Source organism: Oceanimonas sp. AH20CE76 (assembly GCF_039654065.1).
Taxonomy (GTDB): domain Bacteria; phylum Pseudomonadota; class Gammaproteobacteria; order Enterobacterales; family Aeromonadaceae; genus Oceanimonas; species Oceanimonas smirnovii.
In genome coordinates this window covers 265,001-319,879 of sequence record NZ_CP155481.1, presented here as the reverse complement: position 1 = coordinate 319,879, position 54,879 = coordinate 265,001, and the positions used below count along the sequence as shown (strand labels likewise).

Annotated in this window: 62 protein-coding genes, 1 tRNA gene and 2 rRNA genes (1 of these 65 running past the window's edge); 18 read left to right on the top strand and 47 right to left on the bottom strand. The window is 56.8% G+C overall.

Features of this window, described 5'->3' with window-relative positions:
• Nucleotides 1-3: 3 nt before the first annotated feature.
• The 29 genes from rpsM to argC form a co-directional block, all read right to left on the bottom strand.
• The gene (gene rpsM, locus N2M06_RS01660; RefSeq protein WP_019935869.1) at nt 4-360 is read right to left on the bottom strand and encodes a 30S ribosomal protein S13; all 357 of its coding nucleotides are present in this window, start codon (nt 358-360) and stop codon (nt 4-6) included.
• Between the two features lie 148 nt (nt 361-508).
• Nucleotides 509-625 (bottom strand): 50S ribosomal protein L36, encoded by a 117-nt coding sequence (gene rpmJ / locus N2M06_RS01655; RefSeq protein ID WP_014290663.1) that lies wholly within the window; start codon nt 623-625, stop codon nt 509-511.
• A 26-nt stretch (nt 626-651) separates the two neighbouring features.
• Nucleotides 652-1,983, bottom strand: coding sequence for a preprotein translocase subunit SecY (secY, locus tag N2M06_RS01650; protein WP_346351399.1), 1,332 nt, complete (start codon nt 1,981-1,983; stop codon nt 652-654).
• An 8-nt stretch (nt 1,984-1,991) separates the two neighbouring features.
• On the bottom strand, nt 1,992-2,426 hold the full coding sequence (gene rplO / locus N2M06_RS01645) for a 50S ribosomal protein L15 (protein ID WP_014290665.1): 435 nt from the start codon (nt 2,424-2,426) through the stop codon (nt 1,992-1,994).
• A 4-nt stretch (nt 2,427-2,430) separates the two neighbouring features.
• On the bottom strand, nt 2,431-2,613 hold the full coding sequence (rpmD, locus tag N2M06_RS01640) for a 50S ribosomal protein L30 (RefSeq protein WP_083928725.1): 183 nt from the start codon (nt 2,611-2,613) through the stop codon (nt 2,431-2,433).
• A gap of 6 nt (nt 2,614-2,619) precedes the next feature.
• Nucleotides 2,620-3,120, bottom strand: a complete 501-nt coding sequence (gene rpsE / locus N2M06_RS01635) for a 30S ribosomal protein S5 (RefSeq protein WP_019935867.1) — start codon at nt 3,118-3,120, stop codon at nt 2,620-2,622.
• A 13-nt stretch (nt 3,121-3,133) separates the two neighbouring features.
• Nucleotides 3,134-3,487 (bottom strand): 50S ribosomal protein L18, encoded by a 354-nt coding sequence (rplR, locus tag N2M06_RS01630; protein WP_019935866.1) that lies wholly within the window; start codon nt 3,485-3,487, stop codon nt 3,134-3,136.
• 9 nt (nt 3,488-3,496) lie between these two features.
• Nucleotides 3,497-4,030, bottom strand: a complete 534-nt coding sequence (rplF, locus tag N2M06_RS01625) for a 50S ribosomal protein L6 (protein ID WP_019935865.1) — start codon at nt 4,028-4,030, stop codon at nt 3,497-3,499.
• Between the two features lie 11 nt (nt 4,031-4,041).
• Nucleotides 4,042-4,434: a 30S ribosomal protein S8 gene (gene rpsH / locus N2M06_RS01620; RefSeq protein WP_019935864.1), complete on the bottom strand. Its 393-nt coding sequence runs from the start codon at nt 4,432-4,434 to the stop codon at nt 4,042-4,044.
• A 22-nt stretch (nt 4,435-4,456) separates the two neighbouring features.
• Nucleotides 4,457-4,762 (bottom strand): 30S ribosomal protein S14, encoded by a 306-nt coding sequence (gene rpsN / locus N2M06_RS01615; RefSeq protein ID WP_026344927.1) that lies wholly within the window; start codon nt 4,760-4,762, stop codon nt 4,457-4,459.
• 11 nt (nt 4,763-4,773) lie between these two features.
• A complete protein-coding gene (gene rplE / locus N2M06_RS01610; RefSeq protein WP_019935862.1) occupies nt 4,774-5,313 on the bottom strand; it encodes a 50S ribosomal protein L5 in 540 nt (179 codons plus the stop codon).
• Between the two features lie 13 nt (nt 5,314-5,326).
• On the bottom strand, nt 5,327-5,644 hold the full coding sequence (rplX, locus tag N2M06_RS01605) for a 50S ribosomal protein L24 (RefSeq protein ID WP_019935861.1): 318 nt from the start codon (nt 5,642-5,644) through the stop codon (nt 5,327-5,329).
• Between the two features lie 11 nt (nt 5,645-5,655).
• Nucleotides 5,656-6,024, bottom strand: coding sequence for a 50S ribosomal protein L14 (gene rplN / locus N2M06_RS01600; RefSeq protein WP_019935860.1), 369 nt, complete (start codon nt 6,022-6,024; stop codon nt 5,656-5,658).
• A gap of 160 nt (nt 6,025-6,184) precedes the next feature.
• Entirely contained in the window at nt 6,185-6,445 is a 261-nt protein-coding gene (gene rpsQ / locus N2M06_RS01595) for a 30S ribosomal protein S17 (RefSeq protein ID WP_019935859.1), read from the bottom strand.
• Between the two features lies 1 nt (nt 6,446).
• Entirely contained in the window at nt 6,447-6,638 is a 192-nt protein-coding gene (rpmC, locus tag N2M06_RS01590; protein WP_014290676.1) for a 50S ribosomal protein L29, read from the bottom strand.
• A complete protein-coding gene (gene rplP, locus N2M06_RS01585) occupies nt 6,638-7,051 on the bottom strand; it encodes a 50S ribosomal protein L16 (RefSeq protein ID WP_019935858.1) in 414 nt (137 codons plus the stop codon). Before rplP ends, rpmC begins: the two co-directional genes overlap by 1 nt.
• A 12-nt stretch (nt 7,052-7,063) precedes the next feature.
• Nucleotides 7,064-7,756: a 30S ribosomal protein S3 gene (gene rpsC, locus N2M06_RS01580; RefSeq protein ID WP_019935857.1), complete on the bottom strand. Its 693-nt coding sequence runs from the start codon at nt 7,754-7,756 to the stop codon at nt 7,064-7,066.
• Between the two features lie 18 nt (nt 7,757-7,774).
• Nucleotides 7,775-8,107: a 50S ribosomal protein L22 gene (rplV, locus tag N2M06_RS01575; protein ID WP_019935856.1), complete on the bottom strand. Its 333-nt coding sequence runs from the start codon at nt 8,105-8,107 to the stop codon at nt 7,775-7,777.
• Between the two features lie 10 nt (nt 8,108-8,117).
• A complete protein-coding gene (rpsS, locus tag N2M06_RS01570; protein ID WP_014290680.1) occupies nt 8,118-8,396 on the bottom strand; it encodes a 30S ribosomal protein S19 in 279 nt (92 codons plus the stop codon).
• Between the two features lie 21 nt (nt 8,397-8,417).
• Nucleotides 8,418-9,242 carry a 50S ribosomal protein L2 gene (rplB, locus tag N2M06_RS01565; RefSeq protein WP_317074625.1) on the bottom strand — a complete coding sequence of 275 codons (825 nt, stop codon included), beginning with the start codon at nt 9,240-9,242 and terminating at the stop codon, nt 8,418-8,420.
• Between the two features lie 17 nt (nt 9,243-9,259).
• Complete coding sequence (gene rplW / locus N2M06_RS01560) at nt 9,260-9,556, bottom strand: 50S ribosomal protein L23 (RefSeq protein WP_342661943.1); 297 nt, start codon at nt 9,554-9,556, stop codon at nt 9,260-9,262.
• The gene (rplD, locus tag N2M06_RS01555) at nt 9,556-10,161 is read right to left on the bottom strand and encodes a 50S ribosomal protein L4 (protein WP_014290683.1); all 606 of its coding nucleotides are present in this window, start codon (nt 10,159-10,161) and stop codon (nt 9,556-9,558) included. Before rplD ends, rplW begins: the two co-directional genes overlap by 1 nt.
• Before the next feature lie 17 nt (nt 10,162-10,178).
• Complete coding sequence (rplC, locus tag N2M06_RS01550) at nt 10,179-10,817, bottom strand: 50S ribosomal protein L3 (protein ID WP_019935853.1); 639 nt, start codon at nt 10,815-10,817, stop codon at nt 10,179-10,181.
• Between the two features lie 21 nt (nt 10,818-10,838).
• A complete protein-coding gene (gene rpsJ / locus N2M06_RS01545; RefSeq protein ID WP_014290685.1) occupies nt 10,839-11,150 on the bottom strand; it encodes a 30S ribosomal protein S10 in 312 nt (103 codons plus the stop codon).
• A 285-nt stretch (nt 11,151-11,435) separates the two neighbouring features.
• Nucleotides 11,436-12,818 (bottom strand): argininosuccinate lyase, encoded by a 1,383-nt coding sequence (argH, locus tag N2M06_RS01540; protein WP_019935852.1) that lies wholly within the window; start codon nt 12,816-12,818, stop codon nt 11,436-11,438.
• Nucleotides 12,819-13,023: 205 nt separating this feature from the next.
• Nucleotides 13,024-14,235, bottom strand: coding sequence for an argininosuccinate synthase (locus N2M06_RS01535; protein ID WP_019935851.1), 1,212 nt, complete (start codon nt 14,233-14,235; stop codon nt 13,024-13,026).
• A gap of 6 nt (nt 14,236-14,241) precedes the next feature.
• Nucleotides 14,242-15,150, bottom strand: a complete 909-nt coding sequence (locus N2M06_RS01530; RefSeq protein WP_019935850.1) for an ornithine carbamoyltransferase — start codon at nt 15,148-15,150, stop codon at nt 14,242-14,244.
• Nucleotides 15,151-15,159: 9 nt separating this feature from the next.
• On the bottom strand, nt 15,160-15,945 hold the full coding sequence (gene argB, locus N2M06_RS01525; protein WP_019935849.1) for an acetylglutamate kinase: 786 nt from the start codon (nt 15,943-15,945) through the stop codon (nt 15,160-15,162).
• 6 nt (nt 15,946-15,951) lie between these two features.
• A complete protein-coding gene (gene argC / locus N2M06_RS01520) occupies nt 15,952-16,965 on the bottom strand; it encodes an N-acetyl-gamma-glutamyl-phosphate reductase (protein WP_346351398.1) in 1,014 nt (337 codons plus the stop codon).
• Between the two features lie 189 nt (nt 16,966-17,154).
• Between argC and argE the strand changes: the two genes are divergently transcribed.
• From argE to N2M06_RS01485, 7 genes are all read left to right on the top strand, one after another.
• Complete coding sequence (gene argE, locus N2M06_RS01515) at nt 17,155-18,306, top strand: acetylornithine deacetylase (RefSeq protein ID WP_019935847.1); 1,152 nt, start codon at nt 17,155-17,157, stop codon at nt 18,304-18,306.
• Nucleotides 18,307-18,418: 112 nt separating this feature from the next.
• Nucleotides 18,419-21,040: a phosphoenolpyruvate carboxylase gene (ppc, locus tag N2M06_RS01510; protein ID WP_346351397.1), complete on the top strand. Its 2,622-nt coding sequence runs from the start codon at nt 18,419-18,421 to the stop codon at nt 21,038-21,040.
• A 254-nt stretch (nt 21,041-21,294) separates the two neighbouring features.
• Nucleotides 21,295-21,756 (top strand): Cys-tRNA(Pro) deacylase, encoded by a 462-nt coding sequence (gene ybaK / locus N2M06_RS01505; RefSeq protein ID WP_346351396.1) that lies wholly within the window; start codon nt 21,295-21,297, stop codon nt 21,754-21,756.
• An 89-nt stretch (nt 21,757-21,845) separates the two neighbouring features.
• A complete protein-coding gene (locus tag N2M06_RS01500) occupies nt 21,846-23,105 on the top strand; it encodes an imelysin family protein (RefSeq protein WP_346351395.1) in 1,260 nt (419 codons plus the stop codon).
• Nucleotides 23,106-23,166: 61 nt separating this feature from the next.
• Entirely contained in the window at nt 23,167-24,552 is a 1,386-nt protein-coding gene (locus N2M06_RS01495; RefSeq protein WP_346351394.1) for a di-heme oxidoredictase family protein, read from the top strand.
• The gene (locus tag N2M06_RS01490) at nt 24,549-25,547 is read left to right on the top strand and encodes an imelysin family protein (RefSeq protein ID WP_317074617.1); all 999 of its coding nucleotides are present in this window, start codon (nt 24,549-24,551) and stop codon (nt 25,545-25,547) included. Before N2M06_RS01495 ends, N2M06_RS01490 begins: the two co-directional genes overlap by 4 nt.
• Entirely contained in the window at nt 25,547-26,620 is a 1,074-nt protein-coding gene (locus N2M06_RS01485) for a DUF1513 domain-containing protein (RefSeq protein WP_346351393.1), read from the top strand. Before N2M06_RS01490 ends, N2M06_RS01485 begins: the two co-directional genes overlap by 1 nt.
• Here N2M06_RS01485 and birA read toward each other — a convergent pair.
• The 9 genes from birA to N2M06_RS01440 all read right to left on the bottom strand — a co-directional run bounded on the left by birA (nt 26,617) and on the right by N2M06_RS01440 (nt 36,110).
• Nucleotides 26,617-27,579 carry a bifunctional biotin--[acetyl-CoA-carboxylase] ligase/biotin operon repressor BirA gene (birA, locus tag N2M06_RS01480; protein ID WP_346351392.1) on the bottom strand — a complete coding sequence of 321 codons (963 nt, stop codon included), beginning with the start codon at nt 27,577-27,579 and terminating at the stop codon, nt 26,617-26,619. The two genes, N2M06_RS01485 and birA, sit on opposite strands and share 4 nt — an antisense overlap.
• On the bottom strand, nt 27,567-28,595 hold the full coding sequence (gene murB, locus N2M06_RS01475) for a UDP-N-acetylmuramate dehydrogenase (protein ID WP_346351391.1): 1,029 nt from the start codon (nt 28,593-28,595) through the stop codon (nt 27,567-27,569). The genes birA and murB overlap by 13 nt, the downstream gene beginning before the upstream one ends.
• Nucleotides 28,596-28,689: 94 nt before the next feature.
• Nucleotides 28,690-30,606: a DNA topoisomerase III gene (locus N2M06_RS01470; RefSeq protein WP_346351390.1), complete on the bottom strand. Its 1,917-nt coding sequence runs from the start codon at nt 30,604-30,606 to the stop codon at nt 28,690-28,692.
• Between the two features lie 34 nt (nt 30,607-30,640).
• Nucleotides 30,641-31,102 carry a hypothetical protein gene (locus N2M06_RS01465; protein ID WP_346351389.1) on the bottom strand — a complete coding sequence of 154 codons (462 nt, stop codon included), beginning with the start codon at nt 31,100-31,102 and terminating at the stop codon, nt 30,641-30,643.
• A 69-nt stretch (nt 31,103-31,171) separates the two neighbouring features.
• Nucleotides 31,172-31,768, bottom strand: a complete 597-nt coding sequence (locus tag N2M06_RS01460) for a protein-methionine-sulfoxide reductase heme-binding subunit MsrQ (RefSeq protein WP_346351388.1) — start codon at nt 31,766-31,768, stop codon at nt 31,172-31,174.
• Entirely contained in the window at nt 31,768-32,784 is a 1,017-nt protein-coding gene (msrP, locus tag N2M06_RS01455) for a protein-methionine-sulfoxide reductase catalytic subunit MsrP (protein WP_346351387.1), read from the bottom strand. The genes N2M06_RS01460 and msrP overlap by 1 nt, the downstream gene beginning before the upstream one ends.
• A gap of 59 nt (nt 32,785-32,843) precedes the next feature.
• Nucleotides 32,844-34,184, bottom strand: coding sequence for a sigma 54-interacting transcriptional regulator (locus tag N2M06_RS01450; RefSeq protein WP_346351386.1), 1,341 nt, complete (start codon nt 34,182-34,184; stop codon nt 32,844-32,846).
• Entirely contained in the window at nt 34,181-34,678 is a 498-nt protein-coding gene (locus tag N2M06_RS01445; RefSeq protein ID WP_019935833.1) for a hypothetical protein, read from the bottom strand. Before N2M06_RS01445 ends, N2M06_RS01450 begins: the two co-directional genes overlap by 4 nt.
• Nucleotides 34,671-36,110 (bottom strand): HAMP domain-containing sensor histidine kinase, encoded by a 1,440-nt coding sequence (locus N2M06_RS01440; RefSeq protein ID WP_346351385.1) that lies wholly within the window; start codon nt 36,108-36,110, stop codon nt 34,671-34,673. Before N2M06_RS01440 ends, N2M06_RS01445 begins: the two co-directional genes overlap by 8 nt.
• A 217-nt stretch (nt 36,111-36,327) precedes the next feature.
• Between N2M06_RS01440 and N2M06_RS01435 the strand changes: the two genes are divergently transcribed.
• On the top strand, nt 36,328-36,732 hold the full coding sequence (locus tag N2M06_RS01435) for a CBS domain-containing protein (RefSeq protein ID WP_019935831.1): 405 nt from the start codon (nt 36,328-36,330) through the stop codon (nt 36,730-36,732).
• 71 nt (nt 36,733-36,803) lie between these two features.
• On the opposite strand, the gene asnA is transcribed toward N2M06_RS01435, so the two are convergent.
• A complete protein-coding gene (gene asnA, locus N2M06_RS01430; protein WP_019935830.1) occupies nt 36,804-37,796 on the bottom strand; it encodes an aspartate--ammonia ligase in 993 nt (330 codons plus the stop codon).
• A 136-nt stretch (nt 37,797-37,932) separates the two neighbouring features.
• Here asnA and asnC point away from each other — a divergent pair, with 136 nt between their 5' ends.
• Nucleotides 37,933-38,409, top strand: coding sequence for a transcriptional regulator AsnC (gene asnC, locus N2M06_RS01425; RefSeq protein ID WP_019935829.1), 477 nt, complete (start codon nt 37,933-37,935; stop codon nt 38,407-38,409).
• On the opposite strand, the gene N2M06_RS01420 is transcribed toward asnC, so the two are convergent.
• Nucleotides 38,410-38,874 (bottom strand): hypothetical protein, encoded by a 465-nt coding sequence (locus N2M06_RS01420; RefSeq protein ID WP_317074599.1) that lies wholly within the window; start codon nt 38,872-38,874, stop codon nt 38,410-38,412.
• Nucleotides 38,875-39,052: 178 nt separating this feature from the next.
• Here N2M06_RS01420 and N2M06_RS01415 point away from each other — a divergent pair, with 178 nt between their 5' ends.
• The 4 genes from N2M06_RS01415 to N2M06_RS01400 all read left to right on the top strand — a co-directional run bounded on the left by N2M06_RS01415 (nt 39,053) and on the right by N2M06_RS01400 (nt 44,716).
• Entirely contained in the window at nt 39,053-39,778 is a 726-nt protein-coding gene (locus tag N2M06_RS01415; protein ID WP_317074598.1) for a response regulator, read from the top strand.
• Nucleotides 39,768-41,138: an ATP-binding protein gene (locus N2M06_RS01410; RefSeq protein ID WP_346351384.1), complete on the top strand. Its 1,371-nt coding sequence runs from the start codon at nt 39,768-39,770 to the stop codon at nt 41,136-41,138. Before N2M06_RS01415 ends, N2M06_RS01410 begins: the two co-directional genes overlap by 11 nt.
• A 73-nt stretch (nt 41,139-41,211) precedes the next feature.
• The gene (locus N2M06_RS01405) at nt 41,212-42,480 is read left to right on the top strand and encodes an O-acetylhomoserine aminocarboxypropyltransferase/cysteine synthase (RefSeq protein ID WP_346351383.1); all 1,269 of its coding nucleotides are present in this window, start codon (nt 41,212-41,214) and stop codon (nt 42,478-42,480) included.
• 73 nt (nt 42,481-42,553) lie between these two features.
• Nucleotides 42,554-44,716: a heavy metal translocating P-type ATPase gene (locus N2M06_RS01400; protein ID WP_346351382.1), complete on the top strand. Its 2,163-nt coding sequence runs from the start codon at nt 42,554-42,556 to the stop codon at nt 44,714-44,716.
• A 48-nt stretch (nt 44,717-44,764) separates the two neighbouring features.
• Here the strand turns inward: N2M06_RS01400 and metF are convergent, their stop codons facing one another.
• Nucleotides 44,765-45,670, bottom strand: coding sequence for a methylenetetrahydrofolate reductase (gene metF, locus N2M06_RS01395; RefSeq protein ID WP_346351381.1), 906 nt, complete (start codon nt 45,668-45,670; stop codon nt 44,765-44,767).
• A gap of 215 nt (nt 45,671-45,885) precedes the next feature.
• Nucleotides 45,886-46,575 carry a DNA-binding transcriptional regulator CsiR gene (gene csiR / locus N2M06_RS01390; protein WP_346351380.1) on the bottom strand — a complete coding sequence of 230 codons (690 nt, stop codon included), beginning with the start codon at nt 46,573-46,575 and terminating at the stop codon, nt 45,886-45,888.
• A 166-nt stretch (nt 46,576-46,741) separates the two neighbouring features.
• On the opposite strand from csiR, the gene glaH reads away from it, so the two are divergent.
• Both glaH and lhgO read left to right on the top strand, forming a co-directional pair.
• Nucleotides 46,742-47,710, top strand: a complete 969-nt coding sequence (glaH, locus tag N2M06_RS01385; RefSeq protein WP_346351379.1) for a glutarate dioxygenase GlaH — start codon at nt 46,742-46,744, stop codon at nt 47,708-47,710.
• A 104-nt stretch (nt 47,711-47,814) separates the two neighbouring features.
• Complete coding sequence (lhgO, locus tag N2M06_RS01380; protein ID WP_346351378.1) at nt 47,815-49,026, top strand: L-2-hydroxyglutarate oxidase; 1,212 nt, start codon at nt 47,815-47,817, stop codon at nt 49,024-49,026.
• A 91-nt stretch (nt 49,027-49,117) separates the two neighbouring features.
• Here the strand turns inward: lhgO and N2M06_RS01375 are convergent, their stop codons facing one another.
• On the bottom strand, nt 49,118-49,732 hold the full coding sequence (locus N2M06_RS01375) for an OmpW family outer membrane protein (RefSeq protein WP_346351377.1): 615 nt from the start codon (nt 49,730-49,732) through the stop codon (nt 49,118-49,120).
• Nucleotides 49,733-49,978: 246 nt separating this feature from the next.
• Between N2M06_RS01375 and rnk the strand changes: the two genes are divergently transcribed.
• The 3 genes from rnk (at nt 49,979) to N2M06_RS01360 (ending at nt 52,371) form a co-directional block, all read left to right on the top strand.
• A complete protein-coding gene (rnk, locus tag N2M06_RS01370; protein ID WP_019935818.1) occupies nt 49,979-50,386 on the top strand; it encodes a nucleoside diphosphate kinase regulator in 408 nt (135 codons plus the stop codon).
• Between the two features lie 129 nt (nt 50,387-50,515).
• On the top strand, nt 50,516-51,472 hold the full coding sequence (locus N2M06_RS01365) for an AEC family transporter (RefSeq protein ID WP_346351376.1): 957 nt from the start codon (nt 50,516-50,518) through the stop codon (nt 51,470-51,472).
• Nucleotides 51,472-52,371 (top strand): LysR family transcriptional regulator, encoded by a 900-nt coding sequence (locus N2M06_RS01360; RefSeq protein WP_346351375.1) that lies wholly within the window; start codon nt 51,472-51,474, stop codon nt 52,369-52,371. Before N2M06_RS01365 ends, N2M06_RS01360 begins: the two co-directional genes overlap by 1 nt.
• A 3-nt stretch (nt 52,372-52,374) precedes the next feature.
• Here the strand turns inward: N2M06_RS01360 and N2M06_RS01355 are convergent, their stop codons facing one another.
• The 4 genes from N2M06_RS01355 to N2M06_RS01340 all read right to left on the bottom strand — a co-directional run.
• On the bottom strand, nt 52,375-53,064 hold the full coding sequence (locus tag N2M06_RS01355; RefSeq protein WP_346351374.1) for a phosphatase PAP2 family protein: 690 nt from the start codon (nt 53,062-53,064) through the stop codon (nt 52,375-52,377).
• Nucleotides 53,065-53,241: 177 nt separating this feature from the next.
• Nucleotides 53,242-53,318, bottom strand: a tRNA-Asp gene (locus N2M06_RS01350).
• A gap of 36 nt (nt 53,319-53,354) precedes the next feature.
• A 5S ribosomal RNA gene (gene rrf / locus N2M06_RS01345) occupies nt 53,355-53,469 on the bottom strand.
• Between the two features lie 130 nt (nt 53,470-53,599).
• Nucleotides 53,600-54,879, bottom strand: a 23S ribosomal RNA gene (locus N2M06_RS01340) (it continues 1,608 nt past the right edge of the window).

The window sequence follows — 54,879 nt, the reverse complement described above, 5'->3', positions numbered from 1 at the left end:
CCGTTATTTCTTGATCGGTTTACGAGGACCTTTGCGCGTACGAGCATTGGTCTTGGTGCGCTGACCGCGAACAGGGAGGCTGCGACGATGACGCAGGCCACGGTAACAACCCAGGTCCATCAGACGCTTGATGTTCATGGAGATCTCGCGGCGCAGGTCACCTTCAACGGTAAACTTGGCCACTTGCTCACGCAGAGATTCTACCTGAGCTTCATCCAATTCTTTAATTTTCACATTCTCAGCGATACCGGCTGCGGCACAAATAGCCTTGGAGCGGGTACGACCGACGCCATAAATAGCGGTCAAAGCAATGACGGCATGTTTATGGTCAGGAATGTTAATGCCAGCGATACGGGCCACTATGCACTCCTACATATTAACGAATAAAAAGCCATTACAAAGCCCGTCGAGGATACGTAATGGCTGAACTTTTCACCTAACGAAGGTGGCTGGCTACTTTAGCCAGCCTGCCTTCAATTTTCAAGCTAAATCGTAACTTTTTTAGCCTTTAACCCTGACGCTGCTTGTGCTTGGGGTCAGAGGTGCAGATCACGCGAATCACACCGTGACGCTTGATGATCTTGCAGTTACGGCAAATAGCCTTAACGGAAGCACGGACTTTCATTGCTTAACTCCGTAAATAACCGAACCTTAGCGGTTGTAGCCTTTCAGGTTCGCTTTTCTCAGGACATCGCCATACTGATGAGACATCATGTGGGTTTGCACCTGAGCCATGAAATCCATGATGACGACCACAATAATTAACAGCGAGGTACCACCAAAGTAGAACTGGACGTTCCAGGCTGTCATAAGAAACTGTGGAACCAGACAGATAAAGGTAATGTACAGCGCACCAACCAGGGTCAGGCGAGTCATTATCTTATCTATATAGCGCGCTGTCTGCTCACCCGGGCGAATACCCGGAATAAAAGCACCACTCTTCTTCAGGTTATCTGCTGTCTCGCGCGGATTGAACACCAGCGCGGTATAGAAGAAACAAAAGAAGATAATGGCAGCGGCATACAACATTACATACAGCGGCTGACCGGGCTGCAGTGTGAGAGAGATCTCCTGCAACACGTTGGCCACCACACCTTCACCCTGACCGAACCATGAGGCCACAGTACCCGGGAAAAGAATAATGCTGGATGCGAAAATCGCTGGAATAACCCCCGCCATGTTCACTTTCAGGGGCAGGTGTGTACTCTGTGCCGCGAATACCTGGCGGCCTTGTTGACGCTTGGCATAGTTCACCACAATGCGGCGCTGACCACGCTCAACAAATACCACGAAGTAGGTCACAGCAAACACGATTACGGCCAGTAGCAACAGCAACAGAATGTGCAATTCCCCCTGACGCGCCTGCTCTGCCGTGGCACCGATGGCCGAAGGCAGGCCGGCAACAATACCCGTGAAAATAATCAACGAGATACCATTACCAATGCCTCTTTCGGTAATCTGCTCACCCAACCACATCAAAAACATGGTACCGGTAACCAGGCTCACCACTGCCGTAAAGTAGAATGCAAGACCCGGATTAATCACCAGGCCAGGCATCATGTTCGGCAGACCGGTGGCAATACCAATGGCCTGAATGGTGCCCAGAACCAGCGTACCATAACGGGTATACTGACTGATTTTGCGGCGACCCGCCTCACCTTCCTTCTTGAGCTCGGCCAAGGGAGGGTGAACCACAGTCAGCAGCTGAATGATAATGGACGCAGAAATATACGGCATTATCCCCAGCGCCAGTATGGACGCTCGTTCCAGAGCGCCACCACTGAACATGTTAAACATTTCAATGATGGTGCCCTGTTGTTGCTGGAACAAGTCGGCAAGTACGGCGGCGTCAATACCAGGAATAGGCACATAGGAGCCGGTGCGGAACACGACAATCGCGATCAGAACGAAAAGCAGACGGCTTTTCAGTTCACTCAGCCCGCCCTGTGCGTTTTTAGCTTCTAATCCTGGTTTCTTGGCCATAGTACTTATTATTCCTCGATTTTACCGCCGGCGGCTTCAATGGCAGCACGGGCACCTTTGGTGACACCGAGACCAACCACAGTCACTTGACGGTCAATGGTACCGGACAGTACAACCTTGGCGAACTGGATGTTCTTGGTCAGAACGCCAGCCTGCTTCAGGGTGTTCAGATCCACCACGTCGCCTTCAACTTTCGCCAGTTCACTCAAGCGAACTTCAGCACTGACCAGAGACTTGCGCGAAGTAAAACCAAACTTCGGCAGACGCTGTTTCAGCGGCATCTGACCGCCTTCAAAACCATTGCGAACCTTACCACCGGAACGGGACTTTTGACCCTTGTGGCCGCGGCCACCGGTCTTGCCCAGACCGGAACCGATACCACGGCCTACGCGCTTGGCGGAAGGCTTGGAGCCGGCGGCAGGAGACAGAGTATTCAAACGCATGCGATTACTCCTCTACCTTAACCATGTAGTAAACCTGGTTGATCATACCGCGTACACAAGCTGTATCTTCCAGCTCGACGGTGTGACCAATGCGACGCAGACCGAGACCACGCAGTGTTGCCTTGTGCTTAGGCAGACGGCCGATGGAGCTACGAGTCTGAGTAACTTTTACAGTCTTGTTAGTCATGGCGCATTACCCCAGAATTTCGTCAACGCGCAGACCACGCTTGGCAGCGACTTGCTCAGGCGACTTCATATGAGCCAGAGCGTCGATGGTAGCGCGAACAACGTTGTTCGGGTTGGTGGAACCGTAGGTCTTGGCCAGCACGTTGTGCACACCAGCTACTTCCAGAACGGCGCGCATGGCACCACCGGCGATAATACCGGTACCCTCGGAAGCGGGCTGCATGAACACGTTGGAACCGGAGTGACGACCCTTGACCGGGTGAAACAGGGTGCCGTTGTTCAGACCAACGGTACGCATGTTGCGACGAGCCTGTTCCATCGCCTTTTGAATGGCGGCGGGTACTTCACGGGCCTTGCCGTAACCAAAACCAACGCGACCGTTACCATCACCTACCACAGTCAGTGCGGTGAAGGAGAAGATACGACCACCTTTTACAACTTTTGATACACGGTTTACTGCAATGAGCTTCTCTTGCAGTTCACCGGCTTGAGCTTCGATTTTTGCCATTTTCGACTCCACCTTAGAACTGAAGACCAGCTTCACGGGCAGCTGCAGCCAGAGCGGCTACACGACCGTGATATTGGAAACCGGAACGGTCAAAAGCGACCTCTTTAACACCTTTCTCGAGCGCACGCTCAGCGATGATTTTACCGATCAGCGCGGCGGCATCGATGTTACCGGTAGATTTCACCTGTTCACGAACAGACTTTTCAACGGTAGACGCTGAAGCCAGAACAGCGGTGCTGTCTGATGAAATAACCTGGGCATAGATGTGGCGCGGAGTACGGTGAACCACCAGGCGAGTAGCACCCAGTTCCAGCATCTTTTTGCGTGCTTTAGTAGCACGGCGGATACGAGCTGCTTTTTTGTCCATAGTGTTACCTTACTTCTTCTTAGCCTCTTTGCTGCGAACCTGCTCGCCGAAATAGCGAACACCCTTGCCTTTGTAAGGCTCTGGCTTGCGGTACGCACGGATGTTGGCAGCAACCTGACCAATCAGCTGTTTGTCGGCAGACTTGAGAACGATCTCGGTCTGGGAAGGACATTCAGCGGATACGCCTTCAGGCAGCGCATGCTCAACCGGATGAGAGAAACCCAGAGACAGTGCAATTGCATTGCCTTTCATCTGGGCACGATAACCCACACCAACCAGCTGCAGCTTGCGTTCGAAGCCTTGGGTAACACCGATAACCATGTTGTTGACCAGGGAGCGGGCAGTACCGGCCTGGGCATTGGCGCCATCCACGTTTTCACGGGGGGCGAACGTCAACTGGTTGTCGTTCTGGCTGATTTCAACGGCAGCATTAACAGTACGGCTCAGCGTACCCTGGCTACCCTTGATGGTGATTTCCTGACCGTTCAACGTCACTTCTACGCCGGCAGGAATGTCGATAGGTGCCTTAGCTATGCGAGACATATCTACTCCCCTTAAGCAACGTAGCAGATGATCTCACCACCCATACCGGCTTTACGCGCGGCACGGTCGGTCATCACACCTTTAGACGTGGAAACGATGGCCACACCCATGCCGGCCATTACTTTCGGCAGCTCGTCGCGCTTCTTATAGATGCGCAGACCGGGGCGGCTTACGCGCTGCAGCAGTTCTACCACAGGATTACCCTCGAAGTACTTCAAAGTAACTTCCAGTTCGGCCTTGGTGTCACCGGCAACGGCGTAGTCAGTGATATAACCTTCTTCTTTCAGTACCTGGGCAATCGCCACTTTTACTTTGGAGGAAGGCATGGAGACAGCAACTTTGTTGGCTGCCTGACCGTTGCGGATGCGGGTCAGCATATCCGCGATCGGATCTTGCATGCTCATTGTGTATTACTCCCGTGTTCGCTTACCAAGAAGCCTTCTTCAGGCCCGGAATTTCACCCTTCATCATGAGCTCACGCACCTTGATGCGGCTCAGGCCGAATTTCCGCAGGAAACCATGCGGACGACCGGTGATGTTGCAGCGGTTACGCTGACGAGACGGGCTTGCGTCACGGGGCAGTTGCTGCAGCTTGAGCACTGCGTCCCAACGGTCTTCATCAGAAGTCTTCACGTCGGAAATGATTGCTTTCAATTCACGACGCTTGGCTGCGTATTTGTCAGCCAGCTTTTCGCGCTTGACTTCGCGAGCTTTCATTGATTGTTTTGCCATAACCCTACACCTTACTTACGGAATGGGAAGTCAAAGGCAGCCAGCAGAGCACGACCTTCTTCGTTTGACTGAGCAGAAGTAGTGATGGTGATATCCAGACCACGTACACGATCTACTTTGTCATAATCGATTTCAGGGAAAATGATTTGCTCACGCACACCCATGGAGTAGTTACCACGACCATCGAACGACTTAGGGTTCAGGCCACGGAAGTCACGGATCCGGGGGATAGAGATACAAATCAGACGCTCCAGGAACTCCCACATACGCTCGCCGCGCAGAGTTACTTTACAACCAATGGGGTAGCCTTCACGGATTTTGAAGCCAGCAACGGATTTACGAGCTTTGGTGACCAGCGGCTTTTGACCGGAAATGGCAGCCAGATCGGCAGCAGCATTGTCCAGGATTTTTTTATCAGCCAGTGCTTCACCCACACCCATGTTCAGGGTGATTTTCTCAATCCGAGGGACTTGCATGATAGACTTATACCCGAACTGGCTCATCAGTTCTTTTACTACAGTTTCGTTGTAGTAATCATGCAGTTTCGCCATCGTATTACTCCAATTACTTCACAAGTTCGCCGGTGGATTTGAAGAAACGGACTTTTTTGCCGTCTTCAATCCGGAAACCTACGCGGTCAGCCTTGCCAGAGGCAGAGTTGAACAGCGCTACGTTAGAAACGTCAATCGGTGCTTCCAGGTCGATGATACCGCCAGCCTGACCCAGTTGGGGTACGGGCTTCTGGTGCTTCTTGACCATGTTAATACCAGAGACGATTACCTTACCTTCCGCGGTCAGGACTTTGGTGACAGTGCCACGCTTGCCCTTGTCCTTGCCGGTAAGAATGATGACTTCGTCATCGCGACGGATTTTAGCTGCCATCGTTTGACTCCTTACAGTACTTCAGGTGCCAGTGAAACAATCTTCATAAACTTCTCATTACGAAGTTCACGAGTCACCGGGCCAAAAATACGAGTACCGATCGGCTGGTGATTGTTGTTAAGAATCACTGCCGCATTACGGTCGAAACGGATGACAGAGCCGTCCGGACGACGAACGCCTTTACGGGTGCGTACGACCACCGCGTTCATTACATCACCTTTTTTAACCTTACCGCGCGGAATTGCTTCCTTAACAGTAATTTTGATGATGTCGCCGATACCGGCATAGCGACGGTGCGAGCCACCCAGGACCTTAATACACATTACGCTGCGCGCGCCGGAGTTGTCGGCCACGTCCAGCATACTTTGCATTTGGATCATGTTAGTGCTCCGCTAAATTTACTACGTTAAAACCCCTTTCAGGGCATGTTGGCTGCCAAAGAAGGCGCGGCATTATAGCACCGCCAAATGCGAAAGGGTAGCGTAAAAAACAAACGGCCCATCAAGGGGCCGTTTGACCTGAGTAGTATATCAGAGAACGTTAGGCTTTAACCGGACGCTCAATGATTTTTACCAGGGTCCAGGACTTGGTCTTGGACAGAGGACGGCATTCGCGAATGGTCACGACGTCGCCGGCCTTGCACTCGTTGTTCTCATCATGAACGTGCAGCTTGGTAGTGCGCTTGATGTACTTACCGTAGATCGGGTGTTTCACGAAGCGGTTGATAGCCACAGTGATGGACTTGTCCATCTTGTCGCTTACTACACGGCCCTGCAGAGTACGAATGGTTTGTTCGCTCATCTTAGGCACCTGCCTTTTCATTCAGAACAGTCTTAACACGCGCGATGTCGCGACGTACCGTTTTGAGGTTGTGAGTCTGAGCCAGCTGGCCAGTGCTCGCTTGCATGCGCAGGTTAAACTGCTCGCGCAGCAGGCCCAGCAGTTCCTGGTTCAGTTCTTCAACACTCTTCTCACGCAGATCTTGTGCTTTCATCACATCACCGTCCGAGTTACAAAAGTGGTTCTTACGGGCAGTTTGGCAGCAGCCAGGGCAAAGGCTTCGCGAGCCAGCGCTTCCGGTACACCATCCATTTCGTACAGAACACGACCCGGCTGGATCTGTGCTACCCAGTACTCCACGTTACCCTTACCTTTACCCATACGTACTTCCAGGGGCTTTTCGGTAATCGGCTTGTCCGGGAAGATACGGATCCAGATCTTGCCTTGACGCTTGACGTGACGAGTCATGGCACGACGTGCTGCTTCGATCTGACGAGCAGTGATACGTCCACGCGTAGTCGCCTTGAGACCAAAGGAACCAAATGCTACCAGGTTGCCTGAGGTCGCCACACCGCGGTTACGGCCTTTGTGGACTTTACGGAATTTCGTACGTTTTGGTTGCAACATGTCCGAGTCTCCTTACTTACCGCGGCCTTTGCGCTTGGGCTTGGACGGAGCGGGTTCCTGAGCCACAGCCTGCAGGCCGCCCAGTACCTCACCCTTGAAGATCCAAACCTTCACGCCGATGATGCCGTAAGTGGTAGATGCTTCAGAAGTTGCGTAGTCGATATCGGCACGCAGGGTGTGCAGAGGCACACGACCTTCACGGTACCATTCGGTACGCGCGATTTCAGCGCCGCCCAGACGACCGCTCACTTCCACCTTGATGCCCTTGGCGCCAATGCGCATGGCGTTCTGTACCGCACGCTTCATGGCGCGACGGAACATCACGCGACGCTCCAGCTGGGAAGCGATAGAATCGGCAACCAGCTGACCGTCGAGCTCAGGCTTACGCACTTCGGAAATGTTGATCTGTGCAGGCACGCCAGCCAGTTTGGCTACATGCTTGCGCAGTTTTTCAACGTCTTCGCCTTTCTTGCCGATAACAACACCCGGGCGAGCAGTGTGAATGGTCACACGGATGCTCTTGGCCGGACGCTCGATAACGACGCGAGAAACGGAGGCGTTTTTCAGTTCCTTGTTCAGGAACTGACGTACCTCAAAATCGCTGTGCAGGTTGTCAGCGAAGTCCTTGGTATTCGCAAACCAGGTCGAATTAAAAGGCTTGGTGATACCTAAGCGAATACCATTCGGATGTACTTTCTGGCCCATTGCTTATCTCCTAGCCTCTTAGCGGTCGGACACAACCACAGTAATGTGGCTGGTACGCTTCATGATACGGTCCGCGCGGCCCTTGGCACGAGGACGAATACGCTTCATGGTGGGACCTTCATCAACGAAGATCTTGGTCACCTTCAGCTCATCGATATCCGCACCTTCATTGTGCTCGGCATTAGCAATGGCAGATTCCAGTACCTTCTTGACCAGAACGGCAGCCTTTTTGGGGCTGAACGCCAGGACATCCAGTGCCTTGTCTACGGACAAACCGCGAACTTGATCGGCTACCAGGCGCGCCTTCTGGGCAGAAGTACGAGCAAAGCGGTGTTTAGCTATAGCTTCCATCTTTTACCCCTTAACGCTTCTTGGCCTTCTTATCAGCGACATGGCCGCGATAAGTACGAGTCGGTGCAAATTCACCCAGCTTGTGTCCGATCATTTCATCGGAAACGTAGACAGGTACGTGCTGACGACCATTATGGACAGCGATGGTCAAACCGATCATGTTCGGAATGATCATTGAACGACGGGACCAGGTTTTAATTGGCTTTTTATCCCCGCTTTCCACCGCTTTCTCTACCTTCTTCAGCAAGTGCAGGTCGATAAACGGACCTTTCTTGAGAGAACGTGGCATGGTGATACCTCTAAAAAACTATTACTTGTTACGGTGACGTACCACGAACTTGTCGGTACGCTTGTTTTTACGGGTTTTGGCGCCCTTGGTAGGTTTACCCCAGGGAGTAACCGGATGACGGCCACCAGAGGTACGACCTTCACCACCACCGTGCGGGTGGTCTACCGGGTTCATCGCCACACCACGTACGGTAGGACGAACACCACGCCAGCGCTGTGCACCGGCTTTACCCAGCTGACGCAGCATGTGCTCAGCATTGCCAACTTCACCCAGGGTGGCGCGGCACTCGGCCAGCACCTTGCGTACTTCGCCGGAGCGCAGACGCAGGGTCACGTAGTTGCCTTCGCGAGCCAGGATCTGGGCATAAGTACCGGCAGAACGGGCGATCTGCGCGCCTTTGCCAGGCTTCATTTCAATCGCGTGAACGGTAGAGCCCACGGGAATGTTGCGCATCGGCAGGCTGTTGCCGGCCTTGATCGGAGCAGCATCACCGGACAGCAGCTGGTCGCCGGCCTGAACACCTTTCGGGGCCAGAATGTAGCGACGCTCACCGTCTGCATACAGCACCAGAGCGATGTTGGCAGAGCGGTTCGGATCATATTCAAGACGCTCAACCTTGGCCGGAATACCGTCCTTGTTGCGCTTGAAGTCGATCATACGATAGTGCTGCTTGTGACCACCGCCGATATGACGAACAGTGGTGCGGCCGTTGTTGTTGCGGCCACCGGACTTGGACTTCTTGTCCAGCAGGGCTGCAAACGGCTTGCCTTTGTACAGTTCCGGGTTGCTGATCTTGACGACATGACGGCGACCCGGAGAAGTAGGCTTACATTTTACAATTGCCATTTTTAATTACTCCTCTCTTACTCGGCACCGTCGAAGTCGATGTCCTGACCTTCTTTCAGGGTCACGTAGGCCTTTTTCCAGTCGGAACGCTGGCCAATGCGGTTACCGGTGCGCTTGGTTTTACCCTTCACCAGCAACGTGCGAACATCTTTAACTTCAACTTCGAACAGCTTCTCGACCGCCGCCTTTACTTCGGCTTTGGTAGCGTCCTTGGCAACCTTGAACACGATGGTGTTGGTCTTCTCGGCAACCATGGTGCTTTTTTCAGAGACATGCGGCGCCTTCAGAACTTTCAGAATACGCTCTTCACGGATCATGCCAGCATCTCCTCGATTTGCTTAACTGCATCAGCAGTTACCAGTACCTTGTCGAACGCGATCAGAGAAACCGGGTCGATACCGGCCACGTCACGCACGTCAACCTTGTACAGGTTACGGGCGGCCAGGAACAGGTTCTCGTCCACTTCACCGGTGACGATCAGAACGTCGTTCAGATCCCACTGCTTCAGCTTGGCAACCAGTTCTTTGGTTTTCGGCGCTTCCACACCGAACTTCTCTACCACGATCAGACGCTCTTGACGTACCAGCTCAGAGAGGATGCTCTTGATGGCACCACGGTACATCTTCTTGTTGACCTTCTGGCTGTGATCTTGCGGCTTAGCAGCAAAAGTCACACCACCGGAACGCCAAATCGGAGAGCGGATGGTACCGGCACGGGCCCGGCCGGTGCCTTTCTGGCGCCACGGCTTCTTGCCGCCGCCGGACACTTCGGAACGGGTCTTCTGAGCACGAGTACCTTGACGAGCACCGGCGGCATAGGCCACAACAACCTGATGCACCAGAGCTTCGTTGAACTCACGCCCGAAGGTAGTTTCGGAAACTTCAAGAGCGCCTTGCGCGTCTTTCATTACCAATTCCATTACTATCTCCTCAGACGTTACGCTTTAACGGCAGGTTTAACGATGACGTTGCCGTTAGTCGCACCCGGAACTGCACCTTTAATGAGCAGCAGGTTACGATCAACATCAACGCGAACCACTTCCAGGTTCTGAGTGGTTACCCGCTCAGCGCCCAGGTGACCGGCCATTTTCTTGCCCTTGAATACCTTGCCCGGAGACTGGTTCTGACCAATAGAACCCGGAGCGCGGTGAGACAGAGAGTTGCCGTGAGTCATGTCCTGAGTACGGAAGTTCCAGCGCTTAACAGCACCAGCAAAACCTTTACCTTTGGAAGTACCGGTAACGTCTACTTTCTTGACATCAGCAAAGATGTCGACTTTCAGCTCGGCACCCACTTCGATGCTGTCGCCTTCGCCTTCACCCAGGCGGAATTCCCACAGACCGCGGCCCGCTTCCACACCGGCTTTGGCGAAATGGCCAGCTTCCGGTTTGGTGATGCGGTTCGCTTTCTTGGTGCCAGCGGTCACCTGAATGGCCGCGTAGCCATCCTGTTCCAGTGTTTTCACCTGGGTAACACGGTTGGCATCTACTTCGATAACGGTGACCGGGATGGACACGCCGTCTTCGGTGAAGACACGGGTCATACCCAGCTTACGACCTACTAGACCGATTGCCATTGATAAAACCTCTTTCCGTTATTAGCCCAGGCTGATCTGGACGTCTACGCCAGCAGCCAGATCCAGACGCATCAGCGCATCGACAGTTTTGTCGGTGGGCTCAACGATGTCGACCAGACGCTTGTGAGTACGAATTTCGTACTGATCACGTGCATCTTTGTTCACGTGTGGAGATACCAGTACGGTGTAGCGCTCTTTGCGCGTCGGCAGCGGGATAGGACCGCGAACCTGGGCGCCGGTGCGCTTGGCAGTTTCTACGATCTCCGCAGTAGACTGGTCGATCAGACGGTGATCGAACGCCTTCAGACGGATACGAATTCTTTGGTTCTGCATTACCAGAGCTCCAATTGGATAAAGAACATAAAACCAGCACCGCCTGCTCCTTCATATGAAAGAGGGGGTGTGATTTAACAACGGTGCCCACCATATCGGGGGCCTGTAAGAGCCAGGAGCTACCTGGCATGAACCTTTCGGCTCGCTTGATAAAGTTAACCAAGCGAGCGGCATTATACGGGATTGGCACTGTGTTGCAAGCCCGCTTTGTTATTTTTTAACCAGCTGCCCGCAGAGTGGATTCCGGCTCCATGGCCGGAATGACTCATAATGGCAGTTACCGGCTTACTTGCGGGCCTGAAGGTGCTGCTCGGCGTTAGTGAGCGCCACTTCTACCTGTTCCGGGGCCACGCCACCCAGGGCGCAGCGGCTGGCCAGGCTCGATTCCAGGGTCAGCCGCGGATAAACGTCTTCAGCAATCACGTCGCTGAACTGTTTAAAATCTTCCAGCGGCAGTTCTTCCATCGGCAGTTTCTTGCCGATGGCGTGCACGACGATGGCACCTACTATGTGGTGCGCTTCCCGGAACGGAATGCCCTTGGACACCAGATAGTCGGCCATTTCGGTGGCATTGGAGTAACCGCCCTGCGCCGCTTCCCGGGTCTTGTCTTCGTTGACCTTAAGGTCGTGCAGTACCATCTCGGCCATTTCCAGACAGTCGTACCAGGTGTCGAGGGCGTCGAACAGACCTTCCTTGTCTTCCTGCATGTCTTTGTTGTAGGCCAGCGGCAGGGCCTTCAGGGTCATCATCATGCCGGCATAGGCACCAAACACCCGGCCGGTCTTGCCGCGGATCAGCTCCAGCGCATCCGGGTTCTTCTTCTGGGGCATCAGCGAGGAACCGGAGGTCACGGCGTCGGACAGCTCGAGGAAGCCGGCCTCACCAGAGTTGTAGAAGATCAGATCTTCGGCAAAGCGGGACAGGTGCATCATGGAGTTGACGGCACAGTTGATCAGCTCCAGCACATGGTCGCGGTCGGACACGGAGTCCAGGCTGTTGCGGGTCGGGCCGGCAAAACCGAGAGATTTGGCCAGTTCATGGCGGTCTACCGGGAAGCCGGTGCCGGCCAGGGCACCGGAGCCCAGCGGGCAGGTATCCATGCGGGCAGCCGCATCCTGCAGCCGGCTGTAATCCCGCTCCAGCATTTCCACATAGGCCAGGCACCAGTGAGAAAAGGTCACCGGCTGGGCGCGCTGCAGGTGAGTGTAACCGGGCAGCACGGTGCCCTGCTGTTCCCGGGCCACGCTTACCAGCTGCTTTTGCAGGGTATCGATTTTCTCCAGCAGCAGCGGCACCTGGGCTTTGCACCACAGCTTGAGATCGGTAGCCACCTGATCGTTACGGCTGCGGCCGGTGTGCAGTTTCTTGCCCAGATCACCGACAGCGGCAATCAGCTCTCCTTCCACCCAGGAGTGAATGTCTTCGGCGTCGGATTGCAGGATCTGCTCCGGATCGGCCACGACCCGCGCCTTGAGCTCGTTCAGCGCCTGTTCCAGCCGCTGCTGCTCCTCGCCGGTCAATACCCCCACCTTGGCCAGTGCCTGAGACCAGGCTACAGAACCCACTATGTCCTGCTCCGCCAGCCGGTAGTCGAACCGCAGCGAGTCATTGAACTGCTTGAAGCGGGTATCCGCGGCCTGAGTAAAACGTCCACCCCAAAGTGCCATAATTCTGTTACTCCTTTCTAAAAACAAAGCCGTAAGCTTTAAGCTGTAAGCTATCAGCTGCCCGAGTTGCCGGTGGTTTTCTTCTATCACCTGCCAGGCCTGAGACATCTGCAAGACAGTGAATATAACGCGTTTTTTCTTACAGCTGACAGCTTATAGCTTACAGCTCGATAAAAAGGGGGCCGAAGCCCCCTTTTTTCGGTGTTTACTTCTGCTGGTCTTTCAGCGCCTTGATGCGGCTGGCCAGAGAGTAAAGACGGATAAAGCCTTCGGCGTGGCTCTGGTCGTACACCTCGTCTTCGCCAAAAGTGGCGAACTCTTCCGAGTACAGGCTGTTGGGCGACTGTTTCTTGATGGCAGTCACCTGGCCCTTGTACATCTTCAGTACCACTTCACCGGTCACGTCTTCGGCAATGGCGGTGGCAGAAGCCAGCAGACCCTTGCACAGCTGAGTGAACCAGCGACCGTCGTACACCAGATGGGAGAACTCGGCACCCACCTTTTCGCGCCAGGCGCGGGTCGGCTTGTCCAGCACCAGCTCTTCAATGGCGCGCAGGGCAGCCATCATGACGGTGCCACCGGGAGTTTCATAGCAACCACGGGACTTCATGCCCACCAGACGGTTTTCTACTATGTCTACCCGGCCCACGCCGTGCTTGGCGGCACGCTCGTTCAGATGCGTCAGCACTTCATAAGGAGACATGGTCTTGCCGTCTACTGCCACTATGTGGCCTTTTTCAACGGTCAGAGAAACCAGCTCGGCCTTGTCGGGCGCCTGCTCGGGCGACACGGTCCAGGTCCAGGCCTGTTCGGACGGCTCGTTCCAGGTGCTTTCCAGCTCACCACCTTCGGTGGAGATGTGCCAGGCGTTGGCGTCACGGGAGTAGATCTTGGTGGCGCTGGCGGTGGTCTTGATATTACGCTTGGCCAGGTAGTCGAGCAGATCTTCACGGCTGCGCATATCCCAGATCCGCCACGGGGCGATTACCGCCAGTTGCGGGGCCAGTGCGGCCACGGCACCTTCAAAGCGTACCTGATCGTTGCCCTTGCCGGTACAACCGTGAGAGATGGCATCGGCACCTTCGGCCAGGGCCACTTCCACCATGGCCTTGGCGATCACCGGACGGGCCATGGACGTACCCAGCAGATAGGTACCTTCATAGATGGCGCCGGTGGTCAGGGTGGGATAGACATAGTCGCGTACGAATTCGTCTTTCAGATCCGCCACAATGCACTTTGACGCACCGGAAGCGATGGCTTTTTCTTCCACGCCTTCCAGATCTTCCGCGCCCTGGCCCACATCGGCCACAAAGGCTACCACTTCACAGCCTTCGTAGTTTTCCTTCAGCCACGGAATGATGGCAGAGGTATCCAGGCCGCCGGAATAGGCCAGTACGATCTTTTTGAATTGGCTCATTAACAATTATCCCTTCATCAATGTCAGCAGCACGGCGTTCTGAGCGTGCATGCGGTTTTCAGCTTGGTCGAGGATCAGGGAGGCAGGACCGTCCATGACCTCGGAAGTAATTTCCCACTCCCTGTGGGCGGGCTGGCAGTGCAGCACCTTGGTGGCTCCGGTTTTGTCGAGCAGGGCCTGATTGATCTGGTAAGGCATGTAAATCTCCTTCACCTGCTCCAGCGGGGTATTATCACCCATGGAAACCCAGGTGTCTGTATAGATCACATCCACACCTTCAATATCATCCAGGCTGTCGGTCACGCGAATGGTGGCACCACTGACGGCCGCCAGGGCCTCAGCTTCCTTCAGAATTTGCGCGTCCACGTTATGACCGCGAGGGCTCACTGCAGTGACGGTAGCACCCAGAATGGCACCACACAGCAGCAGCGAGTGGGTCACGTTGTTGCCGTCACCCACATAAGCCAGATGCACCTTGCTCAAATCATCAAAATGCTCGGAGATGGTCAGAAAATCTGCCAGCGCCTGGCACGGATGATAGAGGTTGCACAGGGAATTGATCACCGGCACGGTGGCGTGCTCGGTCATTTCCACCAGCGTCTGATGGTCATAGACCCGGGCCACAATGGCATCGCACCAGCGCGACAGGTTGGCGGCAAAATCCTGCACGGTTTCCCGGGTGCCCATGGCACCGTTCTGGCTGTCCAGATAAACCGGATGGCCGCCCAGCTTGTTCACGCCAATATCAAAGGTCACCCGAGTACGCAGTGATGGCTTTTCAAACAGGGTGACCACACTTTTGCCCTTGAGGGCATCGGCATAGTTGGCCGGATTGGCCTTAACGTCTTTGGCCAGCGTGAGGATCTGCTCGATTTGCTCTTTGCTGTAGTCTTTCAGGCTCAGTAAATGCTGCATGAGTCGTCCTTAATGAGAAATACGGGTACCGTAGCCGGACTCACCGGCCAGCAGCGACAACAGCTGCTCCGGATGACGCCAGCTGCCCACGGCCACCGGCTTGCCCAGGGTTTTGGTGGCCTTGAGCGCCGCCTTTACCTTTACGGCCATGCCATCTTTAATTACGTTTTGTTCCATCAGCTGCTGAGCGTCGGCCTCGCTCAGGTGAGCGATCAGCTGGCCTTCACCGTCCAGAATGCCGCTCACATCCGACAGCATTACCAGATCCGCATCAAGAATTTCGGCAATGGCGGTGGCAGCCTGATCGGCGTTCACGTTCATCAGCTTGCCGTCAAAGGTGATGCCGATAGAGCTGACAATGGGCAGAAAGCCACCTGCCAGCAATGAGCTCACCAGGGCAGCATCGCCGCCTTCAATCTGGCCTACCGCCCCCAGCTCAGGATCCAGCTGGCTGACCCGGCACAGACCACCGTCACCCAGGCACAGGCCCACGGAAGGAATCTCATGAGCAATGGCCTGAGCCAGCAGCAGCTTGTTGGCAGTGCCGGCCAGGGCACCGGCGATTACCGGAATCTGCTCGAACGGCGTGACCCGCAGGCCGTTTTTCTTGGTGGAGGTCAGACCCATGGCCTTGAGCTGGTTATCTACCAGCACACCGCCACCGTGCACCAGCAGCAACGGACGGCCCGAATCATCAATAAAGGCCTTGAGCGTGGAGAACAGCGCGTTCAGTGCCTGTTCGCTTTCCAGCAGAGTGCCACCCAGCTTCACCACCAGCGGTTGTTGTTCAGACATGCGTTGTTACTCCTTGACCAGCCCCGCCACCGGCGAGAATCCCTGATGGATATTAATGCACTGAATGGCCTGACTGGCGGCCCCCTTCAGCAGGTTGTCGATGGCAGAAACCACAATCAGCTGGTCGCCGTCCCGGCCCCAGTGTAAATCGCAGAACGGCGTGCCGGCCACATCGTTAATCTGGGGCCACTGGCCTGCCAGCCGCACAATTTTCTGACCGTTGTAGGCCTGATGATAAGCAGCGGCAATCTGCTCATCGGTCACGCCCTCTTTCAGCTGCACATAAATGGTGGCCAGAATGCCACGAATAAAGTTACCCAGATGCGGCTGAAACACCACCTGATTGCCCAGGTGATGGCTGATCTCGGGCTGATGGCGGTGCGTAAACACGCCGTAGGGCTTGTAGCTCACTTCACAAAAGCTGTTGGCCATGCTTGCCTTGCGGCCGGCACCACTCACGCCGGACACGGCGCTGATAATGGGGCGGTTACCCTCGGCAATCAGGCCGGCCTGCTGCAGCGGCTTGAGTGCGCTCAGTGACGCAGTAGGATAACAACCGGGCACGGCAATCAGGCTGGCTGCCTTGATAGCGTCCTGGTTCCATTCTGCCAGGCCGTAGGCAGCATCATTCAGCCAATCGGCATGCTGGTGAGCAAAGCCGTAGAATTTGTCATAAAAGCCTTCACCGGGTACGCGAAAAACACCGGACAGATCAAATACCGGCAGGCCCTTGGCCAGAAAACCCGGTGCCAGATCGTGGCTTACTTCATGGGCGGTAGCCAGCAGCACCAGATCGGCCTGAGTGTGAATACGGCTGAGGGCTTCGTCATCCAGCGGCAGCAGCGGCGCATCAATCACGCCACGCCAGCGGGGGTGCAGGCTGGCAAACGGCTTGTGGGCATCCTGGCTGCCCTCGGACACATAGAGTCCGGCCAGTTCCAGATGGGGATGGCCGTGGATCAGTCCGGCCAGCTCGGCACCGGTGTAACCACTGGCACCTATGATTGCAGCTTTCAACATGGTCTCGTCCGTAATCTCGTTCAGCTTGGTATCAATAAGCAGGCATCAGCCTGGCGTGTTTGCGGGGGCTGTGTCACCCTGAGGTAAATGCCGCCGGTTCACTAAAATGACAGAGTGGCAGACTAGCAACAAAGACATATTTATGCAATCGTATTGAATTTAAATTTGACTGATTTCAACGGAGGATCCATGTCATCCCTTAACTTTATGGACATGTACCGCAACATTATTGCACTGCCTTCCATCAGCAGCACCGAAAGCAGCTGGGACCAGAGCAACGAGCAGGTCATTCGTCTGCTGGCCGACTGGTTCAGCCAGCTGGGCTTTGACGTGGAAGTGACCGAACTGCCCGATCTGCCCGGCAAATTCAATCTGCTGGCCACCAAAGGCGAAGGCGATGGCGGCCTGCTGCTGGCCGGGCACACCGATACCGTGCCCTTTGATCCGGGCCGCTGGAACAAGGATCCGTTCAAACTCACCGAAGAAGGCGACCGTATCTATGGTCTGGGCACCATCGACATGAAAGGCTTCTTTGCCTTTATTGTGGAAGCGCTGAAGGATCTGGATCTGAGCAAGCTCAACAAACCCATTCGCATTCTGGCCACTGCCGATGAAGAAACCACCATGGCCGGTGCCCGCGCCATTGCCAGCGCCATGGCCATCAAACCCGACTACGCAGTCATCGGCGAGCCCACCGGGCTGGTGCCGGTGATGATGCACAAAGGTCACATGTCGGAAGCCATTCGGGTTACCGGCAAGAGCGGCCACAGCTCGGATCCCGCCAATGGTGTGAACGCGCTGGAAATTATGCAGCAGGTCATGGGCCGGCTGATTGATCTGCAGCGCCAGCTGAAAGAAAACTATGCCAACCCCCACTTCAAGGTGCCCCAGCCCACGCTGAATCTGGGTCATATTAACGGCGGCGACAGCCCCAACCGCATCTGCGCCTGTTGCGAGCTGCACTTTGATATGCGCCCCATTCCCGGTGTGGGCCCGGATGAGCTGCTGGGTCTGCTGCATCACGCCCTGGCCCCGCTCAAAGAGCAATACCCTGATGCGCTGGAGCTGACTCATCTGCATGAGCCCATTCCGCCCTACGGCACCGATCCCGACGCCGAGCTGGTGCGGGCCGCCGCCGACATTACCGGCAACGCCGCCGAGGCGGTGAACTACTGCACCGAAGCCCCCTTTATCAATCAGCTGGGTTGTCAGACCATAGTGCTGGGTCCGGGACATATTGCTCAGGCGCACCAGCCAGATGAATATCTGGATCTCTCCTTCGTTAAACCCACGGTAGAGGTACTGCAGCGACTGGTGAACCGCTTTTGTTTAAGTAATTAAATTACAAAGTGTGAAGTCAAACAGGTCGAAGGATTGACCAGATTAAGGAAAGCTGGCTGAATTAAACGAGGAAACGTGACTATTTTGTAATAAATCAACAAAAGAGGCGAATATGGATAATCATGCGGCACTCAGGGCCAATGTGGGTCTGCTGGGGCAGTTGCTGGGCGATGCCATTCGGGATCATCACGGACAGGCCTTCCTCGACAAAATAGAAACCATTCGCCAGCTGGCCAAGTCGGCGCGTCAGGGCAACGATAACGATCAGCAGCGGCTGCTGACGACCCTGAAGCAACTGAGTGATGACGAGCTGCTGCCCGTGGCCCGCGCCTTCAGCCAGTTTCTTAACCTGGCCAACGTGGCCGAGCAATTTCACACCATTTCCCGGGGTTACCGGAAAGATGCCGGCCCCAACCCCCTGGACGAGGTATTTGCCCGCCTGAAAGGTGCCAATGTCAGCCAGGCGGATATTCGCGATGCCGTGGCCAATCTGGATATTGATCTGGTGCTGACAGCTCATCCCACGGAAGTGACCCGCCGCACTTTTATTCACAAACATGTACAGCTCAATGACTGTCTGGCCGCCATGGAGCTGGATCTGCCGGAAGATGAAAAAACCGAGCTGCTGGCCCGTATCGACCAGCTGATCACTCAGGCCTGGCACAGTAATGAAATCCGCTCGCAGCGGCCAACACCGGTAGATGAAGCCAAGTGGGGCTTTGCGGTGATTGAAAACAGCCTCTGGCCTGCCCTGCCCCGCTTTTTGCGCCAGCTGGATCAGCGCATGGAGCGCGAGCTGGGTGAACGCCTGCCGCTGAATGCGGCACCGGTACGCTTTACCTCCTGGATGGGCGGCGACCGGGACGGCAACCCTTTTGTTACCGCAAGGGTCACTGAAGAAGTGCTGCTGCTGGGACGCTGGATGGCCAGCTCGCTGTTCCTCAATGACATTCAGGAGCTGGTCTCCGAGCTGTCAATGTCGGATGCCAGCACCGAGCTGCGCGCCGCCAGCGGTGACAGCGACGAACCCTACCGGGCGGTGCTGCGCCAGCTGCGGGAAGACTTGCGCGAAACCCTGCTGCACCTCAATGCAAGAGTTCAGGGCCAGAAGACCGATGCCCGTGACTTGATCACCCAAACCGAACAGCTGCGCCAGCCGCTGGAACTGTGTTACCACTCGCTGCAGCAATGCGGTCTGGGCAAGATTGCCGACGGTCTGCTGCTCGATGTAATTCGCAAGGTTGCCTGTTTTGGCATTCATCTGCTCAAGCTGGATATTCGTCAGGACGGTGAACGCCACGCTCAGGCACTGGCGGAGCTTACCCGCTATCTGGGTCTGGGTGACTATGGTGAATGGAGCGAAGCCGACAAGCAGGCGTTTTTGCTCAATGAACTCAACTCCCGCCGCCCGCTGCTGCCCCGTCAGTGGCAGCCCTCGGCCGACACTCAGGAAACCCTGGATACCTGCCGGGTCATTTCCCGCCATCCACAGGATGCCTTTGGTATTTACATCATTTCCATGGCCGGTGAGCCGTCAGATGTGCTGGCGGTACAGCTTTTGCTGAAAGAGTGCGGCGTGGATTTTGCCATGCCCATAGCGCCGCTGTTTGAAACCCTGGATGATCTGAACCAGGGTGCCGCCGTGATTGAACGGCTGTATCAGCAGCCCTGGTATCGCGGCTATATGCAGGGCCGCCAGTACGTCATGATTGGCTATTCCGACTCCGCCAAAGATGCCGGCATGCTGGCCGCAGGCTGGGCCCAGTACAGCGCCATGGAGAAACTGGTGGCCATCAGCGAACGGGAAAAGGTCACCCTCACTTTGTTCCACGGTCGCGGCGGCAGCCTGGGGCGGGGCGGCGGTCCTGCCCGTCAAGCCATTCTGGCTCAGCCGCCGGGCTCCACCATTGGCGGTTTGCGGGTTACCGAGCAGGGCGAAATGATCCGCTTTAAATTCGGTCTGCCGCAAGTGGCCATCGACAGCCTGACGCTCTATGCCAGCGCCGTGCTGGAAGCCAACCTGCTGCCGCCGCCGGAGCCAAAGCCCGAGTGGCGCAAGCTGATGAACACAATGGCGGAGGTGTCCTGTGCTCATTACCGTTCACTTATTCGCGGTGAGCCTGACTTTGTGCCCTACTTTCGTGCCGCCACTCCCGAGCTGGAGCTGGGCAAACTGCCGCTGGGCTCCCGTCCGGCCAAACGCAAGCCCAACGGCGGTGTAGAAAGCCTGCGTGCCATTCCCTGGATTTTTGCCTGGACCCAGAACCGGCTGATGTTGCCTGCCTGGCTGGGTGCCCACAAGGGACTGGAAAAGGTCATGGCAGACGGCCACGAAGCCACCCTGCATGCCATGAATCAGGGCTGGCCCTTTTTCCGCGCCCGCCTCGACATGCTGGAAATGGTGTTCCTCAAGGCCGATCTCGGCCTGGCTGCCTACTACGACAGCGTGCTGGTGCCCGACGAGCTGAAAGCCCTGGGCAAAACACTGCGGGACGAGCTGCGCGCCAGCACCGAGCTGGTGCTGAAGCTAAAAGAAAAATCCGAGCTGCTGGCCAGCGAACCCTGGATTCAGGAATCGATCAAGCTGCGTAACCCCTACACGGATCCGCTCAACGTGCTGCAGGCCGAGCTGCTCAAGCGCTCCCGGGAGCAGGGTGACATTCACCCCGTGCTGGATCAGGCGCTGATGGTGACCATAGCGGGTATTGCCGCAGGTATGCGTAACACCGGCTAAACCACAGCTGGAAGCGGGAAGCTAAAAGCTGGAAGCGACCCGGCGGTGGTGGCAGGCACGGAATCGTGCCTGCAATTTTTGCAGGCCCCGTTTCAACGGGGCAACGATGTAGCATGTGAACGCATTTGTCCGAATAAATTCGGGCCTACAGTCCCCAGCCCCCAGCCCCCAGCCCTATTTTTTTCCGGCTTATAGCTTACCGCTGTTTTTATCTGCATAATTTTCCTTTCTTTTAAAGCCACCGGACTGACCCCATGACCCCCGCCATTGTGTTTCTGGAAAAACAAAAGGCCGCCTTTACCCTGCACCAGTATGACTGCACGGCGCAGGATGACTTTGGCGCGCACGCCGCTGAACAGCTGGGGGTGCCGCTGGAACGCGTGTTCAAAACCCTGCTGACGGAAGGAGAACAGGGTGCCGTGGTGGCGCTGGTGCCCTCGTCGGGCAAGGTGAACCTGAAGCGACTGGCCAAGGCGGCCGGTGTGAAAAAGCTGGAGATGATGCCACCGCAAAAAGCCGAACGGCTGACCGGTTTTAAAGTGGGCGGCATCAGCCCCTTTGCCCAGAAAAAGCGCCTGGTCACTGTGCTTGATGCCTCGGCACAAGAGCACGATACCGTGCTGGTATCCGGCGGTAAGCGGGGGCTGTCGGTGGGTATTTCCGCCGCAGAAATCGCACGTCTGCTTAACGCTGCCTGCGCGCCAATCGCGGAATAGTCAGCCAATTATTCATTGTTTTTCTGCATGAGCTGCCGTTAAAATCCCCTGTCAATACAAATAATTCGCAACCTCATAAGGATAAACAGATGCAATTACGCAAGCTTGCCCTTGCTGCCGCCATTGGCGGCCTGCTGAGCGCCTGTGCCCAGACCAGCACACCCGCCGTTACCCAGGGTCAGGTTGTAGAGCATTACGCTGATATCGCTCATGCCGTTTACAGCGACGCCTTAATCGCCGCGCAGGATCTGGACAAGGCCATTGCCGAGCTGCTGGCCAACCCCAGTGAACAAAGCCTGAATGCCGCCCGCACCGCTTGGCTGGCTGCCCGGGTGCCCTATCAGCAGTCGGAAGTATTCCGCTTCGGCAACCCCATTGTGGACGACTGGGAAGGCCAGCTGAACGCCTGGCCGCTGGATGAAGGCCTGATCGACTATGTCGCCCCCGGCTATCAGCACGAACTGGGCAACCCGGGTGCCACCGCCAACATTATTGCCAACACCCAGCTGCAGGTGGGCGGTGAGCTGCTGAACGTATCCGAGATCACCCCCGAGCTGCTGGCCAGCCTGAATGAGCTGGCCGGCTCTGAAGCCAACGTGGCCTCCGGCTATCATGCCATTGAATTTCTGCTGTGGGGTCAGGATCTGAACGGTACCAACGCCGGTGCCGGTGAACGCCCCTGGACCGACTATGCTCTGGGTGAAAACTGCACCCACGGCAACTGTGACCGCCGCCGCGACTACCTGCAGGCGGCAAGCACTCTGCTTATTCAGGATCTGCAATACATGGCCGGCCAGTGGCAGCCAGACCAGGATAACTACCGCGCCGAGCTGACCGCCCTGCCGGCGGAAGAAGGCCTGCGCCGCATGCTGTTCGGCATGGGCTCCCTGTCTTTGGGTGAGCTGGCCGGTGAACGCATGAAGGTGGCGCTGGTGGCCAACTCGGTGGAAGACGAGCACGACTGCTTCTCCGACAACACTCACCACTCTCACTACTACAACGAGAAAGGCATCAGCAACCTGATGTTCGGGGAATATCAGCGCATTGACGGCAGCACACTGCAGGGCCCGTCTCTGCTGCAGCTGGTGGCCCAGCAGGATGGCCAGGCCGCCACCCAAATCGGCGATCAGTTCCGCACCAGTGAGCAGGCGGTATATCAGCTGGTACAATCCGCCGAGGTGAACAAGGTGCACTTTGATCAGCTGATCGCCTCCGATAACCCGCAAGGCAACCAGCTGGTGGAAAACGCCATCAGCGCGCTGGTGGAGCAGACCCGTGCCATTGAACTGGCCGCCAACACCCTTGGCATCAACAACCTGAACCCGGATACCGCCGATCACGAATTCTGAGTGCGCTAACAACAATAACAACAGGGCCGGCAATGCACGGCCCTTTTACTCTGGAGTCTTTATGTTATTTCGACTCACCGCATTACTGCTTGGCACCCTCTGCAGCCTGAGCATTCAGGCCAACCCTGCCAAACCCGGCGGCGACACCAGCACCACCAAAACCGGTGCCAACGCCTTTTCCATGCCCGCCTCCAACCTGAGCTTTGACAAACGCCTCGACTTTTCCGTGGGCAACAGTTTCTTTCGCAATCCCTGGGTTGCCGCCCCGGCCACCACAGATGCCCGCGACGGCCTGGGCCCCTTGTTCAACACCAACGCCTGCCAGAGCTGCCACGTTAAAGACGGCCGCGGCCACCCGCCCACCTTTGACGGTGACAATGCGGTGAGCATGCTGGTGCGGCTGTCTGTTCCCGCCAATGACAGCGAGCAGCACATAGCCTATCTGCAAACCCTTGGGGTGGTGCCCCACCCGGTCTATGGCGGCCAGCTGCAGGACATGGCCATTCCCGGCGCCGTGCCCGAAGGCAAGGTAAGCATTCATTACACGCCCGAAATCGTGCATTTTAACGATGGCAGCACCCTGGCGCTGCGCCGCCCGCACCTGACCATAAAAAACCCGGGCTACGGCGAACCCGGCAATGAGCTACTCACCTCGGCCCGTATTGCGCCGCCCATGATTGGCCTCGGCCTGCTGGAAGCCATTCCCGAAGCCAGTCTGCTGGCCCGGGAAGATATTCACGATGCAAACAACGACGGCATTCGCGGCCACGCCAACCGAGTGTGGGACAATGCCGCCAACACAACAGTGGTAGGCCGCTTTGGCTGGAAGGCCGGTCAGCCTAGCCTGCGCCAGCAAAATGCTCATGCCTTTGCCGGTGATATGGGACTGACTTCCCACCTGGTGCCAGCCGATGACTGCACCGCCGCGCAAAACTGCGGGCAATACCCCGACGGCGGCAAGCCCGAAGTCAGTGACGATATTCTCGATTCGGTCACCTTCTACAGCCAGCATCTGGCCGTGCCCGCCCGGCGCAACCTGGACGATCCGCAGGTGCAGGCCGGCGAGCAGCTGTTTCTGGCACTGGGCTGTGCCGGCTGCCATACGCCGTCTTACACCACCGGTGAGCATGAAAGCCCGGCGCTGAGCGGACAGACCATTTATCCCTACACGGATTTGCTGCTGCACGACATGGGGGAAGATCTGGCCGATAACCGCCCCGAGTTTGCCGCCAGTGGCCGGGAGTGGCGCACACCGCCGCTGTGGGGCCTTGGCTATGCCGATGAAGTGGCCGGTGAGCCCGCCCGCTATCTGCACGACGGCCGCGCCCGCACTCCGCTGGAAGCCGTGCTCTGGCACGGCGGCGAGGCCGAGGCGGCCCGCAACCGGGTACTGGCCGCCAGCGCCGAAGAACGTGAACAACTTATCGCCTTTCTGGAGTCATTATGATGCTGCGCCTGTTACCCCTTGCCGCCCTGAGCCTGCTGGCCGCCTGCCAGAGCCAGCCGCCGGCCAATCCGGCCCTGTCGCAACTCACCGGAGCCCACCTTAAGCTGATGCGCCAGCAGGCCGACGAGCTGGCTTATGGCCTGACCCGGCTGCAGCAAAGCAGCCAGGCCTATTGCGCCGGTGAGCAGACGCTGAGTGCCGTACAGCAACAATGGCAGCAGGCCTTTGCCGCCTGGACCGCCCATCAGGGCCAGAGCGGCGGCCCGCTGGATGCCGCCGGCCTGAGTTACGCCTTTCAGCTGTGGCCCGATAAAAAAGACACCACGGGCCGCCAGCTGGCCAGCCAGCTGAACCAGCCCGGCCAGCTCAAGGGGGCCAGCATTACTCTTGGGGCGGTGGAATACCTGCTCTATGAAGATCTCACTCAGGCACAGCGCTGCCGCCTGCTGCCCAGAGTGAACGACCAGCTGGTAGCAAACAGCGAACGGCTGCAGCTGGCCTGGAACAATCCGTCTCATTACCAGCAGCAACTGGAGCAGATGACGGTTCAGGGCGGCGACAAGGTGGTGCTGGTCCAAATACTCGGCCAGCTCGCCCATCGTTTTGATCGCATCGAGAAAAAGCTGGATCTGCCTCTGAACACGGTTGAGCACCCCCGCCCGCTGTTTGCCGAAGCCTGGCGCAGCGAGCAGTCGCTGCACTTTATGCGCACCAGCCTGCAAAGCCTGCAGCGGGAATATCAGCAGGGTGGCATTCGCACTTACCTTGAGCAAAGCCGGCAAACCGCGCTGATCGCCGAGCTGGACGACGCCTTTGCCGATACTCTGGCTCACCTGCCCGAAGGCGACAGCCTGGCCCACTGGCTGCAAGGCGATAACTACGCCGCCCTGCTGCGCTTTAAGCTCTCCTTTGATCGCCTGGGCAGCAAGCTCAAACTGCGCCTGCCCGAGGCACTGGGGATCAGCCTTGGCTTTAATGCCACGGACGGTGACTGATGCAGCGCCGGCAATTTTTAAAGGGGCTGTCTGCCGCCGGCGTACTGTGCAGTCTGGGACTGGCGGGCTGTGCCCTGCCCGCTGGTCCGCGCCGCTATCTGGTGGGCGGCGGCCGCCGGGACGGCAACCGTTATGTGGTGCAGGCGCTGAACCTGGATGGCAGCCTGCGCTATGAGCTGCCACTGCCGGCCCGGGGCCATGGCATGGCGGCACATCCGTTTCTGCCGCTGGCGGTGTGCCATGCCCGCCGCCCCGGGGCTTACCTGGCGCTGTTTAACCATGAACAGGGCACACTGCTGCAGCTGCGCGATGCCGATCCCGAGCGCCACTATTACGGCCACGGCGTGTTCAGCGCTGACGGCCGGCTGCTGTACACCACCGAAGGGGTACGCAGCACCAGTGAAGGCATTATCGGTGTTTATGAGCTTGAGGAAGAACGGCTGACCAAGGTGGATGAGTTCTCGGGCTTTGGTCTGGGCCCTCATGAAATCTGCTTGTTGCCCGACGGCAACCTGGTGGTGGGCGTGGGCGGCGTGCACACGCAGGGCCGGGAACCATTAAACCTGGACACCATGCATCCCAGCCTGTGTTATCTGAAGGCTGCCAATGGCGATATTCTGGAGCAACGCAGTCTGGTGGATAAACACCTGTCCATTCGCCATCTGGCGGTTACTCACGACGGCGAAGTCTTTACCGGCCAGCAGTATCGCGGCAACCCCGACGATTATCCGCCGCTGATAGTGCGCCACCGCCGGGGCCAGGCACTGCAGCCGCTGGGTGGCGAGCCCCTGGACTGGGCCCGCTTCAATCACTACATCGCCAGTATTGCGGTGACCAATGACCATATTGCCGCCACCTCACCCCCGGGCAACTGCTATGGCCTGTGGCACAGACACAGCGGTGAGCTGATTCGCATTGCACCCCTGCCCGATGCCTCGGGTGCCTCGGCCAGTAACGGCAACATCTGGCTGGGCAGTGGCATGGGCGGCATCAGCCACCTCAATGCGCAGGGCGAGGAAACCCGCTTCTACTCTCCCTGGCAATGGGATAACCACTGGTCGCTGATTGGCTAGCCGCGCAGGGAAATTTCTCCGCCCAGATAGCGTTTGATGTCACCGTTTTCCAGCTCCAGCAGCAGAGCGCCCTGTTCATCTATGCCCCGAGCGGTGCCGTGCACCTGCTGCTCGCCCATCAGCACCCGCACCGGCTTGCCGTTAAAATAATCCAGCCGGTTCCAGCGCTCGCGAAAGCCGGCAATGCCTTCCTGCTCAAAGTGCACCAGCGCCTGCTGCCAGGCCGTGGCCAGCGCAACCACCAGGCCGTTGCGATCGGTAATGTCACCCAGCTCCGCCAGCTCGGCCCAGGGCTGGGTAATTTTGTCCTGCTCACTCTGGGGCAGCACCATATTCAGCCCCATGCCAATCACCAGATGACAGGGACCACCGGCGGTGCCGGACATTTCCACCAATATGCCCGCCAGCTTGCGGCCATTAAGATACAGATCGTTGGGCCATTTCAGTGCCACACCGCCAAAGCCGGCGCGTTCAAGCGCTTCCACCACCGCAATGCCTACCACCAGACTCAGCCCCATGGCAGCCGCCATGCCCTGCTCCAGCCGCCAGTACATGCTCATGACCAGCTGACCACCAAAGGGCGAGATCCAGCTGCGGCCTCGGCGGCCACGGCCCGAGGTCTGACATTCTGCCAAACAGAGATCGCCCTTGTTCAGCTGCTCTGTCTGCTCCAGCCAATATTGGTTGGTGGAGCCGATGACCGGCACCACCTCTACCCGTGCCGGTGCCAGCTCCCGGCTGAGCCGGCCCGCGTCCAGCAGTTGCAGCGGCACTGCCAGCCGGTAGCCCTTGCCGCTCACGCTGTAAATATCCAGCCCCAGGCTTTTAAGTGCCTGCACATGCTTGCTGACCGCCGCCCGGCTGATGCTCAGGGCGTCGCCCAGCTGTTCGCCGGAATGAAACTGGCCATCAGCCAGGTGGCGCAACAGCGCCTCACGTAGTGGCGTCAGTTCAGCCATGACAGCGCCTCGTCCAGATGGGTTTCACCATGAGGGCCAATCATGCGCACTTCAGGCTCCAGCTGCACACCAAACTGCTGAGCCACTCTGTCTCGCACCAAAGCGGCAAGCCGCAAAATATCCTCACTGCTGGCCCCGCCACGGTTCACCAGCACCAGCGCCTGCTGCTCATGTACAGCCGCGCCACCCACCGCAGTGCCCTTCAGCCCCGCCTTGTCGATAAGCCAGCCGGCAGCCAGCTTGACCAGCCCGTTTTCGGCCGGATACACCGGCAGCTCGGGCCAGGCCAGCTTCAGCGCCTCGGCCTGGGCCGGAATAACCTTGGGGTTTTTAAAAAAGCTGCCGGCATTGCCAAGCTCGGCGGGGTTGGGCAGCTTGGCCCGGCGGGTGGCACATACTTGCTCAAAAATTTGCTGTGCCGTGGCCTGCTCACCCAGCTGCACCAGCGGACCATAACCCAGCACCGGCTGCCAGACCTTGGGCAGCAACAGCGTGACCGAGACAATCAGCTGCCCTTTGGCAGCATGCTTGAACACGCTGTCGCGGTAGCCAAAAGCGCAGTCTTGTGCAGACCAGAGGTGCGTCTCGCCGCTGTGCCAGTGGTAACTTTCTACTTGCTCACAAAAGCGGGACAGCTCAACGCCATAGGCACCAATATTCTGAATGGGGGCCGCCCCCACAGTGCCGGGGATCAGCGCCAGGTTTTCCAGCCCGGGCATATGGTGCTCCAGGCAATAGCACACCAGCTGGTGCCAGTTTTCCCCGCCCTGCACCGTCAGCCGCCAGGCATCACCGGCATCGCTGACGTGAATGCCCTTGAGCCGGTTTACCACCACCTGCCCCTCAAAAGGCGCGGTAAACAGCAGGTTGGAGCCCTCGCCCACCATCAGCCGCGGACCGGCATGCTCGGCCAGCTCCGCCAGCTGCTCTCTGTGGTGCAGCGTCACTATGTTATTGGCGCTCTGGGCCAGGCCAAAGGTATTAAAGGGCAAAAGGGAATGGGCGTTGCTCGGCATGGTGTAAAATCCTGAAAAAATGCCGCTGCAGTGTACCCCAAGACGCCGCAAGGGTTAACCAAAGTGCAGCGCTGTGCGCCATCCGTGGTCGGCTTTACCTGGTTCTGGCTTTTTTGCGTGGCCGGAATTTGCGCGGAGCTTTGCCCAGCCCTTTCAATCCGTCAAACCGGATTTGCTCCACTTGCTGAATAAGAGTGCCAAGGCCTTGCAGCATGGGCTGCATAAACTGGCCATAGTTCATGCGCTTTTCAGAAATGGCTTCCAGCTGCGCTTCCCAGTGTGCTGTCATGTCGGGCAGCACCATGGCTTGCGGCAACGACTGAATAAGCCGGCGGCCTACGTCGGTGGCGCGGATCTCCTTGCCGTGTTTGGTGAGAAAGCCACGCTTGAACAGCAGCTCGATAATGCCGGCCCGGGTGGCTTCCGTGCCCAGGCCGTCTGTGTCTCTGAGCACTTTTTTAATCTCGGGATCAGACACATATCTGGCAATGCCGGTCATGGCGGCGAGCAGGGTGGCATCGGTAAAGTGCCGGGGCGGTGAGGTTTGTTTTTCATCCAGCCGGCCATCCACACACAAAACCCCTTCTCCCTTGACTACATCGGGCAATTTTATCGCAGAAAATTCGTCATCGTCGTTGCTGGATTTACGCTCGGGCAACAACGCTTTCCAGCCTTTATCCACCACTTCTTTTTGCCTGCTGATAAAAGTGCCGCCGCCAACTTCAGTATCAATCTGCTTTTCCTGATACTGAAAATGCGGGTAAAACTGCATCAGATATTGCCGGGCCACCAGCTCATAAATTTTTTGTTCATCGGCCGACAGGCGGCTGCCGTCCAGGCGTCGGCTGGTGGGAATAATGGCATGGTGCGCGCCTACCTTGCTGTCGTTCCAGGCCTTTGACTTAACAGAAAGATCGGCATTCGTTACGGCAGTGCCCAGCGCCGCGCAGGTGCTGGCAATGGCCGCCGTTACTGTCTGTTTGTCGTGATAGTGGCCCTGGGGCAAATAGCGGCAGTCGGAACGGGGGTAGGTAATGAGCTTGTGCCTTTCATATAGCTGCTGGCAGATATCCAGGGTTTTCTGTGCGTTCAGGTTAAACCGTCTGGAGGCGTCTATCTGCAGCGCAGACAGGTTATAAGGCAAAGGCGGTGCCTGTTTTTTACGCTCTTCGGTCACGGCCATCACTGTGCCTGGCTGGCCCACCACTTTTGTCAGCACGGTTTCGGCCAGCTTTTTTAACAATACCCGGCCGTCTTCGTCCATATAGGGCGCACAGGCCGGGCTGGGCTTCCACTTTGCAGTGTAAGTCTGATCCTTTTCTGTTTTGAGATCGATAAACACTTCATAGAAGGGCCTGGAAACAAAGTTTTCTATTTCCAGATCCCGGTTTACCACCAGCCCCAGCACCGGTGTTTGCACCCGCCCCACCGAGAGCACCCCCTGATAGCCCGATGCCTGCCCCTGCAGAGTGCACAGACGGGTCATGTTAATGCCATAAAGCCAGTCGGCCCGGGCTCTGGCCAGGGCCGAGGTGGCCAGAGGAATAAAGTCGGTATTTTGCCGCAGGTTATTCAGCGCGCGCTTAATGGCATCGGGGTTCATGTCGCTGATCAGACAACGCTGAGCGGCTTCGCGCTTGGCTTTCGGCACTCCGCAATAATTGATGATTTCATCAACCAGAATTTGCCCCACCCGATCCGGATCGCCCATATTTACCAGCACGTCCGCGTCTTTTATCAGCTTTTTTACTACAGTAAACTGCTTTTTGGTGGCGGGCTTTACCACATGCTTCCATTCCTGGGGCACAATGGGCAGGTGCTCACGCCGCCATTTTTTAAAGTCAGGATCGTATGCTTCCGGCTCGGCCTGCTCCAGCAGGTGGCCAATGCACCAGGTCACCACATCACCGTTGGCGGTTTTAATGTAACCGTCGCCTTTCTGGTGCGGCTTGGGCAGCACATCGGCTACTGCCCGGCCCACGCTTGGCTTTTCAGCAATATAAAGAATCACCCGCTTTCTCCCGGATCAGCACGCTGCCAGCAACTCAGTATTCCTCGCTCAGCAAAAAGTCGTCCATGGCTTCTACCAGATAGGGCCAGTCGGCCTCGGGCACCGGCGTTACCGGGTCTTCGTCGTCTTCGCCATATTCGTCCCAGTAGTGGGCACGCAGGGCCAGGGCAAAGTCGGAATAGTCTTCGGCCAGCGCAGCGAGCGGCCCGAACCAGACAATGCGGGTCAGGCCGGTGGTGAGATCGTTGAGGTATTCGGTAAGCACCTGAGGATCAGGAAACTGCATCATCAGCAGTTCAAAGCGCTCCCGGGCGGCAAGGTGCTGATCCGAATCCAGCTCGCCCAGCTCGGCCACATGGTGCAGATAATCGGTAAGAATAAATTCTCTGGCCTGGTTCTCGCCGGCCAGCCACTGGCAGCGGGTTTCTTTGCGGCTGATAACGGACAAGGCAATGCCTTCATCGAGGTAGCATACAGCCCACAGTTGATCGTCCATCGGTTACTCCATGGCGGCAAAATATAAATTGCCGCCAGTGTAACGGAAAAGCACTTACGCAGCACCGGATCAGCGAAACAACCGAGTCAGCCGTTCCCGCCGCAGCGACAGCAACAAGAGCCCTACCAGCAAATAAATAAAGGGCTCTATCCAGCCGGATTTAACCGACCACCAGAAGTGGATGCACACCACTATTACTGCCGGATAAATCCAGTTGTGCAGAATTTGCCAGCGTTTGCCCAGCCGGCGCTGCCAGCCTTGGGTGGAGGTAATGGCCTGCAGCAGCAACACCAGCCAGGCGGCCATGCCCAGGGTAATAAAGCCGCGCTTGATAATTTCTTCTCCAATCAGGCCCCAGGCCAGTTGCAGGTCCAGCAGCATCCAGGCCAGCAGGTGCAAACTGGCATAGGCAAAGGCCCACAGCCCCACCGCCCGGCGCAACCGCACCAGAGCCCCAAGGCGAAAACGCCTGGCCAGGGGCGCAATGCACAGGGTTAACAGCAGCAGCCGCAGGGCCCAGATGCCCAGATAATGCAGCAGCTCGGGCACCGGATCGGCACTGAAATAACCGGCAGAAAAGCCCCAAGGCAGCCACAGCAGCGGCAACACCGCCAGCCCGTGCACCAGCACCCGCAGCCGGCGCAGGCGAGTGGCATCCAGTCGCATCAGTAGAACTTCCTCAAATCCATGCCGGCATACAGTGAGGCCACTTCTTCTTCATAGCCGTTGAACATTAACGTGGGTTTGCGCTCGCTGCCAAACAGGCCGCCTTCGCCAATGGCCCGCTCACTGGCCTGGCTCCAGCGCGGATGATCCACGTCGGGATTTACGTTGGCATAAAAGCCATATTCGTAAGAAGCCAGCTTGTTCCAGGTGCTGGGTGGCTCGTGCTCGGTGAGGCTGATGCGCACAATTGACTTGATACCTTTAAAGCCATATTTCCAGGGTACTACCAGCCGCACCGGTGCACCGTTCTGATTAGGCAGGGTTTTGCCATACATACCCACCACCAGCATGCTGAGCGGGTGCATGGCTTCATCCATACGCAGCCCTTCTACATAGGGGTAATCAATGCCGCCGCCCACATAGCGGGAGGCCTGGCCGCGCATCTGCTCGGGGTCGTACAGGGTTTCAAAGGCCACGTATTTGGCTTTGGAAGTAGGGTTGGCCGCCTTGATAATGCTGGCCAGAGGCACCCCCAGCCAGGGAATGACCATGGACCAGGCTTCTACACAGCGGTGGCGATAAATGCGCTCTTCCAGCTGTTGTTTTTCCATCCAGGCCCACACATCTATGGTCTGGGGCTTTTCTACTTCGCCGTCAATTTCAATGGTCCAGGGCTCGGTTTTGAGCCCTTGAGCGAACCGCACCGGATCCGATTTGTCGGTACCGAATTCAAAAAAATTGTTATAGCTGGTGGCCACCTGTTCGGCGGTGGGCGTCAGCGCCGGCTGGTAAGCATCAGGCTGGCTGAACACCAGTGGCTTGCGGCCAAAATCACTGACGGCGGCCGGCTCGTCTTTGCCCAGCAGGTTGCTGAGCACATTGGCACCGGCGGGCAGACTGAGCGCGGCTGCACCCAGCCCCAGCCCCTGTACAATGCGACGGCGCTGCTTATAGATGGCTTCCGGGGTAACCTGATGCTCTTTCAGCTCAGACTTTTTGCGAACCCTGATTAACATGAATACTCCTGCAGACGAAACTTGTATACAAAGAGCATGATACGCGGAAAAAACTTTCGTCAGCTGCTCTTGCGCTTAAAGGTACCGGCTTCTATGCCATGGCGGCTGAGCAGTTTGTAAAAATCGGTACGGTTGCGCCCGGCCAGGCCCGCTGCCTGAGTGACGTTGCCGTCGGTCATGCGCAGTATCTTGTTAAGATACATACGCTCAAATTCGGCCCGAGCTTCATTAAAGGTAGGAAACTGCTCGTCACTGGCAGACAGAATGCTTTCTACCAGCTGAGCGCTGATCACCGGTGCCGAGGCCATGGCCACCGCCTGCTCCACCAGATTGCGCAGCTCGCGCACGTTGCCCGGCCAGTGGGCCGCCGCCAGTAACGACAGCGCCTCGGGGGCAAAGCCGGTCACCTGAGTGGTCTGGCGCTGGCGAATTTGCTCCAGAAAATGCCGGGCCAGCAGCGGAATGTCTTCCGGACGCTCTTTCAGCGCCGGCAGTGCCAGATTCACCACGTTCAGCCGGTAGAACAGATCCTCCCGAAAGCGCTCCTGCTCCATGGCATCCACCATGTCACGACTGGTGGCCGAGAGCACCCGCACATCAGTGGTAATGCTGCGCTCACTGCCCCTGGGGCGCACTTCCTGCTGCTCCATAGCGCGCAGCAGCCGCGCCTGCAGCCGGACCGGCAGTTCATCCACTTCTTCCAGCAGCAAGGTGCCGCCATGGGCATTAATTAATGCCCCCGAGTAGTCGGCATCGGCCCCGTCAAAAGCACCGCGCACATGGCCGAACAGCTCCGACTCCAGCAAAGGCTCGGTCAGGGAGCCGCAGTTCAGCACCATAAAGGGGTGATCCCGCCGCGGGCTGGCCTTGTGCAGCGTGCGCGCCATCAGCTCTTTACCCGCACCGGCCGGACCTGTGATCAGCACGCTGATGTCGAGCGGAGCAATGCGCCGGGCCTGCTCCAGCACGCCGGTCATGGCCGGGCTGCGGGTCAGCATGTCGTGCTGCCAGTCGTCTTCAAAAGCCGGCAAAGACACCGCCAGCGCCTCGTTAATGGTCTGACGCAGGGCTTCTTTATCAATTGGCTTGGTGAGAAAGCCAAACACACCGGAACGAGTAGCCGACACGGCATCGGTAATGGAGCCATGGGCAGTCATAATTACCACCGGCAGCCCCACATGCTTGTGCTGAATGCGATCAAACAGTGCCAGGCCGTCCATGCCGTCCATACGCAAATCACTGAGCACCAGTTCGGGCCTGTGTTGCTCCAGCCATTCCAGCGCTTCGGCACCGGAGTTGGCCGTCGCAACTTCAAAGCCTTCACTGCGCAGCCTTAATCCCAGCAATTTCAGCAAGCTGGCATCATCATCCACCAGCAGAATGCGGGCCTTGCGGGTCATTGTTCACCTCCCTGATAACGCCGTTCACTGATTTGCTCATCAATGGTGGCCAGCTCATTCAGTTTTTGGGTGAGTACATTTATCTGCTGCTGGCGGTCGGTGATCACCCGGTTAAAGGTAATCATCTCTCGATTGTAGCTCTGATGAATGGCAAAAAACTGCTGCAGGCGAGTGTTAACGCCGGGCAGCGCCCTGGCAAACAGCTGCTGCGCCTGCTGACGCTGAGCCAGGTTGGCCTTGGGGTGACTGAGCCAGAGTGCCAGCACCAGTTCATCCTGGGCGGGTGACTGCTGCAGCTGCTTGATTTCATTCAGGCGCTCGGCTTCAGCACTTTGCACTATGGTATGCGACAACTCCAGCCAATACATCAAATCATCATGGCTGCTGCCTTCCAGCATCTTGGGCATCTGTTCCTCTCCAAAGGAGAAAAGTCCGGTGCTGCTGCAGCCGGTAAGGAACAGTGCCAGCACGCCGGAGACCAGAAATTTAGTCATGGTTTGGTTCCTTGCTCTCATGTAAGGGCAGACCCAGTTCAAATCGAACCCACCCGGTTTTGGTAGAATCCAGTGTCAGCCAGCCACCCATACTGATGGCCGACTCACGGGCAATACTGAGCCCGATGCCAGAGCCCTTCAGCACGCCTTTGCGCTCCTGACTACCCTGCACAAAAGGCTCAAAAATACGCTCTCTGTCCGCCTCGGGAATGGACTGACCGGTGTTGGCCACACTGAGCACATACTCCTGCTCACAGGCTCGGGTATAAATGTGAATATTGCCGTTTTTATCGCCGTAGTTAACTGCATTGGAAATCAGATTTTCCAGCACCAGCCGCAGCCGGTGATTATCGGCCAGAGGCTGCTCATCATCCAGCTCCAGCTGTACTGTCATGCCCTTGTTTTCGATGGCAAGGCGATGCGCATCCAGGCTTTCATCCAGCAGCGGTTTCAGTTCCACCGGCTGATGATAGACCTGCACCTGCTGAATGCGGTTATAGTCCAGCAGCTGCTCAATCAGGCCCTGCAGCCGGTAGCTGTTATCTACCAGCAGCTCACAAATTTCCTCCTGCTCAGCAGTCAGCGGGCCGGTCACTTTTTCCGCCAGCAAGTCGGCCCCTTCCCTGAGACTGGCCAGGGGGGTTTTCAGCTCATGGGATAAATGCCGTAAAAACTGCAATTTCTGGGCTTCCAGCTCTCTCAGCCGGTAATGCAGCCAGCGCAGCCGCTCGCCCAGCTCCACCAGCTCGGCGGGACCACTGATGGGACGCTCATCGGGTGCCATGCCGTCTCCCAGCCCCAGAATACGTTTTTCAAGCTGACGTACCGGGCGAATAATCAGATAGGTAAACAGCAGCGCCAGCACCAAGCTGGCACCACCCAGACCACCGCTCAGCAGCCACATGCGCCGGCGCACTTCCGCCACCTGCTCGCGAATGCGGCTGATACGCACATCAATCTGCTCCCGGGCCAGCCGGTCCAGCTCTACATTGGCCTGACTGAACAGATCAAAAATGCCTACCCGTTCACGAATGTCGGCACCGCTGGCCTGAGCCAGGTCCACCAGCTCTATCAGCTGGTCCCGCAGTGACGCATCCAGCTCACCGGCATCCACCACCTTCAGCAGTGCTTCCATCTCAATACGATAACGCTCCAGCAGCCGCAGATAATGCAGCCGCAGATCCGGCACTTCCAGCACCGCATAGCGCCGAATGGCCCTTTCCATATCCAGCGCCAGATCATTCATGTCCGAGGCGCGGCGCGTGTCGATAACCGCACTCTGTATGCCCTCTTCCGCCAGCCGGTTAACCTGTTCCAGGGTGCGGCTGTTCTGAATGACCAGCAAAATAAGCGGCAGCAATACCAGGATAAAAGCGATAAGAACCAGGCGCAGTAATGAACGGGGTGCAAATCCCCTGGCCGCTTTTGACATTCGCTTCTTGCTCCTTAATGCTGGTGATAAGCAGGCCAGAATAACAAAATCAGCGCTAAAGGCTGAGCAGGTATTGTACTGGATGACGTATTTGCCCTCGGACTATGCTGATATCGGGCTTGCTGTATTAGCTATCAATAACAACGGGACCGCCGATTGGCTTAGCGGAGCAATGCCTGCCACAATCGGTATATCAGTTACTTAAGGGAGAATGACCATGGCAACAGTGGGTGAAATTATGCGGCACAGTGTGCCCATGCTGACCGCAGACATGTCGATGTCGGAAGCACTGGATCGCATGCTGGACTCGGGTCTGAGCGGGCTGCCGGTGGTCGACAACCAGCGACAGCTGATTGGTTTTCTGTCGGAGCAGGACTGCATTCCCAAACTGCTGGGTGCCAGCTATCACTGCGATAACCGGGTCGTGGTATCTGACCTGATGCGCCAGGATCCGCTCAGCGTCACCACAGATACCGACGTATTTGAACTGGCCCGCACCATGGGCGGGCCCAAACCCAAGCTGTATCCGGTAGTAGAAGGCAAAAAGGTGATTGGCATGGTCACCCGCCATCAGGTCATGAGCTTTTTAAACAATCAGCTGAAGACCTGTCTGGCAACCTGACCGTTTGGTGTTAAATAACAAAAGGGGGCACTGTATCAGTGCCCCCTTTTTGGTTGCTGTGCCCGGTTATGTTACAGCAGATCGTCTACGGTTGCGCTCAGCTCGGCCGGCCATACACCGCACTGTACCTGGCCGATATGGCTGAGTTGCAGCAGCAGCATGGCAAGACGGGACTGACCGATGCCACCACCTATGGTCTGGGGCAGGCCGCCGGCCAGCAGTGCCTGATGCCACTCCTGGCTGGCGCGGTCTTCGTTACCGGTCAGCGCCAGCTGACGACGCAGGGCTTCCTGATCTACTCGAATGCCCATGGAAGACAGCTCAAAAGCATCTTCCAGTACCGGGTTCCACACCAGAATGTCGCCGTTGAGGCCGGCCAGACCGGTTTTGCTTTCAGTAGACCAGTCGTCATAGTCAGGGGCGCGCATATCGTGGCTGTCGCCATGGCTCAGCTTGCCACCGATACCCACCAGGAAGACGGCACCCATTTCCCTGGCAATGGCACGCTCACGGCCCTTGGCATCCAGCTCCGGATAACGGGCCAGCAGCTCTTCCGCATGCAATACATGAATTTTTTCAGGCAGAAAGGGGGTAATACCAAACTCGTCGGCAGCGGCCTGCTCGGTGCGTTTGATGGCACCATAAATGCGCTCAACGGTCTGTACCAGATAACCTTCGTGGCGCTGTTCGGCGCTGATCACCTGCTCCCAGTCCCACTGATCCACATACACGGAGTGAATGGGGCTTAAGCGATCCTCATCAGGGCGCAGTGCCTTCATGTGCGTATAAATGCCCTCACCCGGCTCAAAGCCAAAACGTCCCAACGTATGACGCTTCCATTTAGCCAGGGAGTGCACCACTTCATAACGCTCGCCGGGAATGGCCTTTACTTTTACCTGTACGGCTTTTTCGGCACCGGACAAGTTGTCCTGCATGCCATCGCCCAGACGGCTGAGAATAGGAGCCTGAACTTCCAGCAAATTGAGCTGCTGCGCCAGCTGGCCGGAGAAATACTCTTTCACAAAACGGATTTGGCGTTGACGTTCAATATAGGCTTTTTTCATCTCATTCACCTGAGCTTGCTGATTGGTTTTGAAGAATAATCATGGAAAAAAACATCAAATTCAACAACCACTAGCAAAAACTCCTTTATGATCTTAAATTCACTAATACAAAGCCATTTTTTTAAGGATCTGATAAATGCACATGGAAAAAGGCGACGCACATTATCGAATCGACAATCTGGACAAATCCATTCTGAGGGCACTGATGGACAATGCCCGCACGCCCTATGCGGAGCTGGCCAAGCGTTTTCAGGTGAGCCCGGGCACCATTCATGTGCGGGTAGAAAAAATGAAGCAGGCCGGCATTATTGAAGGCACCCGCGTACAGGTAAACGGCAAGAAGCTGGGTTACGATGTGTGCTGCTTTATTGGCATCATACTAAAAAGCGCCCGGGATTATCCGCGGGCGCTGGCGCAGCTGGAGGCGCTGGAGGAAGTGGTGGAAGCCTATTACACCACGGGCCATTACAATATTTTTATCAAGGTCATGACCCGCTCCATTGACGAGCTGCAGCAGGTACTGATCCACCGCCTGCAGCCCATTGAGGAAATTCAGTCTACCGAAACGCTGATCTCACTGCAGCAGCCCATCGACAGAGACGTCACCCCCTGATCAGTTTTCCAGCGTGTTCAGAGCATCGTGCATCAGTTTCAGCTTTTGCTGTTTCAGCTTACTGTCGGCAGCAATCTTTTCCAGCATGGCCGTTTTCAGCTCTTCATTGGTCTCATTGCCGGCCCGCTGCTCGGCCATCAGCCGGTGCAGCTGCTGCTTTTGCTCCATCATATTCAGACGGGCTTTCTGAGTATTGATGAACTGAGCCTTGAGCTCGGGCGTTTCCAGTTTTTCCATGCGGGCCTTGAGTCGCTGCTCAAAGCGGGCCGGGCTCATGGCCTTGCCGTCATGGTGGCGCTTGCCATGATAGCCATGGCCCTTGCCGTGGTGACCTTTCATCTGGCCATGGTGGCATTCTTCAGCCATGGGGCCTCTGCCTTCGCCTCCATGATGAGCAGCCACAGCCAAAGCGGGCAGGGTCAGTAAACTGGCGGCAAGTAACAAAGCAGTGTGACGAGTTTTCATAATAATGTTCTCCCGAACTGATGAATACGCTATTCAGTAAAGCAGGAGATTGTCAGCAAACTGTGTCGGACAGGCCGTTTTTTGCAACAAAGTGTCACAGCGCCGCACACTGACACACTTTGACATTATTTCCGCCATGGCGGCACCTATACTGAGCCCGGTATGGCAGGAGAGCACAATGAACAAGAGTAAAGAGTTACTGGTGGTGGACGATCACGGAGAAATTCGCGATTTATTACGTCGCTTTCTGGAGCAGCATGGCTACCGGGTGCAGGCGGTGCCCGATGGCCATGCCATGCGCCAGCATCTGGCCCGCCACCAGCCCGATCTTATTATTCTTGATTTAATGCTGCCCGGCGACGACGGCCTGACACTGTGCCGGGAACTCAGAGGCCAGGGCAATCAGGTGCCCATTATTATGCTCACTGCCATGGGCGAAGACACGGATCGCATTATCGGCCTGGAAATGGGGGCCGACGATTACCTGCCCAAACCCTTTAATCCGCGCGAACTGCTGGCCCGCATCAAGGCGGTGCTGCGCCGCCAGCATGGTAACGAGCATCATCACACTGCCGATATGCCAAAAAAATTACGCTTTGGGCACTGGCTGCTGAACACAGCACGCCGGGAGCTGACCGGCCCCAATGGTATTACTATCAGCCTGAGTACCGCCGAGTTTGATCTGCTGCACGTCTTTACCCAGCACCCAAACAGAGTGCTGAGCCGGGATCAGCTGCTGGATCTGGCCCGGGGCCGGGAAGCCCAGGCCTTTGACCGTGCCATCGACACTCTGGTGAGCCGGCTCAGGCGCAAGCTGGAAGCCGACTCCAAAAACCCGGAACTGATCAAAACCATTTGGGGCGGCGGCTATATGCTGGCAGCGGATGTGCACCATGAAGATTAAGCAGCGGCTGCGCTTCTGGCTGGGCAGCCTCACCGGCCAGATTATTCTGGTGGCCTTGTGCGCCCTGGCGCTGGTGCAGCTGGTAAGCCTGCAAATTTACCGGCTGGAACGGGAAGAAGCACTGGGGCTGGTAAACAGCCGCTTTACTCTGCAGCGGCTGATGGCGGTCACCCGCTTATTACATCAGTCGCCTCCCGAGCTGCAGCGGGAAGTGCTGCGCGCCAGCCGCAGCGAAACCCTGTTGCTGAGTCTGAGCCGGCAGGCACCCGAAGACGGTGAGCGCAATCCGGTATTTGAGCGCATTGTGCGCAACCGGCTGGGCTATCCGGAGACGCTTGCCATTCATATAAACGCAGAAACCGGCAGCGGCCATGCGCTGCCCCCGCCGCCGGAGCGCCGGCCTCGCCATCCTCATCACCATGGCCCTGATGTGCGGCTCCATGGCGGTATTGAGCTGGATAAAGGCGTCTGGTTGCATTTCACCTCTTTGGTGGATGCAGAAAATACCGGCTGGTCGCTCAGGGCCATGTTTTCCCTGGGGCTGTTGGCCGCCCTGCTGACCGGCCTGATGATCTGGCTGCTGCAGCGCATTACTCAGCCGCTTAACCAGCTGGCGCGCCGGGCCGAGCAACTGGGCCGGGGCGACAAGGCCGAGCCGCTGCCGGAAACCGGCCCCAGTGAAATTCGCGATACGCTCTCTGCCTTTAACCGCATGCAGGAGCGGCTGGACCGCTTTGTGACCGACCGTACCCGCATGCTGGCGGCCATTTCTCACGATTTGCGCACACCGCTTACCAGCCTGCAGCTGCGCTGCGAGTTTTTGCCCGAAGGGGAAGACAAGCACAAGCTGCAACAGGGGCTGAAACGCATGGAGCAAATGCTCAATGCCACCCTGCGCTTTGCTCGGGACGACGGTCAGGACGAGCCCATGCGGGACCTGGATCTGTCCAGCCTGGTGCAGAGCCTGTGTGATGATCTGCAGGACGCCGGCCACAAGGTGATATTGGAAGAACGCGAGCCCATTTTATTTCATGGCCGCAGCCAGGCACTGCGCCGGGCTCTGCAGAACTTGCTGGAGAACGGCATTAAATACGGCAACAGAGTGGAAGTGCGGCTGCTGGATGAGCCTGACCATATTCGCATTCTTATTCGTGACTTTGGCCCCGGCATTGCCGAGGAGCAGCTGGAGGAAGTGTTCAAACCCTTTACCCGGCTGGACAGCGCCCGCAATCTGGAAGACGGCAGCATAGGCCTTGGGCTGGCCATTGCCCGCACCTTAATACACCAGCACGGCGGCGAACTGCACCTGAGCAATCACTCCCGGGGTGGCCTGCTGGCCACGGTATTACTGCCGCATTAGTTCCGGCCTTTACTCCCTTCGGCAAACTGCCTACATTGGAAAACCCGACCAAAGCACAAGGACGAATTTTTTGATGAAAGACGAAACTCTGGCCATTCACCATGGCTACACCACGGATCCCACCACCAAGGCAGTGGCTACGCCCATTTATCAGACCGTAGCCTATGAATTCGACAGCGCCCAGCACGGTGCCGATCTGTTCAACCTGGAAGTGCCGGGCAATATCTATACCCGCATCATGAACCCCACCAACGACGTGCTGGAGCAGCGGGTGGCCGCCATGGAAGGCGGCATTGCCGGCCTGGTGGTGTCTGCCGGCAGCGCCGCCATTCACTATGCCCTGATCACCCTGGCCAAAAACGGCGACAACATAGTCACCACGCCCCAGCTCTATGGCGGCACCTACACCCTGCTGGCTCACATGCTGCCGGATATGGGGATTGAAGTGCGCTTTGCCGACAACGCCAGCCCCGAAGCCATTGCCAAACTGATCGACGCCAACACCAAAGCGGTGTACTGCGAAAGCATCGGCAACCCGGCGGGTAACGTGGTTGATATTAAAGGCCTGGCCGATGTGGCCCACGCACAAGGCGTGCCGCTGGTGGTAGACAACACGGTGGCCACGCCGGTGCTGTGCAAGCCCATCGAGTTTGGTGCCGACATAGTGGTGCACTCGCTTACCAAATACATTGGCGGCCACGGCAACTCCCTGGGCGGCATTATTGTGGACAGCGGCAAGTTCCCCTGGGCCGAACACAAGGAGCGTTTCCCTCAGTTCAGCAACCCCGAGGCCGCTTACCACGGTGTGGTGTATACCGAGGCCTTTGGCCCCGCCGCCTTTATTGCCCGCGCCCGCACCGTGCCTCTGCGCAACACCGGCAGTGCCCTGGCCCCGCTCAACGCCTTTTTGCTGCTGCAGGGGCTGGAAACCCTGTCGTTGCGCATGGAGCGCCATGTAGAAAACACCTTTAAGGTGGCCGAGTATCTGCAGCAGCACGACGCGGTAGACTGGGTGAACTACGCCGGTCTGAAAGGTCATCCCGATTATGAGCGCGCGCAGCAGTTTATGCAGGGCAAGCCCTCGGCCATTCTGTCGTTTGGCCTCAAGGGCGGTTATGAAGCCGGTGTGCGTTTTTATGATGCGCTCAAGCTTATCAAGCGACTGGTGAATATTGGCGATACCAAATCACTGGCCTGCCACCCCGCCTCTACCACTCATCGCCAGATGAGCGAAGCCGAACAGGCCCAGGCCGGCGTTAAGCCCGAGATGATCCGTCTGTCCATTGGCATTGAGCATGCCGACGACATTATTGCCGATCTGGAGCAGGCACTGAAGGCGTAAGCATTGCCCGGTTGACTCTTGACTAAGCTCCAGGGTTTACACTGACAACAGTGTGTTATCAGGAGAGTCAGTCATGCGTCACTGCTGTGATCAAAACAGCTGTCATCAATCCACCGCCGTCGGCCATGACGGCGGTGCTGCCGCCCCCATCGCCGATACCACCGAGCATCGCTGGCGCATTCACGGCATGGACTGCCCCAGTTGTGCCGGCAAAATAGAAACCGCCGTTAAGCGCCTGCCCGGTGTGCACAGCGCCGAGGTCGCCTTTGCCACCGAGCGGCTGCGGGTGCGCCTGACTGCTGAAGGCAGCCGGGAGCAAGTAGTAAGAGCCATTCACGCCGCCGGTTTTACTCCCTTTAATGATCAGGCCCCCTCGGCCCCAGACGTGCCTTTCTGGCGGCGTTATTCCTTCTTGTTAACCCTGCTGCTGCTGATGCTGCTGGCCGGTGTGGCCCGGCTGCTGTGGCCGGCGGCCGCGCCCTGGCTGTTTACCCTGGCCACACTCTGGGGGCTGGTGCCCATAGTGCGTCAGGCCTGGCGGCTGGCCCGCAGCGGATCGCCGTTTTCCATTGAAATGCTGATGGCGGTGGCCGCCAGCGGGGCCCTGTTTCTGGGAGAAACCGCCGAAGCGGCCATGGTGCTGCTGTTGTTCGGCATTGGCGAGCAGCTGGAAAACCTGGCCGCCGGCAAGGCCCGCCAAGGCGTAAAAACCCTGATGGCACTGGTGCCGGAGCAAGCCCGGCTGATCACTCCCGAGGGCATCAGGGAAGTGGCTATCAGCGAGCTTAAACCCGGCCATGAAATAGAAGTGCACCCCGGCGGTCGCCTGCCTGCCGATGGCATATTGCTGAATGCGCAGGCTGCCTTTGATGAAAGCGCCATTACCGGCGAGTCTGTGCCGGTGGAGCATGAGCGCGGCGCTCAGCTGGCCGCCGGCAGCCTGGTGGTGGATAAGTCGGTGCGCTTAACGGTAACCTCACAACCCGGCCACAGCACCCTGGACCGCATTCTGCATCTGATGGAGCACGCCGACGCCAACCGTGCACCCATTGCCCGCTTTATTGACCGTTTCAGCCGCTGGTACACCCCCGCCATGATCGCTACCGCCGCTCTGGTGGCGGTGCTGCCGCCTTTGCTGTTTGCCGGTAGCTGGGAAACCTGGATTTATCGCGGTCTGGTGCTGCTGCTGATTGGTTGTCCCTGCGCCCTGGTAATTTCCACCCCGGCGGCAGTTACCTCGGCACTGGCAGCGGCCAGCCGCATGGGTGTGTTAATCAAGGGCGGTGCCGCGCTGGAGCAACTGGGCAAGGTAAATATGCTGGCCTTTGATAAAACCGGCACCCTGACGCAGGGGCAGCCGGTGCTGCGGGAGCTGTGCCTGTATGCCGGTTTTGGGCGAGAGCAGGTGCTGGCGCTGGCCGCCGGGCTGGAAAGCGGCTCTCACCACCCTCTTGCCAGAGCCCTGGTCAATGCTGCCGCTCAGGAGCAGATTGCAGCACTGGAAACCGGTGAAAAACACACTCTGCCCGGGGCCGGCATTCAAAGTCGCTGGCAAGACCAGCCGGTGCTGCTCTGTGCGCCGTCTTATTTACCCGAAGCCGACTTCAGCCCTCAGCAAATCGCCGATATGGAGCGATTGCGGGCCGCCGCCTGCACCCTGGTGGTGCTGGTGGTTAATCAGCAGATTGCCGCCCTGTTTGCGCTGCAAGACACCCTGCGCCAGGATGCCAAAGCCGCCATGACCGCCCTGCACAAGCTGAAAGTAAAAAGTCTGATGCTGACCGGTGATCATGAGCAAACCGCACGGCACATTGCCGCTGAGCTTGGCATGGACTACCGTGCCGGCCTTAAACCCGAGCACAAACTGGAGCAGGTAGCCCGGCTCAGTGAGCAGCATTGCCTCGGCATGGTGGGCGACGGCATTAACGATGCCCCGGCCCTGAAGCAGGCCAGCATCGGCATTGCCATGGGTCAGGGCACGGATGTCGCGCTGGACAGCGCCGATGCTGCCCTCACCCACAACCGGCTCACGGCGCTGCCCGAGGCGGTGCGGCTGTCCCGGGCCGCCAGTGCCAATATTCGCCAGAACATCACCCTGGCGCTGGGGCTCAAGGCGGTATTTCTGATCACCAGCATTACCGGCGTCACCGGCCTCTGGCTGGCGGTGCTGGCCGACACGGGTGCCACTGCGTTAGTCACCCTCAACGCCCTGCGGCTGCTGCGCTTTCGGCCATAAAAAAGCCCCCGGCAACCGCGTTGCCGGGGGCTTTTACTGACAAGGGGCTTACTCGGCGACGGTGGCTACCGGCGGGCGCACACCCAGGCTGTGACAGATGGCATAGGTCAGTTCGGAGCGGTTAAGCGTATAGAAATGGAAGTCTTTCACTCCTTCCCGGCTCAGCACACGGACCTGATCCATGGCGATGCTGGCACCCACCAGATTACGGGTATTCTGATCATCATCCAGACCTTCAAAGCGCTGGTGCATCCAGCGAGGAATGCGCACATTGGAGAAACCGGCAAACTTGAGCAGAGTTTTGTAGTTGGATACCGGCAATATGCCCGGCACAATTTCTGCGTCTATGCCAACGGTGGCACAGCGATCCCGAAACCGCAGATAAGACTCCACGTCAAAAAAGAACTGGGTAATGGCCCGGTTGGCCCCGGCATCAATTTTTTGCTTCAGGCTGAGCAGGTCGGCCTGAGCGCTTTTGGCTTCCGGATGCACTTCCGGATAGGCGGCTACCGAGATATCAAAGTCGGCCTCTTCCTTTAGCAGGCTGACCAGATCGGCGGCATACATATCGGGTTTTTCCATGCCCTCGGGCAAATCACCACGCAGGGCCACTATCTGGCGAATGCCGCTGTTCCAGTAGTCCCGGGCAATGCCCCGCAGCTCGTCGCGGCTGGCATCAATGCAGGTGAGGTGCGGGGCGGCAATCAGGCCGGTTTTTTCCTGAATGTCTTTAATGACCTTGTGGGTACGGTCCCGGGTGCCGGAGTTGGCACCGTAAGTCACGGAAACAAATTTGGGCTCCAGCGTTTTCAGCCGCTCAATGGAGTTCCACAGGGTCTGCTCCATCTGTTCGCTGTTGGGCGGAAAGAACTCAAATGACACATTAATATCGCCATTCAGCTCGGACAGCGACTGATTCAGCGCTTCAACATGACGCGCACTGTGAAAACCCATGATTTGCTCCTGATTACTTACTGCTTACTTCAAGTGAGTCCATTATGCCTTGATATCACCGCACCTGCTGTAAACCAGCGGCTGACTTATGAGCCGTGGTGGCACATTAAGACGTTTAGACATCTGAATGTCTGAATATTTACACGTCTTGACTTGAGTTAGCAAGATCTTCTTGTAAAAAACCAGTCAATACACGCAAACACAGCCGGGCTGATTCAGCTGATACCCTGCTCAGCCAGCACTTGTGTAATGATGGGCACCGGACTTTGCAGATGCTCCCGCATCATGGCCGCCGCTTTTGGCTGACGCGCCAATATGGCCTGCAGCAACGCCTGATGCTCTTGCTGCTTATCGGCCAGGGCCTGTTCACTGAACACGGTGCGTTTCAGCCATAAATACCGGTAGCGGGCAGCCTGATCCATCAGGGTGCGGCGTACCACCAGCAGCTGGGGCGAATTGCAGCCGGCAGCCACCGCCTCATGAAAAGCCTGATGCCGGCCATCCCACTGATCGAGCTGATCTTCCACCGAATTAAGCTGAGTCACCTTGGCCAGGGCATGATGTGCCGCCACCACCCCTGCTTCCCACAGATCGTCGCCCCGGGTCATGGCCAGCTCCACGATCAGGCCTTCCAGCTGAGCGCGGGCGTCATAAATATCCTGCAGTTCGGCCACCGACATGGGGCTGACACGAAAACCACGCTGGCTCTCTGCCGTGACCAGCCGCTCCGATACCAGCTGCGACAGTGCCTCCCTGAGCGGGCTCACTCCCAGGCCATAACGGGTTTTAAGGCCGCTCATCAGCAGCTTTTCGCCGGGGCCGAAGTGGCTCTCAATAATGTCCTGTTTCAGTTGCTGGTAGGCGGTGCGGGCCAGGTTCTCCCGCGGAGCCTCGGGGTTGCTCATGATGATGTCTCACTGTGAATGAATGGTGCGCATTATAACGAAATTGTAACGGAGATCATAAAATCACCACTAATAATTGACACAAATCAAAAATGTCGACATTTTATATATAAAGCGACATTAATCGCATTCATCAACACAGTGTCATTACAAGGAAGCCCCCAAGATGTCTAACATTGCTACCGCCGATTTTGTTAATCACCAGTACCAGGGTTTTAGCCTGGCACCCTCTGCCCAGTCTGAGCGCCTGCTGGAGCTGCGCTTTGACGAGCACACCGTGAACGCCTACCTGAAGGCCACTGCCGAATGGCCGGTGCAAGCGCTGGAATACAAGTCTTTTCTGCGCTTTCGGGTTGCCCAGATCCTGAACGATTTGTGTGGTCAGGCACTGCAGCCGCTGCTGGTAAATACCCTGGTGGACCGCAACACAGGTGGTCTGCTGATCACCCCGGAAGGTCTGGACAAGGTTGAGCAGGCCGAAGACATGGTCAAATTCACCACTGCGGTTGCCCATCTGTTCGGCCGCTCCAATTTCGATGCCATGAGCGGTCAGTACTACGCCCGCTTTGTGGTACAGAACAAGGATGCCTCCGACAGCTACCTGCGTCAGGCGCACAGAGTGATGGAGCTGCACAACGACGGTACCTTTGTGGAGCAGGACACCGACTATGTGCTGATGCTGAAAATTGATGAGCAGAATATGGAAGGCGGTAACTCTTTGCTGCTGCACCTGGACGACTGGGAGCACCTGGACCGCTTCTATGCCGATCCTATGGCTCGCCGCGTGATGCGCTGGGCAGCACCACCCAGCAAGAACACCACCAAGGATGTGTTCCACGCCGTGTTCGATACCGATCGTAGTGGCAAGCCCATCATGTCTTACATTGACCAGTTTGTGCAGCCCAAGAACTATGAAGAAGGCGTCTGGCTGGCCGAGCTGTCTGAAGCGCTGGAAACCAGTGTTCACCGGCTGTCGGTGCGCGTGCCTACCGGTTCATTTTTGCTGATCAACAACCATTTCTGGCTGCACGGCCGTGACAAGTTTACTGCCCACGACGGCCTGCGCCGTGAGCTGATGCGTCAGCGGGGTTACTTTACTCACGCCAAAACCCTGAAAAATCCGCGCCAGGGCTAAAGCCATTGACAGAGTGCCGACGGCACCCTGATATTAAAAACAATGATTTAAGACCGCCGGGGCCGCCCCGGCGTTGTCTTCTCTAACAAAGAGTGAGCAGCACAGTGTTTGATTTTATTATTATCGGTGGCGGTATCGTCGGCATGTCTACCGCCTGGCAGCTGAAAAAAACCTACCCCGACAGCAAAATGTTGCTGGTAGAAAAGGAAAGTGGCCCGGCCCGGCACCAGACCGGTCATAACAGCGGTGTTATCCATGCCGGTGTTTACTACACACCAGGCAGCCTGAAGGCAAAATTCTGCCTTGAGGGTAACCGCGCTACCAAGGCGTTCTGCCGTGAGCATGACATTCCCTTTGATGAGTGCGGCAAGTTGCTGGTAGCCACCAACGAGCTGGAAATGGAGCGCATGAAGGCGCTGTGGGACAGAAGCGAAGCCAATGGTCTGGAGCGCTACTGGCTGAATGCCGACGAGCTCAAGGAGCGCGAACCCAACATTACCGGCGTGGGCGGCATTTTTGTGCCGTCCAGCGGCATTGTGGATTACAAGAAAGTGACCGCGGCCATGGGCAAGGAGTTTGAGCGGCTGGGTGGCGAAATTCGTTACAGTACAGAAGTAACCGGCCTGAAGGAAGAAGCCGAGCAGGTGGTGGTGCAAACCAGCCAAGGTGATTTTCAGGGTAGATTCCTGGTGTCCTGCTCCGGCCTGATGGCCGACAGAGTAGTGCGCATGCTGGGCCTGCAGCCCGAATTCAAGATCTGTCCCTTCCGTGGTGAGTATTATTTGCTCAAGCCTGAGCATAATCAGATTGTAAACCACCTGATCTATCCGATTCCGGATCCGAACATGCCCTTCCTGGGCGTGCACCTGACCCGCATGATCGACGGCACCGTGACCGTGGGCCCCAATGCGGTGCTGGCGTTCAAACGCGAAGGTTATAACAAACGGGATATTTCCCTTAGCGATACTCTTGAGATGCTCACTTATCCGGGCATTCTGAAAGTACTGATGAAAAACCTGAAACCCGGCCTGACCGAGATGAAAAATTCCATCAACAAGGCCGGCTATCTGGAACTGGTACGCAAATACTGCCCCAGCCTGGCACTGAGTGACCTCACCCCTTATCCGGCAGGTATTCGCGCTCAGGCTGTATCCAAAGACGGCAACCTGGTAGACGACTTTTTGTTTGTAAATACCAGACGCACCCTGAATGTATGTAATGCACCGTCGCCGGCAGCCACTTCTGCCATTCCTATTGGCGGCTATATTGTTGATAAAATAAAAGCGCAGGTAGAACTGCCGGTTGCTGCAGTTTGATGATATTCCGGTAATAAAAAAGGGCAGACCCATGGTCTGCCCAAAAAACACTGCCGAGGTTTAGTCCCTCTCAACCCGTATTGCAAATCAATCAGAAACGATAACCCAGACCCACCATCAGACCGATGGGATCGATACTGGTGTCATAGGTCTTGCCTAACCGTTTAGAAGTAACCTCTGTATCAATATCCATATACCAGATAGAGCCGTTTACAAACAGATTATCGGTAACCTTCATATCCAGGCCGGCCTGAGCAGCCAGGCCCCAAGAATCGTCCAAACTAACATCATCACCATCTAATGCACCACGACCTTCTTCATCAAAGAAAAAGGTGTAGTTTACGCCGGCACCCACATAAGGGCGCACCTTGCTCTGAGCATTGCCAAAGTAGTACTGACCCATCAGGGTCGGCGGCAGATGCTTGATCTTAGCTACCTCACCGAAACCTTGAGTACTTACAGAGTGAGAAAACGGAGTAGCAGCCAACAGCTCAACACCCCAGTTGTCGGTGATCATATAAGACAGAGTAAGGCCCAATTGAGTATTTGAGTTCGGTTCCAAGTGTCCAGAACCAACATTATCACCACTGCTATTAGGGGACACAGTCACTGCACCGCCACGAACCAGAATATCACCGGCCTGGTGAGCAAAGGCAGCGGAAGGGGCTATCAGGGCGGCAGCGACCAGAAGAGCAACTTTTTTCATATTCTGTCCTTAATATGTTGATCAAGATGGTTTCGACTGAGAGCAGTTTGCCCGAACTGCTACGGAACTTTTTTGATTTAACGCAAATTAAGGGCGGTTTTCGCCTCAAGCCACGGAACTTTTCCTTACAGAAAAAATAGCCATGAGCGCTACTGGTCAAATCTGAATTCTTAGGGTATATCTTTAGTCATTGAATACAGGCAGCGCTTTTTGGGCGTTGCCTGATTTTTTTGGTTGGAGGTTTATATGGCCCAGTTGCCGCCTGTAACAATTTCTACTCTCGATCTGGCCCGCCTTGAGGCGCTGCTCGACAAACAACCCGACTCGGATGCAGTGCGCCGGCTGGAAAACGAGCTGGAACGGGCGACTATCGTCACTCCTCAGGAGATGCCGGATAATATTGTCACCATGAACTCGGTGATCCGTTTCAGTATGGCAGGAAGTGATGAAACCTTTACCAAGACTCTCTGCTTTCCGCGCGACATGGATGGCAGCAAAGACAAAATCTCAGTGCTGGCACCCATTGGTACCGCTCTGCTTGGTTTGTCTGTAGGCCAATGCATTGAATGGCCCGGTCCCAACGGCAGGCCGCTGACAGTTACCATTACCGATGTGGAGTATCAGCCCGAGCGGGCCGGCGATTATCAGTCATAAAACGAAAAAAGGCGCTTTCATGCGCCTTTTTTCGTTTGCTGACTTCACGCTTCTCTGGCATTGATATTGCGTACAGGGCCCGGTCACTGCATGCTTGATCCCTGATTTTTCCGTCATACTCATTACAATATGAATGCTTTGGCCAACAGCTTGCTGTTTTCCCTGTCAATTACCGGTCCTATCTGCCTGTTATTACTGCTTGGCTTCTTTCTGCGTCGCACGCAGATGATGAATGAAGGCTTTATCGATGGGGCCAGCAAGCTGGTTTTTAACATCACACTGCCGGTGCTGCTGTTCACCAGTATTGTCAGTGCCGACATCAGTAAGATGGCCAGCCCGGGACTGATTGTATATGGTATTGCCGCTACCTTACTGATGTTCCTGCTACTGGAGTTGCTGGCCACCCGCCTGACACCCAAAAGATCATTGCGTGGCATTCTGGTACAAGGGGCTTTTCGTGCCAATATGGGCATAGTGGGGCTGGCTTATGTCAACAATGCCTATGGCAGCCAGGGCGTTGCCGCCATGGCGTTTTATGTGGCCTGTCTGACCATACTGTTTAATATTCTGGCGGTGATAACCCTGAGCCGCAGTCTGAATACCGGTGACGCAGTACGCCCCGCCGCCATTATGCTTGGCATTGTTAAAAATCCGTTGATTATTGGTATTGTTGCCGCCCTGCCCTTTGCTCTTAGCAGCTGGCAACTGCCAGATGTCTTCATGAAAACCGGCGCATCACTGGCTCAAATGACACTACCGCTTGCACTGCTATGTACCGGAGCCAGCCTCAGTCTGAAATCCGGCAGAGAAGACACCGGCCTGTTGCCTGTGATTACATTGCTGCGGCTGATACTGGTGCCGGGATTTATTACCCTGGGAGGCTGGGCAATAGGATTCAGAGATGCCGAGCTGGTAATGCTGTTTTTGATCAACGCGTCACCTACCGCCGCCGCCAGTTACGTTATGGTCCGGGCCATGGGTGGCAACGCCGTGCTGGCAGCCAACATTATTGCAGTCACCACTCTGGGATCTCTGCTGACTACCAGTCTGGGTGCCACTCTGCTCAGCACCCTAGGAGAATTTTGATGCAACGGGAAAAAGCCCTGACCCTGGATGCACTGAGAGTACTTGACGCCATTGAACGCAGAGGCAGCTTTGCCGCTGCTGCCGATGAGCTGGGCAAGGTCCCCTCTGCACTCAGCTATACCATTCAGAAACTGGAAGACGAGCTGGATTTAACCCTGTTTGATCGTTCAGGCCACAAAACCCGCTTTACGCCAGTAGGACGTTTGTTACTGGAACAGGGACGCCATCTGTTACAGGCATCCAGTCAGCTGGTAGAAAGTGCTCAGGCCCTGGAGCGGGGCTGGGAAACCAGTCTGACCGTAGCAGTTGACGGCATTCTGCCCTGTCATCACCTGTTTCCGGCGCTCGAAGCCCTGCTGCAACAGACTGATACCGATATCCGCTTGTCTCATGAGATTCTGGCTGGCAGCTGGGAAGCACTGGAAACCGGCAGGGCTGATCTGGCGATTGCTGCGCTACAACATGATCTGCCGGTACATAGCAGCATTAAAACGCAGCAGCTCTATCAGGAAAGCTTTATTTACGTTGCTCATCCTGCTCATCCCATTCATCAGGAAAGGGCCCCGCTTAGTGACGAAACGCTGCAGAAATATCGCGCCATTGCCGTGGCTGACACGGCACGCAATAAGCCTGCACTCACTTATCATTTATTCAGCAAGCAGTCGCGCCTGACCGTCAGCACCATGCAAGACAAGATAAGTGCGCTCAGGGCCGGACTGGGGATCTCGACCCTGCCTCTGAGCTGGCTTGAAGATATATTGGAGCAAGGAGAGCTGAAAGCGGTGGCAGGCATAGCACCACAAAGTGCCAATGTGGTACTGGCCTGGCGCAGAGATGCCATGGGCAAGGCCAAGAGCTGGCTCATTCGCCAGCTGCCGGCCCTGCTGGAAAAACAGTGAGGATCAGCGTGAAGGAAAGCGCTGAGATATTCTGGTAACCAGCGCGTCTATTAATCCGGTGTGCAACAGCCAGGCCAGACCAAAAGCCGCCACAGCAAAGGCACCCACGTAGATATCGGTGAACCAGTGGGCTCCTCCCATCACACGAGGCGCAGAGAACACCACCACAAATAAACAACCCCAGAGGCCGGCTTTCCAAGACAGAAAACGCCAGGCGAAAGCGGTAAAGATCATCAGCATCAGGCCGTGATCACCGGGAAAGCTGTCACCGGAGGAATCCTTGGTCTTGAACGGTGCCAGCTCGGTCAGCCTGAGCACGTTGTCAAAGGTCAGGGTCGGGCTGGGGCGCTCCACCGGAATGGCGCGTCCCAGCTGGTTCAGCCCGACTGCGGTCAGCAGCATGCATACGCCGATGATCACCAGCCGCTGGCGCTGTTCGGCATCGGCCTTGCGATAAAAGCTGTAATACACAGCGCCCATGGCAAGCAGCGCCACGCCATCAAAGGCCCGGTTGTTGAGTGCCGCGATCAGGTTAACCCATGTCTGGCTCTCTCCCAGCTTGTGGTTAAAGAAATAAAACACCGCCTTGTCGAGCCCGAACCAGAAACCGTGGTTCGGCAGCCAGAACCAGCTGCCCAGCACGGCAAACGCCGCCAGGTTCCAGAACACCAGTTTGTTGTAATTGATAGACATGAGTCCCCCTTGAAACAAGGCGAGCATTGTACGGAATTTTACGCAAGCAGGGCAGCCCTGAAAGGTACCCGCAACCGTGTTTGAAGGCTGAGGTGCGCAGCACCGACATAACCCAGCAAGCCCGGCGCAGCCGGAAATGAAAAAAGCCCCGACCGTAAGGTCAGGGCTTTTGTATGATGGCGGAGCGGACGGGACTCGAACCCGCGACCCCCGGCGTGACAGGCCGGTATTCTAACCAACTGAACTACCGCTCCGCATAAAGCTGTATAGTCAGGAGTACTATATTGGGTGCCTGGCAGTGACCTACTTTCACATGGCAGCTGCCACACTATCATCGGCGCGGGTGCGTTTCACTGCTGAGTTCGGCATGGAGTCAGGTGGTTCCACAACGCTATGGCCGCCAGGCATAAAACTGTAATTCGGAAGAAGCGACCGCCAAGGATGGCGGGAATGCAGAAAATGCAGGAGCAATTTTCTGCGGTTTGATGAATTTCGTAGTCTCGACCTGCAAGGCCTCACACTTCTTGGGTGTTGTATGGTTAAGCCGCACGGGTCATTAGTACAGGTTAGCTGCACGCCTCACAGCGCTTCCACACCCTGCCTATCAACGTCCTGGTCTCGGACGGCCCTTTAGAGGTATCAAGTACCTGGGGATGACTCATCTCGAGGCTCGCTTCCCGCTTAGATGCTTTCAGCGGTTATCGATTCCGAACTTAGCTACCGGGCAGTGCCACTGGCGTGACAACCCGAACACCAGAGGTTCGTCCACTCCGGTCCTCTCGTACTAGGAGCAGCCCCTCTCAATCATCCAACGCCCACGGCAGATAGGGACCGAACTGTCTCACGACGTTCTGAACCCAGCTCGCGTACCACTTTAAATGGCGAACAGCCATACCCTTGGGACCGACTTCAGCCCCAGGATGTGATGAGCCGACATCGAGGTGCCAAACACCGCCGTCGATATGAACTCTTGGGCGGTATCAGCCTGTTATCCCCGGAGTACCTTTTATCCGTTGAGCGATGGCCCTTCCATTCAGAACCACCGGATCACTATGACCTGCTTTCGCACCTGCTCGACGTGTCTGTCTCGCAGTTAAGCTGGCTTATGCCATTGCACTAACCGTACGATGTCCGACCGTACTTAGCCAACCTTCGTGCTCCTCCGTTACACTTTGGGAGGAGACCGCCCCAGTCAAACTACCCACCAGGCACTGTCCTCATCCCCGATAAGGGGACCAAGTTAGAACATCAAACATACAAGGGTGGTATTTCAAGGATGGCTCCACGGCAACTGGCGTCACCGCTTCACAGCCTCCCACCTATCCTACACATGTAGGGTCAATGTTCAGTGCCAAGCTATAGTAAAGGTTCACGGGGTCTTTCCGTCTAGCCGCGGGTACACCGCATCTTCACGGCGATTTCAATTTCACTGAGTCTCGGGTGGAGACAGCGTGGCCATGGTTACACCATTCGTGCAGGTCGGAACTTACCCGACAAGGAATTTCGCTACCTTAGGACCGTTATAGTTACGGCCGCCGTTTACCGGGGCTTCGATCAAGAGCTTCACCTTACGGCTAACCCCATCAATTAACCTTCCGGCACCGGGCAGGTGTCACACCCTATACGTCCTCTTGCGAGTTAGCAGAGTGCTGTGTTTTTGATAAACAGTCCCAGCCACCTGGTCACTGCGACTGGCTCAGGCTCCATCCGCGAAGGACTTCACCCGCTCCAGCGTACCTTCTCCCGAAGTTACGGTACTATTTTGCCTAGTTCCTTCACCCGAGTTCTCTCAAGCGCCTTGGTATTCTCTACCCG

Coding starts and splice junctions, on each gene's coding strand:
- N2M06_RS01355 (WP_346351374.1), bottom strand. CDS start 53,064: ATGTCTATCAATTACAACAAACTGGTGTTCTGGAACCTGGCGGCGTTT.
- rnk (WP_019935818.1), top strand. CDS start 49,979: ATGGCCCAGTTGCCGCCTGTAACAATTTCTACTCTCGATCTGGCCCGC.
- murB (WP_346351391.1), bottom strand. CDS start 28,595: ATGCCGAGCAACGCCCATTCCCTTTTGCCCTTTAATACCTTTGGCCTG.
- rplE (WP_019935862.1), bottom strand. CDS start 5,313: ATGGCGAAACTGCATGATTACTACAACGAAACTGTAGTAAAAGAACTG.
- argE (WP_019935847.1), top strand. CDS start 17,155: ATGTCATCCCTTAACTTTATGGACATGTACCGCAACATTATTGCACTG.
- N2M06_RS01420 (WP_317074599.1), bottom strand. CDS start 38,874: ATGAAAACTCGTCACACTGCTTTGTTACTTGCCGCCAGTTTACTGACC.
- N2M06_RS01435 (WP_019935831.1), top strand. CDS start 36,328: ATGGCAACAGTGGGTGAAATTATGCGGCACAGTGTGCCCATGCTGACC.
- argB (WP_019935849.1), bottom strand. CDS start 15,945: ATGTCTGAACAACAACCGCTGGTGGTGAAGCTGGGTGGCACTCTGCTG.
- asnA (WP_019935830.1), bottom strand. CDS start 37,796: ATGAAAAAAGCCTATATTGAACGTCAACGCCAAATCCGTTTTGTGAAA.
- glaH (WP_346351379.1), top strand. CDS start 46,742: ATGTCTAACATTGCTACCGCCGATTTTGTTAATCACCAGTACCAGGGT.
- N2M06_RS01410 (WP_346351384.1), top strand. CDS start 39,768: ATGAAGATTAAGCAGCGGCTGCGCTTCTGGCTGGGCAGCCTCACCGGC.
- N2M06_RS01485 (WP_346351393.1), top strand. CDS start 25,547: ATGCAGCGCCGGCAATTTTTAAAGGGGCTGTCTGCCGCCGGCGTACTG.
- rpmC (WP_014290676.1), bottom strand. CDS start 6,638: ATGAAAGCACAAGATCTGCGTGAGAAGAGTGTTGAAGAACTGAACCAG.
- rplX (WP_019935861.1), bottom strand. CDS start 5,644: ATGGCAGCTAAAATCCGTCGCGATGACGAAGTCATCATTCTTACCGGC.
- N2M06_RS01495 (WP_346351394.1), top strand. CDS start 23,167: ATGTTATTTCGACTCACCGCATTACTGCTTGGCACCCTCTGCAGCCTG.
- ybaK (WP_346351396.1), top strand. CDS start 21,295: ATGACCCCCGCCATTGTGTTTCTGGAAAAACAAAAGGCCGCCTTTACC.
- rpmD (WP_083928725.1), bottom strand. CDS start 2,613: ATGACTAACAAGACTGTAAAAGTTACTCAGACTCGTAGCTCCATCGGC.
- rplO (WP_014290665.1), bottom strand. CDS start 2,426: ATGCGTTTGAATACTCTGTCTCCTGCCGCCGGCTCCAAGCCTTCCGCC.
- N2M06_RS01360 (WP_346351375.1), top strand. CDS start 51,472: ATGCAACGGGAAAAAGCCCTGACCCTGGATGCACTGAGAGTACTTGAC.
- argH (WP_019935852.1), bottom strand. CDS start 12,818: ATGGCACTTTGGGGTGGACGTTTTACTCAGGCCGCGGATACCCGCTTC.
- N2M06_RS01415 (WP_317074598.1), top strand. CDS start 39,053: ATGAACAAGAGTAAAGAGTTACTGGTGGTGGACGATCACGGAGAAATT.
- N2M06_RS01490 (WP_317074617.1), top strand. CDS start 24,549: ATGATGCTGCGCCTGTTACCCCTTGCCGCCCTGAGCCTGCTGGCCGCC.
- ppc (WP_346351397.1), top strand. CDS start 18,419: ATGGATAATCATGCGGCACTCAGGGCCAATGTGGGTCTGCTGGGGCAG.
- N2M06_RS01535 (WP_019935851.1), bottom strand. CDS start 14,235: ATGAGCCAATTCAAAAAGATCGTACTGGCCTATTCCGGCGGCCTGGAT.
- secY (WP_346351399.1), bottom strand. CDS start 1,983: ATGGCCAAGAAACCAGGATTAGAAGCTAAAAACGCACAGGGCGGGCTG.
- rplR (WP_019935866.1), bottom strand. CDS start 3,487: ATGGACAAAAAAGCAGCTCGTATCCGCCGTGCTACTAAAGCACGCAAA.
- metF (WP_346351381.1), bottom strand. CDS start 45,670: ATGGGTTTTCACAGTGCGCGTCATGTTGAAGCGCTGAATCAGTCGCTG.
- rpsS (WP_014290680.1), bottom strand. CDS start 8,396: ATGCCACGTTCTCTCAAGAAAGGTCCGTTTATCGACCTGCACTTGCTG.
- asnC (WP_019935829.1), top strand. CDS start 37,933: ATGCACATGGAAAAAGGCGACGCACATTATCGAATCGACAATCTGGAC.
- rplD (WP_014290683.1), bottom strand. CDS start 10,161: ATGGAATTGGTAATGAAAGACGCGCAAGGCGCTCTTGAAGTTTCCGAA.
- rplV (WP_019935856.1), bottom strand. CDS start 8,107: ATGGAAGCTATAGCTAAACACCGCTTTGCTCGTACTTCTGCCCAGAAG.
- N2M06_RS01500 (WP_346351395.1), top strand. CDS start 21,846: ATGCAATTACGCAAGCTTGCCCTTGCTGCCGCCATTGGCGGCCTGCTG.
- rpsJ (WP_014290685.1), bottom strand. CDS start 11,150: ATGCAGAACCAAAGAATTCGTATCCGTCTGAAGGCGTTCGATCACCGT.
- rpmJ (WP_014290663.1), bottom strand. CDS start 625: ATGAAAGTCCGTGCTTCCGTTAAGGCTATTTGCCGTAACTGCAAGATC.
- rplC (WP_019935853.1), bottom strand. CDS start 10,817: ATGGCAATCGGTCTAGTAGGTCGTAAGCTGGGTATGACCCGTGTCTTC.
- rpsC (WP_019935857.1), bottom strand. CDS start 7,756: ATGGGCCAGAAAGTACATCCGAATGGTATTCGCTTAGGTATCACCAAG.
- N2M06_RS01460 (WP_346351388.1), bottom strand. CDS start 31,768: ATGCGACTGGATGCCACTCGCCTGCGCCGGCTGCGGGTGCTGGTGCAC.
- rplB (WP_317074625.1), bottom strand. CDS start 9,242: ATGGCAATTGTAAAATGTAAGCCTACTTCTCCGGGTCGCCGTCATGTC.
- rpsE (WP_019935867.1), bottom strand. CDS start 3,120: ATGGCAAAAATCGAAGCTCAAGCCGGTGAACTGCAAGAGAAGCTCATT.
- N2M06_RS01375 (WP_346351377.1), bottom strand. CDS start 49,732: ATGAAAAAAGTTGCTCTTCTGGTCGCTGCCGCCCTGATAGCCCCTTCC.
- argC (WP_346351398.1), bottom strand. CDS start 16,965: ATGTTGAAAGCTGCAATCATAGGTGCCAGTGGTTACACCGGTGCCGAG.
- birA (WP_346351392.1), bottom strand. CDS start 27,579: ATGGCTGAACTGACGCCACTACGTGAGGCGCTGTTGCGCCACCTGGCT.
- N2M06_RS01440 (WP_346351385.1), bottom strand. CDS start 36,110: ATGTCAAAAGCGGCCAGGGGATTTGCACCCCGTTCATTACTGCGCCTG.
- rplN (WP_019935860.1), bottom strand. CDS start 6,024: ATGATCCAAATGCAAAGTATGCTGGACGTGGCCGACAACTCCGGCGCG.
- msrP (WP_346351387.1), bottom strand. CDS start 32,784: ATGTTAATCAGGGTTCGCAAAAAGTCTGAGCTGAAAGAGCATCAGGTT.
- rplF (WP_019935865.1), bottom strand. CDS start 4,030: ATGTCTCGCATAGCTAAGGCACCTATCGACATTCCTGCCGGCGTAGAA.
- rpsQ (WP_019935859.1), bottom strand. CDS start 6,445: ATGAGCGAACAAACCATTCGTACTCTGCAGGGCCGTGTAGTAAGCGAC.
- N2M06_RS01445 (WP_019935833.1), bottom strand. CDS start 34,678: ATGACTAAATTTCTGGTCTCCGGCGTGCTGGCACTGTTCCTTACCGGC.
- csiR (WP_346351380.1), bottom strand. CDS start 46,575: ATGAGCAACCCCGAGGCTCCGCGGGAGAACCTGGCCCGCACCGCCTAC.
- N2M06_RS01365 (WP_346351376.1), top strand. CDS start 50,516: ATGAATGCTTTGGCCAACAGCTTGCTGTTTTCCCTGTCAATTACCGGT.
- N2M06_RS01400 (WP_346351382.1), top strand. CDS start 42,554: ATGCGTCACTGCTGTGATCAAAACAGCTGTCATCAATCCACCGCCGTC.
- rplP (WP_019935858.1), bottom strand. CDS start 7,051: ATGTTGCAACCAAAACGTACGAAATTCCGTAAAGTCCACAAAGGCCGT.
- N2M06_RS01530 (WP_019935850.1), bottom strand. CDS start 15,150: ATGCAGCATTTACTGAGCCTGAAAGACTACAGCAAAGAGCAAATCGAG.
- rpsH (WP_019935864.1), bottom strand. CDS start 4,434: ATGAGCATGCAAGATCCGATCGCGGATATGCTGACCCGCATCCGCAAC.
- rpsN (WP_026344927.1), bottom strand. CDS start 4,762: ATGGCAAAACAATCAATGAAAGCTCGCGAAGTCAAGCGCGAAAAGCTG.
- N2M06_RS01465 (WP_346351389.1), bottom strand. CDS start 31,102: ATGGACGATCAACTGTGGGCTGTATGCTACCTCGATGAAGGCATTGCC.
- N2M06_RS01450 (WP_346351386.1), bottom strand. CDS start 34,184: ATGACCCGCAAGGCCCGCATTCTGCTGGTGGATGATGATGCCAGCTTG.
- N2M06_RS01405 (WP_346351383.1), top strand. CDS start 41,212: ATGAAAGACGAAACTCTGGCCATTCACCATGGCTACACCACGGATCCC.